General features: G+C 70.9%; 41 protein-coding genes, 1 tRNA gene and 1 pseudogene. 17 read left to right on the top strand and 26 right to left on the bottom strand.

Features of this window, described 5'->3' with window-relative positions:
• Positions 1–1,511 (top strand): annotated as a pseudogene (locus tag B9S58_RS35510) (PAS domain S-box protein); the annotation flags it as partial.
• Between the two features lie 110 nt (positions 1,512–1,621).
• Here B9S58_RS35510 and B9S58_RS35505 read toward each other — a convergent pair.
• From B9S58_RS35505 to B9S58_RS35470, 8 genes are all read right to left on the bottom strand, one after another.
• Positions 1,622–3,274: a long-chain fatty acid--CoA ligase gene (locus tag B9S58_RS35505; protein WP_103535974.1), complete on the bottom strand. Its 1,653-nt coding sequence runs from the start codon at positions 3,272–3,274 to the stop codon at positions 1,622–1,624.
• Between the two features lie 178 nt (positions 3,275–3,452).
• Positions 3,453–4,016, bottom strand: coding sequence for a SigE family RNA polymerase sigma factor (locus B9S58_RS35500; RefSeq protein WP_103535973.1), 564 nt, complete (start codon positions 4,014–4,016; stop codon positions 3,453–3,455).
• 180 nt (positions 4,017–4,196) lie between these two features.
• Positions 4,197–5,363: a lipid-transfer protein gene (locus B9S58_RS35495; RefSeq protein WP_103535972.1), complete on the bottom strand. Its 1,167-nt coding sequence runs from the start codon at positions 5,361–5,363 to the stop codon at positions 4,197–4,199.
• Positions 5,360–5,782, bottom strand: coding sequence for a MaoC family dehydratase (locus tag B9S58_RS35490; RefSeq protein ID WP_103535971.1), 423 nt, complete (start codon positions 5,780–5,782; stop codon positions 5,360–5,362). The genes B9S58_RS35495 and B9S58_RS35490 overlap by 4 nt, the downstream gene beginning before the upstream one ends.
• A complete protein-coding gene (locus tag B9S58_RS35485; protein WP_103535970.1) occupies positions 5,779–6,822 on the bottom strand; it encodes an acyl-CoA dehydrogenase family protein in 1,044 nt (347 codons plus the stop codon). Before B9S58_RS35485 ends, B9S58_RS35490 begins: the two co-directional genes overlap by 4 nt.
• Position 6,823: 1 nt before the next feature.
• Positions 6,824–7,942 (bottom strand): bifunctional MaoC family dehydratase N-terminal/OB-fold nucleic acid binding domain-containing protein, encoded by a 1,119-nt coding sequence (locus B9S58_RS35480; RefSeq protein WP_103535969.1) that lies wholly within the window; start codon positions 7,940–7,942, stop codon positions 6,824–6,826.
• On the bottom strand, positions 7,939–9,153 hold the full coding sequence (locus B9S58_RS35475; protein WP_103535968.1) for an acyl-CoA dehydrogenase family protein: 1,215 nt from the start codon (positions 9,151–9,153) through the stop codon (positions 7,939–7,941). Before B9S58_RS35475 ends, B9S58_RS35480 begins: the two co-directional genes overlap by 4 nt.
• 248 nt (positions 9,154–9,401) lie before the next feature.
• Positions 9,402–9,716, bottom strand: coding sequence for a hypothetical protein (locus tag B9S58_RS35470; RefSeq protein ID WP_103535967.1), 315 nt, complete (start codon positions 9,714–9,716; stop codon positions 9,402–9,404).
• Between the two features lie 336 nt (positions 9,717–10,052).
• Here B9S58_RS35470 and B9S58_RS35465 point away from each other — a divergent pair, with 336 nt between their 5' ends.
• Positions 10,053–11,015 carry a bifunctional DNA primase/polymerase gene (locus B9S58_RS35465; protein ID WP_103535966.1) on the top strand — a complete coding sequence of 321 codons (963 nt, stop codon included), beginning with the start codon at positions 10,053–10,055 and terminating at the stop codon, positions 11,013–11,015.
• A 491-nt stretch (positions 11,016–11,506) separates the two neighbouring features.
• Here B9S58_RS35465 and B9S58_RS35460 read toward each other — a convergent pair whose 3' ends face one another.
• The 12 genes from B9S58_RS35460 to B9S58_RS35405 form a co-directional block, all read right to left on the bottom strand.
• Positions 11,507–12,685: a site-specific integrase gene (locus B9S58_RS35460; protein WP_103535965.1), complete on the bottom strand. Its 1,179-nt coding sequence runs from the start codon at positions 12,683–12,685 to the stop codon at positions 11,507–11,509.
• Complete coding sequence (locus tag B9S58_RS35455; protein ID WP_103535964.1) at positions 12,685–12,885, bottom strand: helix-turn-helix domain-containing protein; 201 nt, start codon at positions 12,883–12,885, stop codon at positions 12,685–12,687. The genes B9S58_RS35460 and B9S58_RS35455 overlap by 1 nt, the downstream gene beginning before the upstream one ends.
• A gap of 2 nt (positions 12,886–12,887) precedes the next feature.
• Positions 12,888–14,291 (bottom strand): replication initiator protein RepSA, encoded by a 1,404-nt coding sequence (gene repSA, locus B9S58_RS35450; RefSeq protein WP_103535963.1) that lies wholly within the window; start codon positions 14,289–14,291, stop codon positions 12,888–12,890.
• 2 nt (positions 14,292–14,293) lie between these two features.
• The gene (locus B9S58_RS35445) at positions 14,294–14,488 is read right to left on the bottom strand and encodes a hypothetical protein (RefSeq protein WP_103535962.1); all 195 of its coding nucleotides are present in this window, start codon (positions 14,486–14,488) and stop codon (positions 14,294–14,296) included.
• A 5-nt stretch (positions 14,489–14,493) separates the two neighbouring features.
• Positions 14,494–14,679 (bottom strand): hypothetical protein, encoded by a 186-nt coding sequence (locus tag B9S58_RS35440; RefSeq protein WP_103535961.1) that lies wholly within the window; start codon positions 14,677–14,679, stop codon positions 14,494–14,496.
• 91 nt (positions 14,680–14,770) lie between these two features.
• Entirely contained in the window at positions 14,771–15,112 is a 342-nt protein-coding gene (locus tag B9S58_RS35435; RefSeq protein ID WP_103535960.1) for a SpdD protein, read from the bottom strand.
• A gap of 15 nt (positions 15,113–15,127) precedes the next feature.
• Positions 15,128–15,316: a mobile element transfer protein gene (locus B9S58_RS35430; protein ID WP_103535959.1), complete on the bottom strand. Its 189-nt coding sequence runs from the start codon at positions 15,314–15,316 to the stop codon at positions 15,128–15,130.
• A gap of 20 nt (positions 15,317–15,336) precedes the next feature.
• Positions 15,337–16,026 carry a DUF2637 domain-containing protein gene (locus B9S58_RS35425; protein WP_103535958.1) on the bottom strand — a complete coding sequence of 230 codons (690 nt, stop codon included), beginning with the start codon at positions 16,024–16,026 and terminating at the stop codon, positions 15,337–15,339.
• A 79-nt stretch (positions 16,027–16,105) separates the two neighbouring features.
• Positions 16,106–16,309: a hypothetical protein gene (locus tag B9S58_RS35420; protein WP_103535957.1), complete on the bottom strand. Its 204-nt coding sequence runs from the start codon at positions 16,307–16,309 to the stop codon at positions 16,106–16,108.
• Positions 16,310–16,396: 87 nt separating this feature from the next.
• Positions 16,397–17,749: an FtsK/SpoIIIE domain-containing protein gene (locus tag B9S58_RS35415; RefSeq protein WP_103535956.1), complete on the bottom strand. Its 1,353-nt coding sequence runs from the start codon at positions 17,747–17,749 to the stop codon at positions 16,397–16,399.
• Positions 17,750–17,751: 2 nt separating this feature from the next.
• Positions 17,752–18,081: a hypothetical protein gene (locus B9S58_RS35410; RefSeq protein ID WP_084993676.1), complete on the bottom strand. Its 330-nt coding sequence runs from the start codon at positions 18,079–18,081 to the stop codon at positions 17,752–17,754.
• Between the two features lie 134 nt (positions 18,082–18,215).
• A complete protein-coding gene (locus B9S58_RS35405; protein WP_103535955.1) occupies positions 18,216–18,995 on the bottom strand; it encodes a GntR family transcriptional regulator in 780 nt (259 codons plus the stop codon).
• Positions 18,996–19,013: 18 nt separating this feature from the next.
• Between B9S58_RS35405 and B9S58_RS35400 the strand changes: the two genes are divergently transcribed.
• Positions 19,014–19,478 (top strand): NUDIX hydrolase, encoded by a 465-nt coding sequence (locus B9S58_RS35400; RefSeq protein ID WP_103535954.1) that lies wholly within the window; start codon positions 19,014–19,016, stop codon positions 19,476–19,478.
• A 472-nt stretch (positions 19,479–19,950) separates the two neighbouring features.
• On the opposite strand, the gene B9S58_RS35395 is transcribed toward B9S58_RS35400, so the two are convergent.
• From B9S58_RS35395 to B9S58_RS35385, 3 genes are all read right to left on the bottom strand, one after another.
• Positions 19,951–20,565 carry a hypothetical protein gene (locus B9S58_RS35395; RefSeq protein WP_103535953.1) on the bottom strand — a complete coding sequence of 205 codons (615 nt, stop codon included), beginning with the start codon at positions 20,563–20,565 and terminating at the stop codon, positions 19,951–19,953.
• A 241-nt stretch (positions 20,566–20,806) separates the two neighbouring features.
• Positions 20,807–20,893: transfer RNA gene (locus B9S58_RS35390), tRNA-Ser, on the bottom strand.
• A gap of 88 nt (positions 20,894–20,981) precedes the next feature.
• Entirely contained in the window at positions 20,982–22,661 is a 1,680-nt protein-coding gene (locus tag B9S58_RS35385) for a S1C family serine protease (protein ID WP_103535952.1), read from the bottom strand.
• A 200-nt stretch (positions 22,662–22,861) separates the two neighbouring features.
• Here B9S58_RS35385 and B9S58_RS35380 point away from each other — a divergent pair, with 200 nt between their 5' ends.
• From B9S58_RS35380 to B9S58_RS35370, 3 genes are all read left to right on the top strand, one after another.
• Positions 22,862–23,698, top strand: a complete 837-nt coding sequence (locus B9S58_RS35380; protein ID WP_103535978.1) for a glycerophosphodiester phosphodiesterase — start codon at positions 22,862–22,864, stop codon at positions 23,696–23,698.
• 84 nt (positions 23,699–23,782) lie between these two features.
• Positions 23,783–24,457, top strand: coding sequence for an ATP-binding protein (locus B9S58_RS35375; protein ID WP_103535951.1), 675 nt, complete (start codon positions 23,783–23,785; stop codon positions 24,455–24,457).
• Positions 24,458–24,606: 149 nt separating this feature from the next.
• Positions 24,607–25,572 (top strand): DUF5926 family protein, encoded by a 966-nt coding sequence (locus B9S58_RS35370; RefSeq protein ID WP_103535950.1) that lies wholly within the window; start codon positions 24,607–24,609, stop codon positions 25,570–25,572.
• Between the two features lie 247 nt (positions 25,573–25,819).
• Here B9S58_RS35370 and B9S58_RS40105 read toward each other — a convergent pair whose 3' ends face one another.
• Together B9S58_RS40105 and B9S58_RS35360 are read right to left on the bottom strand one after the other, a co-directional pair.
• On the bottom strand, positions 25,820–26,227 hold the full coding sequence (locus tag B9S58_RS40105) for a hypothetical protein (RefSeq protein ID WP_103535949.1): 408 nt from the start codon (positions 26,225–26,227) through the stop codon (positions 25,820–25,822).
• 387 nt (positions 26,228–26,614) lie between these two features.
• Positions 26,615–27,364 (bottom strand): bifunctional DNA primase/polymerase, encoded by a 750-nt coding sequence (locus B9S58_RS35360; RefSeq protein WP_103535948.1) that lies wholly within the window; start codon positions 27,362–27,364, stop codon positions 26,615–26,617.
• A 634-nt stretch (positions 27,365–27,998) separates the two neighbouring features.
• On the opposite strand from B9S58_RS35360, the gene B9S58_RS35355 reads away from it, so the two are divergent.
• Together B9S58_RS35355 and B9S58_RS35350 are read left to right on the top strand one after the other, a co-directional pair.
• Positions 27,999–29,486, top strand: a complete 1,488-nt coding sequence (locus B9S58_RS35355; protein WP_181009561.1) for a PP2C family protein-serine/threonine phosphatase — start codon at positions 27,999–28,001, stop codon at positions 29,484–29,486.
• A 157-nt stretch (positions 29,487–29,643) separates the two neighbouring features.
• Positions 29,644–31,125 (top strand): aminopeptidase P family protein, encoded by a 1,482-nt coding sequence (locus tag B9S58_RS35350; RefSeq protein WP_103535946.1) that lies wholly within the window; start codon positions 29,644–29,646, stop codon positions 31,123–31,125.
• A gap of 65 nt (positions 31,126–31,190) precedes the next feature.
• Here B9S58_RS35350 and B9S58_RS35345 read toward each other — a convergent pair whose 3' ends face one another.
• Positions 31,191–31,727: an ATP-binding protein gene (locus tag B9S58_RS35345; RefSeq protein WP_103535945.1), complete on the bottom strand. Its 537-nt coding sequence runs from the start codon at positions 31,725–31,727 to the stop codon at positions 31,191–31,193.
• Positions 31,728–32,018: 291 nt separating this feature from the next.
• Here B9S58_RS35345 and B9S58_RS35340 point away from each other — a divergent pair, with 291 nt between their 5' ends.
• The 9 genes from B9S58_RS35340 (at position 32,019) to B9S58_RS35300 (ending at position 42,057) form a co-directional block, all read left to right on the top strand.
• Positions 32,019–32,882, top strand: a complete 864-nt coding sequence (locus tag B9S58_RS35340; RefSeq protein ID WP_103535944.1) for a hypothetical protein — start codon at positions 32,019–32,021, stop codon at positions 32,880–32,882.
• A 152-nt stretch (positions 32,883–33,034) separates the two neighbouring features.
• A complete protein-coding gene (locus tag B9S58_RS35335; RefSeq protein WP_103535943.1) occupies positions 33,035–33,781 on the top strand; it encodes a YcnI family protein in 747 nt (248 codons plus the stop codon).
• A 44-nt stretch (positions 33,782–33,825) separates the two neighbouring features.
• Positions 33,826–34,482: an SCO family protein gene (locus B9S58_RS35330; protein ID WP_103535942.1), complete on the top strand. Its 657-nt coding sequence runs from the start codon at positions 33,826–33,828 to the stop codon at positions 34,480–34,482.
• Complete coding sequence (locus B9S58_RS35325) at positions 34,479–34,925, top strand: copper chaperone PCu(A)C (protein WP_103535941.1); 447 nt, start codon at positions 34,479–34,481, stop codon at positions 34,923–34,925. Before B9S58_RS35330 ends, B9S58_RS35325 begins: the two co-directional genes overlap by 4 nt.
• Before the next feature lie 12 nt (positions 34,926–34,937).
• The gene (locus B9S58_RS35320) at positions 34,938–36,884 is read left to right on the top strand and encodes a copper resistance CopC/CopD family protein (protein ID WP_103535940.1); all 1,947 of its coding nucleotides are present in this window, start codon (positions 34,938–34,940) and stop codon (positions 36,882–36,884) included.
• Between the two features lie 5 nt (positions 36,885–36,889).
• Positions 36,890–38,215 (top strand): iron uptake transporter deferrochelatase/peroxidase subunit, encoded by a 1,326-nt coding sequence (gene efeB / locus B9S58_RS35315; RefSeq protein WP_181009560.1) that lies wholly within the window; start codon positions 36,890–36,892, stop codon positions 38,213–38,215.
• A gap of 116 nt (positions 38,216–38,331) precedes the next feature.
• Positions 38,332–39,267, top strand: coding sequence for a prephenate dehydratase (gene pheA / locus B9S58_RS35310; RefSeq protein WP_103535939.1), 936 nt, complete (start codon positions 38,332–38,334; stop codon positions 39,265–39,267).
• A 691-nt stretch (positions 39,268–39,958) separates the two neighbouring features.
• On the top strand, positions 39,959–41,236 hold the full coding sequence (gene serS, locus B9S58_RS35305; protein ID WP_103535938.1) for a serine--tRNA ligase: 1,278 nt from the start codon (positions 39,959–39,961) through the stop codon (positions 41,234–41,236).
• Positions 41,233–42,057: an HAD family hydrolase gene (locus tag B9S58_RS35300; protein ID WP_103535937.1), complete on the top strand. Its 825-nt coding sequence runs from the start codon at positions 41,233–41,235 to the stop codon at positions 42,055–42,057. Before serS ends, B9S58_RS35300 begins: the two co-directional genes overlap by 4 nt.
• The last annotated feature ends 36 nt before the right edge of the window (positions 42,058–42,093 follow it).

The raw sequence follows: 42,093 nt of genomic DNA, 5'->3' as shown, positions 1-42,093 counted from the left end.
CGGACGGAACCTCCGGGCAGGGCGTCCCGGCCGCTCCCGGCCCGCACCACCTTCCCGGCCCGCCCGACGGTGGCGGACCGCAGGGTTCGGCTCAGGCGCCGGGCCACGCGCCGTGGGGCGACAGCGGGCAGACCGCAGGCACCGGCACCGGCACCGGGCAGACCGCCCACACCACCGGCGTCGCCGCCGTCGCGCACCCGGCCGACGGTGACTCGGGCGTCCCGGCCCCGGACGCGTGGCGGCAGCCGCTGCCCGCCGAGGAGCCGATGCCGGACGGCAGCAACCCCGACTCGACGCAGGGCAGGGCGTTCAGCGTGCGGACGCTGGGCCAGGGCGTGCCGTTCGCCCAGCACCTCGCGCACCAGCAGAACCAGCCGCACCAGCCGCACCAGAGCCTCGGCGGCGCCGGCCGGCGGCGCAAGCTCGCCGCCCCGCCGGAGAACGACCGCGCCCCGGCCCGGACCGCCGGTGGCCAGCAGGAACCGGCCCAGCAGGACCGGCCGGGTACTCCCGCACCCGCACCCGACTCCATGCCCGGATCTCCGCAGAACCCGTCCCCGCCCCAGGGGCCGGCGCCGGAGGCCGGGCAACCGGGTCAGCCGGCGCAGGGCGGGCCCGGCACCGGCTACGGCGAGGGGCAGCTGCTCGCGCCGCCCGTCGCGGAGGGGCGCGCGTACGCCATAGGGGCGCCCGACGAAGGGGCCGAGGGGCCCGAGCCGCTGGACGGCCCCGGGGGCGCGGTCGAGGTCGCCAACCGGCCGCATCCGCACCCGGTCGACGACGAGCTGCCGCCCGAGCCGCTGGACAACCCGCGCCGGCTGCTGGTCTGGCCCGCACCCGACGTGCCGACCCAGCAGGCGCTCAGCGACCGGGGCTACCGGCCGGTGATCGTGAACTCCCGCGAGGAGGTCGACGCCCAGATCGCCGCCTTCCCCGCCGCGCTCTTCGTCGACCCGCTGACCGGCCCCATCACCCGTACCGCGCTGCAGTCGCTACGCCAGGCGGCCGTCGCGGCCGAGGTCCCGGTGCTGGTCACCGCCGGTCTGGGTCAGGCGACCCGGGAAGCCGCGTACGGGGCCGACCCGGCCGTCCTGCTCAAGGCGCTGGCCCCGCGCGACAGCGAGCAGCATCCCTCCCGGGTGCTCCTGATCGAGGAGCACGAGGAGATCGCGGTGGCGCTGACGCAGACCCTGGAGCGGCGCGGGATGCAGGTGGCGCGCGCAGCGACGGACAGCGAGGCCGTCGACCTGGCGGGCCGGATGCGGCCGAACCTCGTGGTGATGGACCTGATGCAGGTACGTCGCCGGCGCGCCGGGATCATCGACTGGCTGCGGGCCAATGGGCAGCTGAACCGCACCCCGCTGGTCGTCTACACCTCGGCCGGGATGGACCATGCGGAGCTGCCTCGGCTCACATCGGGCGAAACCGTTCTCTTCCTGGCGGAACGGTCGACCAGCGACGAGGTCCAGTCTCGGATCGTCGACCTGCTGGCGAAGATCGGCACCAACTGACCACACCTGCGACAGGGCGGGGACGGTACGGGATTCCCGTACCGTCCCCGCCCTGTTTCACGTGAAACGTGCGGCTCGAAGAACTCGAAAAGCTCGAAGGGCTCGAAGGGTCAGAGCTGGGTGACGTCCAGCTCGCCTTCCGCGTACTGCTTGCGGATCACCTTCTTGTCGAACTTGCCGACGCTCGTCTTCGGCACGGCGTCGATCACCGACCAGCGCTCCGGCAGCTGCCACTTGGCGATGCCCGACTCGGCGAGGAACGCCTTCAGCGCCTCGTAGCCGGTTCCCGCGGCGCCCTCCTTGAGCACGACGGTCGCGAGGGGCCGCTCGCCCCACTTCTCGTCCGGCACGGCGACGACGGCCGCCTCCGCGACGTCCGGGTGGGCCATCAGCGCGTTCTCCAGCTCGACGCTGGAGATCCACTCGCCGCCCGACTTGATGACGTCCTTGGCCCGGTCGGTGAGGGTGAGGAAGCCGTCCGCGCTGATCACACCGACGTCGCCGGTCTTCAGCCAGCCGTCCTCGCTGAACTTGTCCTCGGGGCGCAGGTGCTCACCGTCGGCACCGCCGTAGTAGGCGGCGGCGATCCAGGGGCCCCGGACCTCCAGCTCACCGGCCGACTCGCCGTCCCACGGAAGGTGCTCACCGCCGGGGCCGACCAGCCGCGCCTCGACTCCGGCGGGGAAGCGGCCCTGGGTGACCCGGTAGGACCACTGCTCCTCGTCGCTCAGCCCGGCGGGCGGGTGGGCCATGGTGCCCAGCGGCGAGGTCTCCGTCATGCCCCAGGCGTGGCAGAGCCGGACGCCGAGCTTGTCGTACGCCTCCATCAGCGAGGGCGGACAGGCCGCGCCGCCGATGGTCACGTTGGCCATGGAGGTGAGGTCGCGCGGGTTGGCGGTGACCTCGGCGAGCAGGCCCTGCCAGATGGTGGGGACCGCGGCCGCGTGCGTCGGGCGCTCGCGCTCGATCATGTCGGCGAGCGGGGCGGGCTGCAGGAAGCGGTCCGGCATGAGCATGTTGACGCCGCTCATGAAGGTGGCGTGCGGCAGGCCCCAGGCGTTCACATGGAACTGGGGCACGACGACGAGGGTGGTGTCCTTGTCGGTCAGCCCCATCGACTCGGACATGTTGACCTGCATCGAGTGCAGGTAGATCGAGCGGTGCGAGTAGACGACGCCCTTGGGGTCGCCCGTGGTGCCGGAGGTGTAGCACATGGCCGCGGCCTGACGCTCGTCCAGCTCCGGCCAGTCGTACGTGGTGGGGCGGTCCGCGATCAGTTCCTCGTACTCGTGCACCCGCGGCGCGACACCGGTGAGACCCGAACGGTCCCCCGGCCCGGACACGACGACGTGCTCGATGCTCGGCAGGTGGGGCAGCAGCGGCACGAGGAGCGGCAGCAGCGAGCCGTTGACGATCACCACCTTGTCGTCGGCGTGGTTGACGATCCAGGCGAGCTGCTCGGGCGGCAGCCGGAGGTTGAGGGTGTGGAGCACGGCCCCCATGGAGGGAATGGCGAGGTACGCCTCGACATGGGCCGCGTTGTTCCACATCAGCGTGGCGACCCGCTGGTCGCCGTCGACGCCCAGCTCGTCGCGCAGCGCGTTGGCCAGCCGAGTGGCGCGCGCCCCGATCTCGGCGAAGGTGACACGGTGCGGCTCGGGTTCGCCGGTCCAGGTCGTGACCTGCGACTTCCCATGGATCGTCATCCCGTGGTGCAGGATGCGGGTGACAGTCAGCGGTACGTCCTGCATGGTGCTCAGCACGGCGTCCTCCCGGTAGGCGCTACGCGGCAGTAAGGTTCCGCTGATTCTGCGCACATACCACGTGGTATGTCACTACTCACGGGAGAAAATTCCTGTCCGGGGCTCCTGTGGTGGAGCGTACGGGGCCGTCCGCATCAGCGCATCGGGCCGTCCGGATCAGCGGACCGGGCCGTCCGGATCAACTGACCGGCGTCAGCTCCGGGTCCTCGCGGAGCTTGCCGAGGGCGCGGGAGACGGCGCTCTTGACCGTACCGATCGAGACACCGAGCACCTCCGCCGTCTGGGCCTCGCTCAGATCCTCGTAATAGCGCAGGACGACCATCGCGCGCTGGCGGTCCGGGAGCTTGAGCACCGCACGCCACATCGCGTCGTGCAGCGACTGCTGCTCGGCCGGGTCCGGCGCCGGGAAGGTCTCCCGCTCGGGCAGCTCCTCGCAGGCGAACTCGTCGACCTTGCGCTTGCGCCACTGCGAGGTGCGGGTGTTCAGCAGGGCCCGGCGCACATAGCCGTCGAGCGCCCGGTGGTCCTCGATCCGCTCCCACGCGACGTACGTCTTGGCGAGCGCGGTCTGCAGCAGGTCCTCCGCGTCGCACGGGTTCGCGGTGAGCGAGCGCGCGGTACGCAGCAGGACGGGCCCCCGGGCCCGTACGTACGAGGAGAACGACGCGTAGGGCGCGTGGGGGTGGCCGGCGGCGGTGGCGGAGGCCGCCCTGGAGGCGCCCGTGCAGACTGGCGTGGTCATGTACTCAACGCTAGGAGCGAGCACCGCCGAGAGGATCGCCCCCAGGTCCCGAAGCGCCGTCCGCCTCAGGTTGTAGGGCCCGCGCACCGTGCACCTCCTGAAGGTGGACGGGCCTGGGCGCGACTGTCAGGGTCCAGCCCCGAGACCCCCCGAACACCCCCGGGCGCCGGGCGCCGCCGTTCAGCCGTCCGCGCCGAGCACCAGGCCCGACGTCGGGACGCCCGTACCGGCCGTGACCAGCGACCTCGCCGCCCCCCTCACCTGGTTCACCGAGGTGCCCCGGATCTGCCGGACGGCCTCCGCGATGCCGTTCATCCCATGGAGGTACGCCTCCCCCAGCTGGCCCCCATGGGTGTTCAGGGGCAGGACGTCCGCCGCGACGAAGTCCCCGGCCTCCCCGGAACCGCAGAAACCGAACTCCTCCAGCTGCATCAGGACGAACGGGGTGAAGTGGTCGTAGAGGATGCCCACGTCGATATCGGCCGGGGTCAGCCCGGAGCTGCGCCAGAGTTGCCGGGCGACCACGGCGGTCTCCGGCAGGCCCGTCAGCCCGTCCCGGTAGAAGCTCGTCATCTGCTCCTGCGACCGGCCCGCGCCCTGCGCCGCAGCGACGACCACGGCGGGCGGCCGGGGCAGGTCGCGGGCGCGTTCCAGGCTGGTGACGACGAGGGCCTGGCCGCCGTCCGTCTCCTGGCAGCAGTCGAGCAGCCGCAGCGGTTCGACGATCCAGCGGGAGGCGGCGTGGTCGGCGAGCGTGATCGGCTTCCCGTGGAAGTACGCCGCCGGGTTCCGTGCCGCGTGGAGCCGGTCGACCACCGCCACCTGCCCGAAGACCTCCGGGCCGAGGCCGTACGCGTGCAGGTAGCGCTGGGCCGCCACCGCCACCCAGGAGGCCGGGGTGAGCAGCCCGTACGGCAGGTTCCAGCCGAGCGCCGTGCCCTCCGCGGTCGGCTCGCGCCGCTGGACGCCGGAGCCGAAGCGGCGGCCGGAGCGCTCGTTGAAGGCCCGGTAGCAGACGACGACGTCCGCGATCCCGCTCGCCACCGCGAGGGCGGCCTGCTGCACGGTGGCACAGGCCGCGCCGCCGCCGTAGTGGATCCGGGAGAAGAACGACAGCTCGCCGATCCCGGCCGCCTGCGCGACGGTGATCTCGGGGCTGGTGTCCATGGTGAAGGTGACGAGCCCGTCGACGTCGGCGGGGGTGAGGCCCGCGTCGTCGAGGGCGGCGCGGACGGCTTCGACGGCCAGCTTCAGTTCGCTGCGGCCGGAGTCCTTGGAGAACTCGGTGGCCCCGATGCCGACGATCGCCGCCTTCCCGCCGAGCGAGTCGGCCCTGCGGATGCTCATGCTCCGCTTCCGCCCTTCTGCGGGAGGGTCACCGTGACCGTGCCGGTGACATGGCGTCCGATGCCGTTGTCGCCGGTGATGCGGACCGTCGCTTCGGCGGGTTCCCCGGCGGCCAGCTCGGTGATGCGGCCGGTCAACCGCATGACATCGCCGGGATAGTTGGGAACGCCGAGGCGGATCGCGACCTTGCGGAGGACGGCGGTGGGGCCGAAGTGGTCGGTGATGTAGCGGCCGACGAGCCCGTTGGTGGTGAGGATGTTCATGAAGATGTCGGGGGAGCCCTTCTCCCGGGCCAGTTCCGCGTCGTGGTGCACGTCCTGGTAGTCGCGGGAGGCGATGGCCCCGGCGACGATCAGGGTCCGGGTCAGCGGGATCTCCAGGGGCGGCAGCTCGTCGCCGACGCGGCAGGCCTGCCTCACGACGCGTCCCCCTGACGGCTGTCCGCGAGCAACAGACCCAGCTCCTCCAGGACTTCGCTGCCGCAGCCGAGGTACGCGTCGAGCTGACGGCCCCAGAGGAAGTGCCGGTGCACCGGGTGGTCGAGGTCGGCTCCGGTGCCGCCGTGCAGGTGCTGGCCCGCGTGGACCACCCGCTTGCCCGCCTCCGATGCCCACCAGGCGGCGGTCAACGCCTGTGCTCCGCACTCTTTTTGTTCGTCCCGCCGCCAGGCCGCCTCGTACGCGGTGACCCGGATCGCCTCGGTGTCCATGTGGGCGTCGGCGGCGCGGAGCAGGACGCCCTGGTTGGTGGAGAGCGGACGCCCGAACTGCTCACGGGTGGCGGTGTGGTGGACCGCGCGGGCGAGCGAGCCGGCGCACACCCCGGCCTGAAGCCCCGCGAAGGCGGTGCGGGCCGTGGCGAGGACCGCCGCGTACGCTCCCGGCCCGTCGCCGACCCGCTCCCCGCGTACGCCGTCGAGGACGAGGCGCCCCGCCGCCCAGGGCGCGGTCGTCTCGACCGGCACCACGGCGACGCCCGGCGCGCCCGCCTCGACGATCCACAGGGCCCGGTCGGCATCCGCCACCAGCACCTGGGTGGCGTCGCGCAGCCAGGGCACCCAGGGCACGGCCCCGTACAGCGCGCCGTCCGACGCGTGCACGCCGCCCCGCGCCGGGAACGCGCCGGTAGCCACCGCCGTACCGTCGCGCAGACCGGGCAGCAGGCGCTCGCGCTGCTCCGCCGTACCGTGCTCGGCGATCACGAGCAGCCCGTACACACAGGTCGCGGCGAACGGGACCTGGGCGGTGGTCCGGCCCTGTTCCTCCAGGAGCAGGACGAGGCCGAGCAGCCCGACGTCCTCGACCGCGCCGGGCAGTCCCGCCGCGCACAGCTCCTTCCACAGCTCCGCGTCCGTGCCCGTACCGGCCGCCACCAGCCGCTCGTGCGTGGACAGGTCGCCGAAGATCCGCGCCGCCAGACCCTGTGCGGCGGACTGCTCCTCGCTCGGGGTGAAGTCCATCTCAACCGCCTTCGCTCGACCGGAAGACCGGCAGTTCCAGGTCGGGGTCCGTACGGAGGAACTCCAGGTGTACTGGCATGCCGACGCGGACCTTGTCGTACGGCACACCGATCACGTTGCTGACGATGCGGACGCCCTCGGCCAGTTCGACCAGCGCGACGGCGTACGGTCCGCCCTCGCCGGAGGGGCTGAAGGCGGGAAACGGCGGGTGGTGCATCACGACATGGCTGAAGACCGTGCCTTCCCCGCTCGCCTCGACGGTGTCCCACTCCGCGCCACCGCAGGCGTTGCAGCCGGGCAGCCAGGGCAGGCGCAGGGTCGCACAGTCCACGCAGCGCTGGATCAGGAGCCGGTGCTCGGCGACGCCGGCCCAGAACCCGGCGTTGTCCCGGTTGATCACGGGCCGGGGACGCAGGGCCGGTTCCTGCGCTGCGGCCTGTCCTTGTGCGGTCTGTGTCCGTGCGGTCTGTGTCCGTGCGGTCTGTGTCCGTGCGGTCTGTTCCCGTGCGGTCTGTTCCCGTTGCGCGGGGCGGTACTTGAGGATGCGGAAGCGGTGCGTCCCGGCCGGTTGGCCGTCGGCGCGGACGTCCGTACGGGTCGTGACGAAGTAACCGGTGCCGAGCTTGGTCCTCTTGCGCGGGGAGACGGACTCGATGACCGTGTCGAAGGTGATCCGGTCGCCGGGGCGCAGTGGCCGCAGGTACTCCTGCTCACAGTCGGTCGCGACGACGGAGGTGTAGCCGGCCCCGTCGAACAGGGCGAACATCTCGTCGTACGCCGCGGAGCGGCCCGTACGACCCGGGCGGTCCGCGCCGTCTGTACGGTCCGGGCGGTCCGCGCCGCCCGCACTCTCCGAGCCGCGCGTGTGCCCGGACAGCCCGCCCATCGTCCATGCCTGGAGCATCGTCGGCGGGGCGACGGCGTCCGGCCCCCGGTAGGCCGCCAAGGTGTCGCCCATCGCCTCGCACCAGTGCCGGATCATCGGCGTGTTGACCGGGTCCTTGCCCCGGCCCGCGGTGGCGGCGGCGCGGCCTTCGTACGCGGCGAGCCGCTCGTACAGCACATCGTTCTCGTCCGCGTCCGCGTCCGCTCCCTCGTGCTCCGGCCCGCGCCCGCTCATCGCCTGCCCCGGGTCATCCCGAGCCGGGCCGTCGCGACGATCTCGCGCTGCACCTCGCCGACGCCGCCGCCGAAGGTGTTGATCTGCGCGGCGCGGTTCATCCGCTCCAGCTCCCCGCCGACCCCGAAGCAGCCGGGAGAACCGGCCCGGAGCAAGGCGGCATCACCGACCGCCTCCTGGCACATCCGGTAGACCTCGACCGCGCTCTCGGTGCCCGCGAACTTCACACCGCTGGCCTCTCCGGGGGCCGGTGCGCCGGCGCCGACGGCGTCGACCAGCCGCCAGTTCAGCAGGCGCGTCGCCGCGAGCCGGGCGTACGCCTCCGCGAGCCGGGCGCGCACCCACGGCTCGTCGATCCGGCGGTGCCCGGTCAGGGGATCGGGGGTACGGGCGTGGGCGAGGGCCTCCTCGTAGAAGTCCTCGGCCTGCATGCCGATAGCGGCCAGGGCGACGCGTTCGTGGTTGAGCTGGCTGGTGATGAGCTTCCAGCCCTCGTTCTCGACGCCGACGAGGTTCGTGGCGGGGACGCGTACACCGTCGTAGTAGGTGGCGGTCGTGGTAAGCCCGCCCACGGTCTCGATCGGCGTCCAGGAGAAGCCGGGGTCGTCGGTGGGCACCAGGATGATCGAGATGCCCCGGTGCTTGGGGGCCTCGGGGTCCGTACGGCAGGCGAGCCAGATCCAGTCCGCCCGCTGGGCGTTGCTGGTGAAGATCTTCTGGCCGTCGATGACCCATTCGTCGCCGTCCCGCACGGCACGGGTCCGCAGCGCCGCCAGGTCCGTTCCGGCCTCGGGCTCGCTGTAGCCGATCGCGAAGACGAGGTCGCCGCCGAGAATGCGGGGCAGGAAGTACGCCTTCTGCTCCTCGGTCCCGTACGCCATCAAGGTCGGGCCGACGGTGTTGAGCGTGACCATGGAGACGGGGGCGCCGGCCCGGTACGCCTCGTCGAAGAAGACGAACTGCTCGTCGGGGCCCCGGCCCCGGCCGCCGTACTCCTCGGGCCAGCCGAGACCGAGCAGGCCGTCGGCACCGATCCGGCGGAGCAGCCGCCGCTGCTCGCCCACGTCCAGCCCAGCGCCTCTGCCCCCGCTCCTGTCCCCGTGCCCGTCCCCGCCCTTTCGGCTGCCCGCCGCATCGGGCATCAGCGCACGGAAATACGAACGGAGTTCGGCACGGAGCCGCTGCTGGCGTTCCGTCGGAGCGAGATGCACGGGAGGGGCCTCCAGAGCTGCGGAATCAGAATGCCGGAGCGCAACCGACCCGGCGCTGCCGGGGTTCCGGCGTTCCGGCAGCCTTCCGCGCCACTCTCCAACATTCCTGACTGTCCGTCAGATATGGCCGACTGTCAAGACGTCGGCAGCCCGCGCGAGAGCACCGAAGTACCTTCGCGCGGGCTGCCGTTCAGGCCGCCGGGACCCACCCCCCGGGAGGTCCCGACGACAACGTCACCTGGGGAGGATCACCAGAAGAACGGCGTGAAGTTCACCGCGACACTGTGGTCCGACTGGTCGATCGGCACGAAGGCCGAGTTGCTCACCTGGGCGGACGTGTTCTGGTTCGACGCGCCGGCGCCGACGGCCTGCTGCTGGGTCGTGGACGAGTTGCCGGAGTTGTTGCCGCCGACACCGCTGCCGCCGACCGTCGCCACTGCCGCGTTCGATCCGTCGTTCGCGAAGGAACCGTTGTCCGCCATGGCGACCCCACCGCAGAGCGCGACGGTCAGGGGCAGAGCGGCGACAGCGGCGAGGGCACGAGCGGTACGGATACTTGCCATGTCATTTCCTCCAGGAAGCGGAATTGCGGCTTCATATTCGGCTGGTTCCAGGGAAGCTGGCCGGCCACCCCGGTGCTGTTCACAACGTCGCGAGACCAGAGTTGCCCACCACATCCCCGGCGAACCCCTCATCACCGCCCGATTCCCCCTCACGTATGACGAAGAGCCGATAAACCTCCTACACCAAGCGAAAGCCCAGGTCGGCGAGGTGAACCCGACGGCGCGTTGGGGCGCACGGGAAGAAGCGTTCCGCCACCCGGAACCTCCCAGGCACCTCACCCCCGCCCCTACCACTCCCCTCTTCCTTTCTTCGAACGCACGTACGAGAATGGACCTATGGCCACCATCGACCGGCAGACCCCCACCCTGGCCCTCGCCCACGCCCTGGCCGCCGCCGGGCGCGGCCTCCCTGTCTTCCCTCTCTCCGCCACCAAGCTCCCCGCACTGCGCTCCCCGCACCGGGGCGAGCGGCCTCCGGCACACTGCCGTGGAGAGTGCGGCCTGCCGGGCCACGGGGTGCACGACGCCACCACCGACCCCGCGGCCGTCCGCGCCCTCTTCGCCGCCGCACCCCGGGCAACCGGCTACGGCATCGCCTGCGGGCGCACCCCGCACCGCCTCATCGGCATCGACCTGGACGTGGACCCCGCGTACGGCAGCGATGCGGCGGGCGCGCTCCGGCAGCTCGCTCTCCAGCACCTGTTCACCATCCCGCCGACGGTCACGGTGCTCACCCCGAGCGGCGGCCGCCACCTCTGGCTGACCGGCCCCGCCGACACGACGGTCCCCAACTCCGCCGGCCGCCTCGCCCCGGGCATCGACATCCGCGGCAGCGGCGGCTATCTGGTCGGCCCCGGCTCGGTCACCGCCCACGGCCGCTACCGCCTGGCCCCCGGCACCGCCCACCTCACCCCGGCCCCCTGCCCCCGCGCCCTGCTCCGCCTGCTGACACCGCCGCCCGGCCGCGGGCCCCGGACGTCAGGCACGGGCACGGGTACCGCGTCCGGCTCGGGCCGAGGGTCGGCCACCGGCTCGGGCTCCGGCTCACCGGACGCTGAAGCCCGTCGAGGGGAGTGCCTGATCCAGTTCGTCCTGGCCGCGCACGAGGGCCAACGCAACACCCGCCTGTTCTGGGCAGCCTGCCGCGCCTACGAGCACGGCTTCGGCGACGCTCTGGCGGACGCGCTCACCGCCGCCGCCGTCCGCACCGGACTGCCGGAACACGAGGCCCGCGCCGCGATCACCTCGGCGGCACGGCTGACATCGGGGCGGAGCGGGGAGACGGACGGCACGACCTGACGGGGCCCGGCCCCCTCCACAGACACCTCGAATCGCTTCCCTGGCCCGATCCGGGCCACGTGCAGGTGCTGATCCACGACGAGGAGGACGACTGCTTCGGGCTGTGGATGATTCATGACGGCAAACTGTCTGAGGTGCCACTCCCACGCACCCAGCGCTTCCACTCCCCGGCTCCACCCACCAACGAGTTCGCGCCGTGCCCGGGCTACCTGTGGCGAACGGACACGGGCAGCAGTGTGCCGGCAGACCTGTCACCGGAACGCCAGGACCCACGCCCGGCCTGGTAACGCCGGGACCGCGTCCGCCGTGCCGCCGCGACGGCGGTTCTCCGCCCCGGCGGACGACGCACACGCGAACGGCCCCGACCGAGTTTCCTGGTCAGGGCCGTTCACCTGGCGGTGGGTGTGGGATTTGAACCCACGGTGACATCGCTGCCACGACGGTTTTCAAGACCTTTCGCTGATCATGGGCGGTGAGATCTCCGCCGCAGGTCAGACGGGTACGAGAGCGCCGGTAGAGCCGTCGTCATCGTCATCGTGCCCGCTACGTGCCCCTGGCTTATGATCGTGCCCGCTCAGCCAGGAGTCCGACGCTTCGGCCACCTGATCATCGCGACCGGCGACCGGCCGCGCGTAGTGCCGGGTCGTGACGCTCGCGTTCGAGTGCCCCAGCCGATGCGCGGCAGTCATGACGCCGTACTTGTCAGCAACCCAGGTCCCATGCGAGGCGCGAAGATCGTGCGGGGTCACGTCGCTCAGCCCGGCAGCCGACACGGCAGGGTCGAAGTACGCCTTACGCCACTGGTTGTACCGCAACGGCTTGCCACCGGGCGTGGTGAACAGAAGCGCCTCATCCCCGCCAGGAAGGGCGTCCAGGTACTTCCCGATCTTCTTGGCGAGAGTTGGGCCGATGCGGATAAGCCGCTTCTGATGCGACTTCGGGGTGTCGAAGACGAGCTTGCCGTTGGCTTCGGCCAGGTTCTCATCCACGAGGACGAATCCGTCGACCAGGTCGATATCGACCCGACGGAGGGCGAACGCCTCCCCGACACGAAGGCCCGCATAGGCAAGAAGCGCGATCAGCAGGTCATGGGGCTTGGCTGAACTTCTCACCACTCGCGACGCTTCCAACGGCGTCAGAATGTGCGGCTCGGTCTGGGGCATCCTGGGGAGCTTCACGCCACGGCACGGCGTCACGGAGATCATGTCGTTGTCCACGGCCGAACGCATGATCTGGGAGAGCACCCGGTACGCCTGGCGGATGCGCGAGGCGCTGAGTCCCTTGGTGCGCATAGAGCCGACCCATTCCGCGATCGTGATCGGTCGCAGACTCGACAGCTCTCGGTCCCCGAGCGCCGGATTGATCAGCGAGTTGATCAGCGATCGGTACGTAGCTTGGGTCTTGTGCTTGAGCTGCGGAGAGACGGCAGCGAGCCACCGAGCGGACCAGTCGCGCACGGTGGTCTGCCCTTCGGCGGGATCGAGCCAGCGGCCCTCTTCGATCTCGATGCGCTTCTTGTCGAGCCAACGCCCTGCGTCCGTGGTCGTGGCGAACGTACGGTCAGCAGGCCGGAGGACACCGTCAGGGCCCGGGTAGCGTGCCTGGAAGCGCCCGGAAGGCAGCTTCCGAATGCGGCCGAAGTTTCGGCGGGACTTGCGCCTTCCAGCCATCAGGCGGCCCTCCGGTAGGTCGTGACGATCGGCTCGACGGTGTGCTCAGTGATGAAGGAGGCCAGGGCCGTTTCCGGGATTCGGACGTGTCGGCCGACCTTCACGAAGGTGATGCGCCGTTCCTCGATGAGGCGACGGGCGAACCGCACTCCGGTACCGAGCGCTTCGGCTGCTTGCTGCACGGTCAACAAACGTTCCATGGTCACCACGTCTCCTCTGTGGTCAGGGCGGCGCTGAGGCGGTGTTCGCGGGCGGTTTCGCGGTTGTGTTGGATGTCGCGGTGGATGTTGGCGGCGAGCCACGATTCGCCGGGGGTGTGGCCGTTCCCGGCGTAGGCCCAGTGCGCGAGCGTGAGCGTGGTGGCCTCCGGGTGGTCGTCCGGATCCGGGAGGCCGAGGGCGGCTCGTTGCTCGGCGGCGCGGTAGTCGGCGCGGACCTGTCGGAGGGCTCCGAGGGTGGTGGAGTAGGCCCGGGACTTGGTGGAGAAGTGGCCGCGGAAGCCGAGCATGTGAGCCCAGTCGCGGAGCTTGCGTTCCGGGTAGGCGTGATGCAGGTCCAGGCACGCTTCAATCAGCCGACGCGGATGCTCGGGCACGTCGAGGAGGACGAGCGCTTCCTTGTTGCCGACCCGGTGGTCCACGGTCCCGGTGGTCTCGGCGGCTTTGGTGGCGTACTTGGCTACGTAGGAGGCGACGGCTTGTTCGGTGAGGTCTTCGCCGTTGCCGAACGCGCCGATGGGCTGCACGTCGAGCTGCGTGCCCCACCGCAGCGTCCAGCCGTCCGTGATCCCGGCTTCCGGAACGGCCGGCACGAGGACCTCAACCCGGGCGGCGGCGGCGCGGATCGCGTCGTCCAGGAGGCCGAGGGTGGCCCAGGCCGGGGGCGGGGTGTCCGGGCCGTCGGGTCCGTCGAAGCGGATCACCGCGTGGAAGTGCACGGCCCCGCGCTTCTGGTACTCCGCGACCTTGCCGAAGGACACCTTGGACTGCTGCCGGGCTTCCTTCTGGGTGAGTCCGGCGCGGCGGGCGATCTCCCGGCGGAGGTAGATCGTGAAGTAGCGCCAGAGGTCGGAGGCGTGGTTGTTCCACAGCACCGCCCCCGCGTAGTCGTACGTATCCAGGTCGAGCGGCGTGCCCAGCTCCGGCGCGTCCTCCGGGTGCCGAATACCGCAGCGGCAGGGACGGTTGCCAGGTCGGTTGTGGACCGGGCCGAACGAGGGGGCCGTCAGCGTGGCGAAGACCCGAGGGTGATCCCGGATCGTGGTCGGGGTGCCCTTGTCGGGGTCGCCGGTGAGTCCGGCTCGGATGAGGTGGTAGGTGTCGCCTGCGTAGGTCCAGGCGCAGGCGGGGCAGCGGGAGGCGCGGCGGTTGCCGCAGGCGATCCGTAACCGGCCCCCGGGCTCGGTGTCCGTGGAGTAGTGGTGGAGCAGGGTGCCGGTGGCCCGGTCGATGGTTTTGGTGGCGCCGGTGAGGTGGATGGGCTGGGAGCAGCCTCCGGTGCGGCGGAGTTGTTCGGTGAGGCGGTCGAAGCCGGGAGACCCGACCACCCGGAGCAGATCGCCCAGGGTGGCCGGGTCCAGGCCCGCCGCAGTAGCAGCGGTGGTCATGGTCAGCGTCCCGCCCGGCCGTGCGCGGAACCGTGGTTCGCGGTGTAGCCGTCGACCAGGGCCTTGACCTGGCTGTCGCCCGTGGCGGTGGCCTTGGCACCGCAGTGGCAGACAGCCGAGCCGGTGGCCGGGGCGTTCGGAGAGGGCTTGCTGACGTGGAGGCCGGGGCGGTCCGCGGTGGGGGAAAGGTCGGCCATGGCGCTCAGGCCCCGATCCGGGTGTGGGCGCGGGCGGGGGTGGTGGTGTGGCCGGTGCCGTGGCAGGCGGGGCAGTGGGCGGTGATGGTCTGGCGCTGCCCGTCGGGGGTGCGGGTGCCGGTGGTGATGGTGACGGTGGGGAAGCCGTCGCAGTGGCCGCAGATCGGCCGGGGCGGGGTGTGCTGGGGCATGATGGGGTCTCCCTTTCGGGTCCGTTGGATCTGGATGGGTTGGGCGCCCGGGGCGGCGGAAACTTGGCGGTTGAGGCCGCCCCGGGGGCTGTCAGCGGTTGTTCGGGCGGTTGAGCAGCGAGCGCAGGACCACGGCGCAGATCGCGACGGACGCGGCGGTGATCGCGGTCGCGAGGAGCATGGAGACGAGGACCGTGCCGATGATCAGGACCATGGCGGTCCCGCCCGCGGCGGCGACGAAGAGCGATCCCGGGGTGAGCTGAACGGCCGGCCGGGAGACCGGAGCAGCCGGGATGGGCGCCGGAGCCGGGGTGACGCTGGGGTTGTGGTGGCAGGTGCAGGCCGGGGTGTGGGTGATGCCGGTGAGCGGCTGGACGAGGGACGTGCCCGGGGTGGGTGCGGTGTCCGGGGGCGGGATCTTCGGGGTGAACACGGGCGGGGCCTCCTGTCAGGGGTTGCAGCGGTGAGTGCGGGCGGCGAGTTCGGCGGCGGAGCGGTTGTCGTAGTCGACGGAGAAGTTGCAGCCGGGTGCGGTGCAGGCGGCGGTGTGCTTCGTCCGGCCGCGGCCGTCGTGGTGGGTGCCGACCTGAACGGGGCCGACGCGGAGCACGTTCGTGAAGCGATTCGGGCGCGCCATGACATGAACCTCCTTATGGGTTAGGCGAGTTGGGCGGTAATGGCGTCTGCGAGGGGTGCGGGGACGCCGAGGCGGGCGCGGAGGGTGGCGGAGTCGATCCGGCTTCCGGTGGTGGCCTGGTGGGAGTCGGCGAGCTTCCGGGCATGGTCCAGAAGGGCCGGAGGAACGGCCGCGGCCGGAGCGGACACCGGAACCGGAGCAGGCGCCGCGGCTTCCTCAGGAGCAGAAGCGGGCGGCAGTTCGGGAGCCGCCGGTTCGGGATCGCGCTCCACCGTCACATCTGGGGCCGGTTCGGGCTCGGAAGGGGCGGGCAGCGTTGCCGCGGTGACGGGCGCGGTCTCGGTCGGTGCGGCCTGGGGGCTGTGGACGAGGAGGGTGCCGCCGAGGAAGGCGAGGGCGGGCCATCCGGCGACGAGGATGCGCAGCCAGGCGGGAACGTCATCGAGGTCGAGGAGTCCGGCGGTGGCGACGTTCGCACCGAGCGAGGCCGTGAGGGCGATGATGAACCAGGCCCAGGCGGCGCGGTTGTCCGCGGTGGTGCGCATGCGGCGCCAGGCGGCGACGAGGAGCAGGTCGACGCTGACGGGGTAGGCCCAGGCTTTCCAGCCGTCTTGTCCGGCGGCTGCGGCCAGGTCGTGCAGGTGGGCGAAGGACAGGGCACCGGCGATGACGGCTTGGATGAGTACGGCGTCGATTCGGATGCGGGACACGGGTTCACCTCCTTTCGAGGGGGCGGGGCCGGGGCCGGGCGGGACACGGGGTTCACCGCCCGGCACCGGGGCAAGGGGGTCAGGCGTCGGGGTTGGTGCCGGAGCCCAGGCAGTTGAGGCAGAGGCCGTCCTGCTGGCCGACCGGGCGGCGCTTGCGTCCGACCCGCACCGTGACGGGGACGTTTCCGGTCCCGCCGCACGGCTGGCACGTCGCCGGTTCGACCGGGGCGGGGGTGGGGGCGGGGTTCTTCGGGGGTTTGGTGGTGGTCCGTTGGGTGGCCATGGCGGTGGTTCCTTCCGGTTCCGGGCATGGGCGGGGTAGGGACCTGGCGTGAGACAGTCACGCCAACTGGCCGTGCAGGGTGGGGATTTAGCTGGTTGCCGGGCGGGGCTTGAGGAGCGGGGAGCCCGGGGCCGGGGCGGCGGAAACGGCCGGCCGGAACGGTGCCAGAGCGGCAATCTGCGGGGTGAGGTGCGCGTACTCCCGGCAGATGGCGACGGCTTCGGCCGGGGTCATGGCGGGGGTGCGGATGCGGGACCAGCCACCCGAGGAGTCCCCGGCCACGGCGACGCCGGGGCGGTCGGGGGCGATGGTGGTCACGGCGAACACGGCGTCGGGGGCGATGTCGCCCAGGCCCATGTCGGCGGTCTGCTTGTCGTTGACGCGGTGGACGACACGGCCGGTGAGCTGGGCGCGGAGCATGGTGGCGCCCTTGCCGAGGTCGGAGCCGAAGCGCTGCCCGCAGACCTCCAGATAGATGCCGACCGCGCGGGCCATCTGCGCGAGCCGGATCATGTGCATCACCATCCGGTCCCGCCGGTCCTCATCCTTCTTGGCCGAGACGAGGAAGAGTTCCGCGACCTCATCCACCAGCACCACCAGCGGCACCGGCCGCACCGCAGCAGGCAGACCCCACAGGTCCGAAACACCGTGGTCACTGAGGACGTCGAAGCGCTCTTCCATCTCGCCCACAAGGGCTTCCAGCAGGCCGGACGCCTCATCGGGGGTGATGGCGAGGGCGGAGAGGCGGGGCGCGTAACCGCGCTGCTCGACCCCGCGCTTGCAGTCGATCCCGACCAGGCCGACCGGGAGCTTCGCGAGGCCGGAGACGAGGTTGCGCTGATACATCGACTTGCCCGACTGGTTCGCACCCAACGTCAGGGAGTGCGGGATCTTCTGGTAGTCCCGCACGAACGCCGTACCGTCCTCCCGCAGAGCCACCGGCACAACCAGCGGACCAGCGAGCAGCTTGCGGGGCAGGCGGCGCGGTATCTTCACCCGGCGCAGCACGTCATAGCCGGTCATCCGCAGTTCCACGAACCCCGGCTTCACCTCCACCACATGCACCGAGTGAACGCCCCAGGCGTGCCGCAACCGTTCCGATGCAGCGGCCACGTCGGCGGGCTCCAGACCGGCGGGAAGGCGAAGGATAGCCCGCATCCCTGTGGTCGAGTAGCGGACGCGGCGGACCTGCGGGGGAACCGGCTGGACATCCTGGCGGCGGGCCAGGTTGCGGACCATGAACGCCCGCAGACGGGAAGGCTGGACCGTCAGCCCGCACACATCCATCGTCGCCCGGTACGTGAGCGTGAACCGCACCCGCGCGGCCGGAGCACCGACCAGCGACCAGAACACCCGAGGAGACCGGGCCTTCGCGTAACCGAGGCCACCGGCAGCCGATAAGGCCCCCGCAACCTCGATCACCGTGGACAGGTCCGACATGATCAGGCACCCGCCGTGATGGCCACCGCGCGGAAGCTGATCCCGTGCCGGGTCTGGCCGTTGAACGTGTTCTCCCAGTCCCGGGCCTTGAGACCCACCACGTGCACCATCGTCCCCGGGGCCAGACCCTCCGGCACGCCCGTGCTCGGCACGGTCACCTGGTAGAGGTTGCCCTCGCCCTCGTCCGCGACCAGCAGACCCACCGTCGCGAGCGGGGCACCGGTCTCCCGGTCGATGGCGATCTCACCGGTCTGCTTGCTCACGAGCTTCGGCGTCGGAGGCGTCGCCACGAACACGACAGCGGAAGAAGTGTCGATCTTGAAGGACGGCATGACTTCTCCTGTAGAAGAGAGGATCTCCGGCACTCATGTACATGAGTGATAGGTAGAAGAGTGCACCAGTCCTGTACATGAGTCAACCCGCCACGAAAAAGAATCTTGTGGCGGGCTGATGCGCTGACGCTCCGTCAGTCTCCGGCAGGGAAGCGGTAGTCCAAAACGAACTGGTCAGCGGCCATGATCGTGTCGCACACCTCGACAACTCGGCCAGACTTCGTTGCCGCACTTCTTACGAGATGAATCACGGGGGACCCCGGACTCAGAGCCAGCGCGGACGCCTCCGGCTTGGACGCGAGCCGTGCCCGGACCGTCTCCGTGAACTCCGAGAGGGTGTGCCCACGATCTTCTAGCCGTGCGTAGATCCCGCCGCCGCCGGGGTTCTCAGCGAACATCTCCGGGATGTCCTTCACAACGTCCCAGGGGAGATACGAGGTGGCTTCCTCGGTAGGGACACCGTCCCGGAAGTACCGGCGCTTGCGTGCGAGTACCTGAGTGCCGACCGAGATGTCCAGCCGTTCCGCGATCTCCTGCGGTGCTTCAACCGGGCCGATAAAGAGGACGTTGACGGATGGCTTGCCGCCGGACTGCTCGGTCTCCGCGAGGTAGGCAGCCTTACCCGCCTTCCGGTGAGACCGGCGGAAGCGATCTGAGGACTTGCGCTGCACCGGGGGGCGAGACCGGACGAACGAGCCCCGCCCGTGATGCGTTTCGATCAGCTGAGTCGTTCGCAGCTCAGCGACTGCCTTGCGTACGGTCCCCGAGGCCACGCCGTAGCGGTCCATGAGTTCCGTTTCGCTTGGCACAGCAGCCCCAGCAGCCAGAGCCCCCGACCGGATCTGCGCCGCTAGGTCGTCTGCGATCTGGAGGTACTTTGCCTTGGCCGAAGAGGCCACTTCACTACTCGCCATAGTCCTTCTCAGTCTCCTATTCTCATGTACATGAGTAACAGCCGCCACGAGACCCCGTCAACGCCACTCCACTCCGTGTCCGTAGCCGGGGTGGTGGTCCGCGAGGATGGGCGAGTCCTCACGATCAGGCGAGCCGACAACGGAACATGGGAACCGCCGGGGGGCGTGCTCGAACTGTCCGAGGCCCCGGAGGATGGAGTGCGCCGCGAGGTCTACGAGGAGACCGGGATCAAGGTCCAGGTCGACAGGCTGACCGGCGTCTACAAGAACACGGCCCGGGGCATCGTCGCTCTTGTCTTCCGGTGCCACGCCGAGGGCGGCCAAGAGCAGCTTTCGGACGAGTCCACTGCGATCGAATGGCTGACCCCGGACGAGGTGACCAGCCGCATGCGCGAGGTCTACGCAGTCCGTGTCACAGACGCGCTGGGCGATGTCCCCCATGTCCGGTCGCATGACGGGCGCAAGGTCATCGCCAGCACCTGAACATCGAACCAGTTGTTACAGGTTTCTCTACCTCATCAAGGCACCCGGCTGCGCTCCGCTCCGCCGGGCGCGCTTCCCGGCTCTGGCTGCGCCCGCGCTCCTGCCTTCGGCCCGCTCGGCGCTGCCGCCGCCGACGCGCGCCCGCAGTGGATAGGCCCGTGGGACATGAGTCGAGAACCAAGCCCGCGGCTTCAAGAGGATGCCTCCGGCGGGGGCGCTCAGACTCCGGGATGGACGGGGCACCGTTCGCGAGTGCCGGCCGGAGCGGGGCGAGCGTCGTGGGGCTCCCATCCCGACCACCTTCGACCCAGGCAGAGCCGAGCAGTCGCGGCCCAGGGCGTCAAGGTCGTTCGTACAGTGGCGCGCTCCACCTTGACGCCCTGAACCACGACCGCTCCACGGTGTGTGGGTCGAAGGCGGACGGGATGGGAGCCGGGGTGAGTGGTGGGTGAGGAAACCTTGCAGCCGCCGCTCACTTACTCAGGTAGACCGCTGCAATCGTGGCACCAGATCCCATAATCGCGCCGACGACCGCACCGAGGATGCCGCTGAGCACTGAGTTTCTCGACTCGAATCTTCGGCGTCGCAGCTCGTCCCGCCGCAGTGGCACAACCTGTACCGCGCCCCTGTACTTCCACGAGCGAGGCAGGTACCAGAACAGCCCGCCGAAGGCTACAAAGGACACAACCAGCATGACGTACCCGAAGGGCTTCCCCTCGGAGATCCCGAACCATAGGGATACCCAGATGACCATGCCCCACAACGCCAGGAAACCCACCAGCGCAGCAAACGGGTACACAATCCGCCAGGCTAGAGGACGGTCATCTACGAAGGACTTGATGTCGTCAACAAGATCCAGGAAATCTTGTTCACGTGACTCGCAGAGCACAGTCGCGCCGTCCGGCGTGAGATGGACTCTCAGCGCCTCAGAGGACACTGAAAGCCTGATAGAAGCCAGGTCTGCATCACTTGCTCCCGTGAGGTCAACGACCTCGTCAGCGTCGTATCGCCCGACGGAGACTCTGACAGCTTCTCCGGTTTTCTCGGCTATGAGAGTTCTCAAGTCCTGCAAGTCGTCGAGGTTCATGGTGACTGGTCCAAGTGTCTCCACTCGAACACGAGGTCTTCCACCTCTCACCAAGACCAAGCCCACTGCGCCACCCCTAAGAGAAGACCAAGACTTCAAGCATCAGCGGACCAACCAACGCGAGACCGTGCCCCATCCGTGCCCGATAGTGCGGTAACGAGCGGAGAACAGCGGTCACACATGGGTGGTGTGCGACGAACCAGCCCCCGACCAGTTCGCCTGGTCAGGGGCCGTTCATCTGCGGTGGGTGTGGGATTTGAACCCACGGTGACATCGCTGCCACGACGGTTTTCAAGACCGTTCCCTTAGGCCGCTCGGGCAACCCACCCCGCGTCGGCGGCCCGGCAGCTGCGCAAACCGATGGGCCGTCAGGCCCACGTGGGGCCCGTTCGACGCGTGGGGAACAGCCTAGCCGGTCAGCTGTCGCCCTCGCGCTGGCCCAGGATGACTTCGGCCGTGGCCGTCCTGCCGTCGCGCTCGTACGTCAGGGTCACCTTCTCGCCCGGCTTGCGGGTCCAGATCTCGCCGATCAGGGTCGGGCCGCTGTCGATCACGGTGTCGTTGAACTTCGTGATCACGTCGCCCGCCTTGAGGCCCGCCTTGGCCGCCGGGCCGTTCGGAGTGACGGAGGGGGTGCCGCCCGCGCCCTCGGGGGAGATCGCCGCGCCGCCCGTCTTCTCCTGCATCGTCACCGTCGCGCCGATCACCGGGTAGACCGGCTTGCCGGTCTTGATCAACTGCTCGGCGACGTTCTTGGCCTGGTTGATCGGGATCGCGAAACCGAGGCCGATGGAGCCGGCCTGGGACTGGCCGAGGCCGCCGCCGGTCGACTGGATCGCGGAGTTGATGCCGATGACCGCGCCCGTCGCGTCCAGCAGCGGGCCGCCGGAGTTGCCCGGGTTGATCGAGGCGTCGGTCTGCAGGGCGCTCATGTACGAGTTCTTGTTGCTGGAACCGTCCCCGGACGCCACCGGGCGGTTCTTCGCGCTGATGATGCCCGTGGTGACCGTGTTGGAGAGGCCGAAGGGCGCGCCGATCGCGATCGTCGAGTCGCCGACCGCGACGCCCTCCGAATTGCCCAGTGGCAGCGGGGCGAGACCCGCGGGCGGGTTCTTCAGCTTCAGCACGGCCACGTCGTAGCCCTGTGCCCGGCCGACCACCTCGGCGGCGTACTTCTTGCCGTCGGAGAAGGTCGCCGACAGTTCACCGGAATCCGCGGCGGATGCCACCACGTGGTTGTTGGTGAGGATGTGGCCTTCCTTGTCGTACACGAAGCCGGTGCCCGTACCGCCCTCGCCCTCGCCGCCCTGCGCGTCGATGGTGACCACGCTGGGGAGCGCCTTCGCCGCGACCCCGGCCACCGTGCCCGCCGGGCGCTTCAGATCCCTCGGGGTGTCCGACGCCGAGATGGTGGTCGAGCCGCCGGAGTTCCCGTTGTCGTTGCGGTCGGCCGCCCAGTAGCCGAGGGCTCCGCCGATGCCGCCCGCGACGAGCGCCGCGACGGCCACGGCCGCCACGAGACCGCTGCCGCGGCCCCTGCCGCTCTTTCCGCCCGGGGACTCGGAGCCGGGCGGAACCGGAGCGCCCCAGACCGGGCCGTGACCGCTGCCGTTGCCGATACCGCCGGACGCGTGACCGGCATCCCCGCCGGCGTACGACGGGACGGCGGGCGGGGGCCAGGAGGCGGCCCCCTCGGGAACCTCGGGCGCCGCACCGTACGCGGGCGCCGCACCGTACGGGGAGTGCTGGGGCGGCTGCGGCGTCGGGTGCGCACTCTGGGCGTACGCGGGCGTGGCCGGAGCTCCCGGGGAGGCCGGGGAGCCCTGGTGCGTGGGGTCGTGGCGCGGCGCTTCGGACTGCGCCGGAGCCCCCGGAGCCGGGGCCCCCGCGCCGGTGTCGTGCAGGGGAAGGCGCGCGGTGTCCTGCGCGGGGTCGTGTGCCGCCTCGTGCGCGGCGTCCCGGGCCGGGGCCGCCGGCGGAGGCGTGGCCCTGTCGGTCGCCGGTTCAGGAGTGTCGGCCGGCACGGGAGGTGCGGACGGAACGGACGGCACGGCCGGTACCGCGTGGTCCTCGTTGCCCTCGTTCTCGGTGCTCACAGCTCTTTACTCCTCGGTTCCACTCGGCATCCAGTCGGCGTTCGGCAAGAAATCCGCTGTGCACGGTCTACGGTCAGCTTTTCCCACAACACGTCGGGCCACTGTAAGCAGGACCTGTGCATCCGCACACCAATCTTTACATCCGACAAAACAGACCTCCAGGGTGACATGTGCTCAGCCACCCCCACGGCGGTGACACCATGGCGCGGGTGACACAAGCACGGCAGCGCAGCGCGCACACATCCATCCAGGTCATCGCCCACCGCGGGGCATCCGACGACGCCCCCGAGCACACCCTGGCCGCCTATCGCAAGGCGATCGAGGACGGTGCCGACGCGCTGGAATGCGATGTCCGGCTCACCGCCGACGGCCATCTCGTCTGCGTCCACGACCGGCGGGTGAACCGTACGTCCAACGGGCGCGGCGCCGTGTCGGCGCTGGAGCTCGCCGACCTCGCCGCCCTCGACTTCGGCTCCTGGAAGGACCGCGAGGAGTCGCCCGACTGGGATCCGGTGCCGGGCGAGCTCACCTCCGTACTCACCCTGGAACGGCTCCTGGAGCTCTTCACCGAGGTACGGGCCACCGGGCGGCCGCTGCAGCTGGCCATCGAGACGAAGCACCCCACCCGCTGGGCCGGGCAGGTCGAGGAGCGGCTCCTGCATCTGCTGAAGCGCTTCGGGCTGGCCGATCCGCCCGCCGAAGGACTCTCGCCCATCCGCGTCATGAGCTTCTCCGCCCGCTCCCTCCACCGCGTCCAGGCGGCCGCTCCCACGCTGCCCACGGTCTACCTCATGCAGTTCGTCTCGCCCCGGATGCGCGACGGCCGGCTGCCCGCCGGCGCCCGGATCGCGGGGCCCGGCATGCGGATCGTGCGCAGCCACCCCGGATACATCGAACGGCTGCACCGTGCGGGGCACCGGGTGCACGTGTGGACCGTGAACGAACCGGCCGACGTCGACCTGTGCGCCGAACTCGGCGTCGAGGCGATCATCACCAACCGCCCGAAGCAGGTCCTGTCCCAACTGGGCCGCATTTAGTACGGATAAGGGCGCTCAAGGCCCCCGACCTCCACCGTTACGGGGTGTGCACCGGCGCATTCGCTACGCGTTCGATCGCTACGAATGCGTCACCGGCAGCGCATTGGCCGGTTTCCGGTCCAGCTCAGTGGGGCATCCAACCCGTGGCGTGGGGCAAAGGAGGTCTCGGGGGTGGCGTTGGTGGTGGCACAAGAAGTGCCCGCGTCGTCGAGCATGGCCATTCCTCATGGCCCTGCCGGCGTGGGGCAGGCACGACACCGGATGCGTGAGCAGTTGCGCGGCAACGGGGTGTCGGACGCGGTCGTCGACGACGCTGTCCTGATCCTTTCCGAACTTCTCAGCAACGCCTGCCGGCACGGCAGGCCCCTGGGACGGCACACCGACGTGGGCGACGGGGACATCCGCGCCGCATGGCGGGTGGACACCGGCGGCGCGCTCACCGTGGAGGTCACGGACGGCGGTGGCCCGACCCGCCCGGTTCCGGCCACCCCTTCGGTGACGGCACGCGGCGGCCGGGGTCTCAACATCATCAGCGCCCTGGCTCAGGAGTGGGGCGTACGGGACGGCTCGTCCGGCGAGGTCACCGTCTGGGCCCTGGTCTCCGCGAAGAAGCCGCCCGGCATCGGCGGCACCGGCTCCGCCGCGAACGGCGTCAGCTCGAACGGCATCAGCTCGAACGGCGTCAGCTCGAACGGCGTCGGCGGGCTCACCGGGTTCGAGGGCCTGGACTTCTCCGAGGCCTTCGACGACGTGGGCTGAGCGCACGAACGACGCGGACCGATCGCACGGACGGCATGAGCTGAGCGCACGGACGGCATGGGCCGAGCAGGTACGTGGGCCGAGCGAGGCTCCCCGGACGGCTAGGCTCGCGCCGAGTCCGCACTGTCGCAATCGGGAGAATGCCCACCATGGCCAAGAAGCGCCCTCAGTCCAAGGCCGGGAAGCAGCAGCTCAAGGACGGTGAGATTCCGGTCGTCGGGGCCCGTGAGCCCTGCCCGTGCGGATCGGGCCGTCGTTACAAGGCGTGTCACGGACGCGCCGCCGCCCAGGCCGTGACCGAGCTCGTGCACCGCCCCTTCGAGGGACTCGCGGGCGAGTGCGACTGGGTCGCGCTGCGCGAGCTGGTGCCCGCCGCCACCGTCGAACTGACCCTCAAGGACGGACTGCCCGAGGGAGTTCCGTCGGTGACGCTCGCGACGGTCCTGCCGATGGCCTGGCCGGCGCTGCGCCGCGACGACGGTTCCGTCCTTCTCGCCCTGCAGAACGACACCTCGTCCGGCGACCTCGGCCGCGACCTCGCGGACACCCTCCAGCGTGCCCTGGAGGCCGAGCCCGGCTCCCCGGTCGCCGCCCGCCGCGTACCGGCAGACGGTCCGCGTCTCCAGGACCTCCTCTCCCCGGACGCCGCCTTCGAGCCGGACGTGCACTCCGGGTTCGAGTTCTGGGTGCCGGACGCGGAGAACGCCACGCCGGAGGTGTCCGCCTCCCTGGAGCGTGCGAACGCCGCCGCGATCCCGACGACGCGGCTGTCCGGCGTCGACGCCGCGTACTGGTGCGAGACCCCGGAGAAGAACCACCTGCGCTGGGTCATGCCGCACCCCGAGGAGAAGCTCCTCGACGCGCTCGCCCGGCTGCACGCCGCGGGCACCTCCTCGCTCGGCGACGGCACCCGCCTGGTCGGCTCGTTCCGGGCGCACGGGCTCGTGGTCCCCGTCTGGGACCTGCCGAGCTCGATGGGCGCCGAGGCGTGCGAGAAGCCCGCCGTCGAGTTCGCCGGGCGACTGGCGGCGGCGCTCGCGTCCGACGCCCCGCTCACCGCCGAGGAACGCCGCACCCGGGGCGGTCTCACCAACCGCCAGGTGACCCTCAGCTGACAGTGCCGACGGGGCGCCACAGGCGGTGACCCGCGTCACAACTCGCCGTACTCGTAAGTAAATCGGCGTCCCTACAGGCGAGATCGAATTTGCGAACGGCAGATCTCTTGTTACGGTTCTAGAAGCCCGGTCGCTGGTGCATCCCCCGTCGCCAGCGACCGGGCGTCTTCGTTTCCGGCTGCGGCCGCCCCGTGACACCCCCGGGCGCGGAGACCGTACACCCCCGCACCCCCTTGACCCACCCCGGTCAGCCCTTGGCGCCCGGCGCCCGTTCGGATCCGGCGCGGAGCAGCAGCGGCGCCTCGTCCACCGGCCCCGCGCCCACGAACTCCGCCACCGCCGTGGCGGACCGGGGCGCACCCGAGGAGAGGACGCGCGGCGTCTCGCAGGTGCCCGGCTCGTCGTGTACGGCCGGCGCGCAGTGCAGCTCCACGGTCCGCCCGCCCGGCCCCAGCAGCGTGAGTACGGGCCGGAGTTCCTCACCGGTCGCGTTCCGGTAGTAGGTGCGCGCCCAGGTCTCGCCACCCTCGGCCATGACGCAGGTCTGCGCCTCTACGCCCTCCGGTGCGACCAGCTCGGGGCCGCACCGCGCCACCGCATCCGCATCCGCATCCGCACGATCAAACTCAGGCAGGAAACCGGCTTCTTCGCTCATTCTCGATGGCGATTTCGGCAACGGCGAAGAATGGGCGACGGCATCATCTCCCGACAGGTCCTCAGAAACCTTTGTTCCAAGGATTTCTGGCGGCCCGCCAGGAGATTTCGCGTCGGTAGGATCACTCGATACGGCATCCGGAGCAACGGCGGGATCCGCGGAAGCAACGAGTGGAACGAGACACCCGAACACAACGACTGCCGTGAGACCGATCATGCGGAGATTCATGGTGGCCCCACCTGGCGACTTCGCGGAATTCCTGACGACGGGGCGACGATATCGGCGGAATGCGCGCCGCCGGGCCGCCCGGCACCCGTTTACTGCGGATCCGGTCCGGCTCACACCCGTTCGAGTGAGCCGGACACCCGGCTTGCCTGCTCCGAGGCGTCAGTAGGCGAGCCGGCTGCCGCCGCCCGGGGCGCCGGTGCTCGCCTCGACCAAGGCGTCCAGGACCGTTTCGACGTCCGGGAGCCAGGGCGCCGCGACCGCGGGAGCCCCGCCCTTCGTGCGACCGCGGGACACCGGAGCGGAGGGGGAGGCAGCGGTTCCGAGCGGCGCGGGGGGCCGCTCCCAGCGGACCTGGCCCGCGCCGGTCCGGGACGGCGGCAGGACGAGGTAGCCGCCCTCGCCGTGGAACCGGAGCGAGCTGGGCACCCAGTCCTTCGCGTACAGCAGTTCGCCGAGCCGTTCCAGGGTGTACGGGGCCACCAGCAGCGACCACCGGGTGGGCGTCGCCACCACGGGGCCGAGTCGCATGCCGAGGACGTCGAGGGCACTCAGCGCTCTGGCGCCGGCCACGGCGGGCAGGCTCACCGCGCAGGGCGCGCGGCCGCCGGTCGCCAGCATCACGGGGGCGGCGGGGCGGTTGGCCCACCACCAGCGCACCATGCGCTCGTCCGTGGTGGCCGCCAGCAGGCCGGGTTCGAAGGGGTGTGCGCCCGGTACGGCGCAGTCGGGTTCGGGGCAGGCGCAGCCGAGGCCGCCGCTCTCGCCGTCCAGGGCGGCCTGCGTGGTCCCCACCCCGGGGACCACGGGCCACTGCCATACGGTGGCGCAGGTCAGGGCCGCGCCGAGCCGGGCGGTCCCCTCCTTGCGCCGGAGCCGGAGCCTGCGTCGCCTTCCGAGGATCTCGCGCATGAGCGCTCGTTCCTTTCCGTTGAACGCCGAGTCCACATGACAGCACGCGGGTGTGACACCACGTGCGCATCTCTTCGCTGTGCGTACGCGCTCATCGCTTCTGCGGTACGGGCGTGCCGTCGATACCGAGCGTGAGCCGAGCCGAGCCGAGTGGAACCGGTCCGAATGGAACCGATCTGGGGTGGAACACAGTGCCGAATCGAGCAGAGTCGAATCTAACGGGATCGAACTGACCGAACGGGGCCGGACTGACCGAGCGGAGTCGTGCTGCCCTGGCGGAGTCGTGCGGGTCGAACCGAGCGGGTCGAGCCGGGTCGGCGATCGCCGGGCGAGGGTGGCATGCGCCTTGCCTGCCGCCCCTTGTGCGAACCCCGCCGTCCGGGGCGGGGACGTCGCCTTCACGGGTAAGGACGCCCGAACCCGCTGCCGGGTTCCTGGGCTGTCACAACCGCACCCGCGCATCACCGTTTACGTACCCAGCATGCACGGAATGACGCTCCTCCGGCGACCCGACCCCGGAGGTACCCCTGTTGAGCGACCCCTAGTCGACCGCAAATGGCGTCCATGGGGTGCATTTTTTGGCCAAGCTAACCGACACTGGGAGAGCACGAATCGCCCGGGTCCTGAAGGGACAATGCTGGACATCAGGTTACTTGTGCGTGTACATGTGGATGTATTGATAGTGGCGCAGAATCACATGGGGGTTTGCGATGCTATTCGACGAATCGCACCGGTCGGAAAGCTGGCTGCCATGAGCGCCCCACACCTGCCGAAAGTGGCTGGAATCGATTCAGAGGTTCCGGTTTCAACTCACACTTCCGCTCCCCTGACGGAGGTCCCCGGCCCGCCCGGAGCCTTCATCCAGGACCGGCTGGCGGGCTGGGTCTCGGACCTCACCACCCTGCACGAACTCACCGAGCGGCTGGCCGGGACGAGCACCCTCGACGACGCCCTCAACGAACTGCTGCGCGCCGGAGCCGCCCTCGTCGGCGCCCGCCGCGGACTTCTCGTTCTGGAACCGGAGCACGGCGAAGGCTCCTCCACCACCCTCGGCCTCGGACTCTCCCACGCCGAACTCGGACACCTGGAGACCGTGCCCCGCGCGGCCACCGTCCTCGGCCGCGTCCTCGACGGGCTCCCGGACACCACCGACGGGATCGCCAGCCCCGACCTGCTCGGCGAGCAGGATCTCGACCCCCGGCACCGCGAGGTCGCCACCCGGCTCGGCTACGCCGCGAGCTACGCCCTCCCGCTCACCTCCGAGGCGGCCGGCCGTCTCGGCGCGGCCGTCTGGCTCTACGGCGAACCGGCCGAGCCCGCACAGAAACAGCGCCACCTCGCCGGCCTCTACGCGCGCTACGCCACCGAGCACCTGGCCCGTCTGATCGAGCTGGAGCGCGCCCGCGCGGACGTCGCCGCCGTCGCCGAGGAACTGCTACCCAGCCGGCTGCCCCGGATCCCCGGCGTCCAGCTCGCCGCCCGGCACCGCACCGGCCCCCGGGGCGGCGGCGACTGGTACGACGCGCTGCCGCTGCCCGACCGCACGCTCGGCCTCGCCGTCGGCTCCGTGGGCGGGTCCGGACCGAACGCCATGGCCGCCATGGGCCGGCTGCGCGCCAGTCTGCGGGCGTACGCCGTGATGGAGGGCGAGGACCCCGTCGCTGTCCTCTCCGACCTGGAACTGCTGCTGCGGCTCACCGAGCCCGCGCGGACCGCGACCGCCCTGTTCGCCTACTGCGAACCCGCCACCCGCAAGGTCGTGCTGGCCGGCGCCGGGCACACCCCGCCACTGGTGCTGGGCGAGCAGCGCTGCGAGTTCGTCGAGACCACGCTCTCCGCCCCGCTCGGGATGCTCGCCTGCTGGGAGGCGCCGAGCGTGGAGTTCAGCCCCGCGCCCGGCGAGACGGTGCTGCTCTACACGGACGGGCTGCTGCGCCGCACCGGGGACCCGATGGACCGCGCCTTCGCCCGGCTGCACTCCGCCGCCGCTTCCGTACCGAAGCAGGGCCGGCACGATCCGGCGGCCGTCGCCGACCACGTCCTGCGCACGATGCTTCCCGACGGCCTCGACCGGAGCGATTCCGCCGAGGACGTCGTGATCCTCGCCGCCCACTTCGACTGACCGCCCACGTCGACCGGACCGCCCACGTCGACCGACGTCGAGGGCCTCTCCGATAGCGAGGGCCTCTCTCCGATAGGAGGCCCTTCGACCCTGGGCCCCCTTTCGTACGCCCGTACGATGGGTGATGGTCCAGTGTCGTATCAAGGAGAGACATATCGTGTCTGAGGAGCTCATCCCGGAGAACCCGGAGCAGGAGACCGAGGAGAACGAAGCGGCGGAACCGGTCAAGCAGCGGAAGAACGGCCTGTACCCGGGCGTCTCCGACGAGCTCGCCGACAACATGAAGTCGGGCTGGGCCGACACGGAACTGCACGACCTCCGGCCGATCGCCCAGGCCGAGCACACCGCCGCCCGGCGCGCCGCGCTCTCCGACCGCTTCCCCGGCGAGCGCCTGGTCATCCCCGCGGGCAACCTGAAGACCCGCTCGAACGACACCGAGTACGCCTTCCGCGCCTCCACCGAGTACGCGTACCTCACCGGTGACCAGACCCAGGACGGCGTGCTCGTCCTGGAGCCGACCGGCGACAGCGGCCACGAGGCGACCATCTACCTGCTGCCACGCTCCAATCGGGAGAACGGCGAGTTCTGGCTCGACGGCCAGGGTGAGCTGTGGGTCGGCCGTCGGCACTCCCTCACCGAGGCCGAGCAGCTGCTGGGCATCCCCGCGAAGGACGTCCGCGAGCTGGCCGCCGCACTGACCGGGGCCACCGGCCCGGTCCGGGGCGTCCGCGGCCACGACGCGGGCACCGAGGCAGCCCTCACCGACAAGGTCACCGCGGAGCGCGACGAGGAGCTGCGCGTCTACCTCTCCGAGGCCCGTCTGGTGAAGGACGCCTTCGAGATCGCCGAGCTGCAGAAGGCGTGCGACGCCACCGCACGCGGCTTCGAGGACGTCGTGAAGAGCCTGGACAAGGCCGAGGCGACCAGCGAGCGCTTCATCGAGGGCACGTTCTTCCTGCGCGCCCGCATCGAGGGCAACGACATCGGCTACGGCTCGATCTGCGCCGCCGGTCCGCACGCCACCACCCTGCACTGGGTCCGCAACGACGGCGCCGTCCGCGCGGGCGAGCTGCTGCTCCTCGACGCCGGCGTCGAGACCAACGACCTCTACACCGCCGATGTGACGCGGACGCTTCCCATCAACGGCACCTTCAACCCGCTTCAGCGCAAGATCTACGACGCGGTGTACGAGGCCCAGGAGGCGGGCATCGCCGCCGTGAAGCCCGGTGCCGGCTACCGCGACTTCCACGACGCCGCGCAGCGCGTGCTCGCCGAGAAGCTCGTCGAGTGGGGCCTGCTCGGCGACCTGTCCGTGGACAAGGTCCTGGAGCTGGGCCTCCAGCGCCGCTGGACCCTCCACGGCACGGGCCACATGCTCGGCATGGACGTCCACGACTGCGCCGCCGCACGCACCGAGGCGTACGTCGACGGCACGCTGGAGCCGGGCGTCTGCCTGACGGTCGAGCCCGGTCTCTACTTCCAGGCCGACGACCTGACCGTGCCCGCGGAGTACCGGGGCATCGGCGTCCGGATCGAGGACGACATCCTCGTCACCGAGGACGGCAACCGGAACCTCTCCGACACGCTGCCCCGCCGGGCGGACGAGGTCGAGGCCTGGATGGCGCAGCTGAAGGGCTGATCCCTCCCCGTGCCCCTCTTCGTACGGCGGCTTTGCCGTACGAAGAGCGCAGGGCGCGCCGCTCACTACACCGTGAGCAGCGCGCCCTCACGCCATTTCAGGACCTTGTCGAAGCTCACCACCGCGCCGCGGCCCGGCCGGTTGCCGAACTGGACGTGGTCCGAAAGCTGCTCGATGAGGTCGAGACCCCGGCCGCTCTCGGCTTCGGCGTCCCATGGGAGAAGTGAGGGAAGTGGGGGAAGTGAGGGCTGCGGGTGCTGTTCGGAATGTGCGGCTGGGCGAAGCGCGCGCCGGGCGGGAAAGCCCGGTCCCGAGTCGCTGACCTCGATACGGCATTTCTCGCCGTCCAGATAGGCCGTGACCCGGTACTGCCCGGAGTCCGCGGCGGGGCGTCCGTACCCGGCATCCTCCGGCTCCCCGGGAGCCGTCCGGTCGCCACCGTGTTCGACGGCGTTCGCACAGGCTTCGCTGAGCGCGACCGACAGGTCGAAGGAGATGTCCGGATCCACCCCCGCGGTTTCCATGGTGCCGAGCAGAAAACGACGGGCGAGCGGAACGCTCGCAGCTTCGCGCCGCAAATGGAGAGACCACCAGATGCTCATCTTTCAGCCTCCTGGCTGCGGCTCGACGTATCGATACGTATTGCCGCCCTCGGCACTTCGTAAGCACGGATCGGGTGGGAGAGCCCTCATTCGGCGGATGTGGACATTCGGCCGCCCGGTGTATGGACCCGCCCGTCGGCAGGTCACCGGGGCCGTCCCGTGGCCAGGGGTGCCCGCCCCTGGTCCGTACATCCCCCGCGAACAGGCGCAACAAGCGCGGTTGGGGACGGAGCCTGACCTTCCGGACCTGCCGTACGGCACAGGGGGGTGCAGTGCGATGATGTCCCGGCTATGTCCACGCCTCTCGCACGCGCCGGAGCCGGTCTGCGGCTCATGAGGGCCGCGGTGTTCACCGCGGTCTGCGTCGTGCTGTCCGCGGCCGGGCACGCGTTCGCCGCCGGAACAGCCGTCCCCGCGTGGACGGTGGTCGCCGGATTCCTCGGCGTCCTCGCCGTCGCCACGGTCCTCGCCGGACGGGAACGTTCCCTTCCGTCGATCGTGGGCGCGCTGGCCGGCGGACAGATCCTGCTGCACGTGCTCTTCGCGTGCGGCAGCCACAGCAGCGCCCCGGCCGCCGCAGCGTCCACGGGCGGCGACAACCCGCTCATCCGGTTCGCCGCCGGCCTCGTGTGCGGCGCCGGACCTGCGCAGCTGAACGCGGCCGACGCCCACCGCATCGTCTCCTCCGCGGGCATCGATCCGTCGACGCTCGCGGGGGCCCACGGTCATCTCGCGGACGGCGGGGCCGGAGCGGCCCGGGCCGCGGCCTCGGCGGCTCCGGACGGGGCCTCCGGCATCGCGCAGGTCTGCGCCACGGTGTCCGCGCTGCTGCCGAGCCTGCCGATGTTCCTCGCCCACGTCCTCGTCGCGCTCGCCACCGGCTGGCTGCTGCGGCGCGGCGAGATCGCCCTCTTCGGGCTGGCCCGGCTCTCCGCCCACAGCGCCCAGGCGCTGGCGGCCGGGGCCCGGCTGCGGTCCCTGCGGGCCGCGCTCGCCCTCGTCCGCGCGCTGCGGGCCGGGGCACGCGAACAGCTCGTGGCCGGGCCGTGCGTTCCGCGCCGCTCCGACGACGTACCAGTACCGGCCGTCGGGGATCCTCTGCAGCACCTGGTGATCAGGCGCGGGCCTCCGGCCCCGTACGCCCTCGCAGCCTGACGCGACGCCTCCCACCACCGCCCCCGCGGGCCCGTCCGCACACGTCCCTGTGCGCGCACGCCCAAGGAGATCCGGACCACGAGGTGTCGTGATGCCGCCGCGCATCCGCGCGCCGGACCACCGCGTTCCGTTTCCCTGTGGAGATTTCTGCCATGAAGCTTTCCCGTATCGCCCTCGCCGGCGGCGTCGCCGCGTCCACCGTCCTGCTGATCGCCGGCCCGGCCGCCGCCCATGTCAGCGTCCAGCCGGTCGGCGAGGCCGCCAAGGGCGGATACGCCACGCTCAACTTCAAGGTCCCCAACGAGCGCGACCAGGCCTCGACGGTGAAGCTCGAAGTCAACTTCCCGGCCGACCACCCGCTGTCGTCCGTCACCCCGCAGGCCGTCCCAGGCTGGAAGATCACGATCGACAGGAGCACGCTCGACAAGCCTCTCGAGGTGCACGGCAAGAAGATCACCGAGGCGGTCTCCAAGGTGACCTGGACCGCGGACGAGGGCGAGATCGCCCCCGGCTACTTCCAGCAGTTCCCGGTCTCCGTCGGCGCGCTTCCCGAGGACGCCGACCAGCTCGTCTTCAAGGCGATCCAGACGTACGACAACAAGGAAGTCGTCCGCTGGATCGAGGAGCCCACGGCCGGCGGCGACGAGCCCGACAGCCCGGCCCCGGTCTTGAAGCTGACCGCCGCCGCCGAGGACCACCACGGCGGCGCGGCCGACGACGCCAAGGAGTCCGACGACCCCAAGGCCGCCGGCACCGAGGCGTCGTCCAAGGGGAGCAGCACCGCCGCGTCCTCCTCCTCAAGCGACACCACCGCCCGCACGCTGGGCATCATCGGCATCGTCATCGGCATCGGGGGCATCGCGTTCGGTGTGCTCGCCGGACGTCGCCGATCGGCCTGACCGGCCGGTTCCCTCACCCGCACCACGTTCAGGACACCTCTTACATGCGCAACACAAAAGCAGTGACGGCCGTGGCGTTCGCCGCCGCGGCCGCACTGGCCCTCTCCGCCTGCGGCACCGGTGACGACAAGGCGGACTCCTCGTCCATCGCCGAGGTCAGCGCCGCGCCGGACAAGCCCGCGACCGTCCTCGACCAGCCGTTCACCAAGCCGAACCTCGTACTCACCGACACGAACGGCAAGGAGTACGACCTCCGCGAGGCGACCAAGGGCAAGCCGACGCTCATCTACTTCGGCTACACCAAGTGCCCCGACGTCTGCCCGCTGACCATGAGCAACATCTCCCTCGCCAAGCGGGAGCTGCCCAAGGCCGACCAGGAAAAGCTCCAGGTCGTCTTCGTCACCACCGACCCCGAGCGCGACACCCCCGCCTCGCTCGGCGAGTGGCTCGCCGCCCAGGATCCCTCCTTCACCGGTCTCACCGGCGACTTCCCGACCATCCAGGCCGGGGCGCGGCAGATCGGCATCGGCATCGACGCGCCGAAGAAGGAGAAGGACGGGACCGTCGTCTCGATGCACGGCGCCCAGGTCATCGCCTTCTCCCCGAAGACGGACAAGGGGTATGTGCTCTACGGCGAGGACACCACCGCCGAGGAGTACGCGAAGGACCTCCCCAAGCTGCTCAAGGGGGAGACCCCGTGAACCGCCGGGCGGCCCTCGCCGGCGTCCTCGCCCTCACCACGGGGCTGACACTGGCCGGGTGCTCGTCGGACAGCGAACCGGATCTGAAGGTCGTCGGCGCGTATCTGCCGCAGCCCGTCAGCGACATGGCCGCCGGTTTCCTCGTCGTGCAGAACAACGGCGGAGCCGGGGACCGGCTCACCTCGGTGACCAGTCCGCTCTCCGACGACATCACGATCCACGAGACGAAGAACCAGAAGATGCGCGAGGTCTCCTCCTTCGAGGTGCCCGCGAACGGCGAGCTCGATCTCGAACGCGGTGGCAACCACATCATGTTCATGAAGATCAAGCAGAAGCCCAAGCCGGGCGAGAAGGTCTCCGTCGAGCTGCACTTCGAGAAGGCCGGCCCCATCACGGTCGACCTGCCGGTGAAGGCAACCACCCACAACCCGAAGAAGCAGTGAGGGACTGAAACAATGTCTGCCACCGCCCCGTACGCCGGACCGTTCCCGATACGACGGCCCGTCGCCGCCGCCGCGCTCCTCGCCGCGCTGGTCAGCCTGGTGTTCGGGCTGCTGCTGGCCGGCGCGGGCCCGGCGTCCGCGCACGCCGCCCTCACCGGGAGCGACCCGCAGGACGGGGCGGTGGTGGACACCGCGCCCAAGGAGGTCACCCTCAGCTTCTCCGAGGCCATCGCCGTGGGCGACGACTCCATCCGGGTCCTCGACCCCAGCGGCAAGCGCGCCGACACCGAAGCCGAACCGCGCGATCTCTCCGAGGGCGGCACCGTCCGCTACGGCGTCGCGCTCCACTCCGGCCTGCCGGACGGCACCTACACGGTGGCCTGGCAGGCGATCTCCGCCGACAGCCACCCGATCTCCGGCGCGTTCACGTTCTCCATCGGCGCTCCGTCCGAGACCACGGTGGCCCTGCCCTCCCAGGCGGTGGGCGGCGGCGCGGTCGGCGTCGTCTACGACATCGCGCGCTACGCCGCGTACGGCGGCTTCGTCCTGCTCGTCGGCGGCAGCGCGTTCGTCCTGGTCTGCTGGCAGCGCGGCGCGTCCGCCCTGCCGATGCAGCGGCTCGTGGTCCGCGGCTGGCTCACGCTGACCGCGGCGACCCTGGCCATGCTGCTGCTGCGCCATCCGTACACCGGCAGCGGGAAGTTCGCCGACGCCTTCGACCTCGCCGGGCTCCAGTCCGTCCTGGACACCAAGTCCGGCGCCGCCCTCGTCTCCCGGCTGCTGCTGCTCGGGGCCGCCGCCCTGTTCATCGCCGTGCTGTTCGGCACGTACGCCCGGCGCGAGGACGAGCGGGAGAAGAAGGACCTCACCTTCGGCCTCGCCGTCGGGGGCGGGGTGGTCGCGGCGGGCATCGCCGCCACCTGGTCGATGTCCGAGCACGCCTCGACCGGTATCCAGCCGTCCATCGCCATGCCGGTGGACGTCCTGCACCTGCTGGCCGTCGCCGCGTGGCTCGGCGGGCTCTCCTCACTCCTGGTGGCGCTGTACCGGACCCCGGACATCGGGAGCGCCGCGGTACGACGCTTCTCCGCGGTCGCGTTCGGCAGTGTCGTGGTCCTGGCGGCGACCGGGATCTACCAGTCCTGGCGGCAGGTCGGCTCCTGGTCGGCGCTGACCGGGACGCGCTACGGGCAGCTGCTGATCCTCAAGGTGGCTCTGATCGCCGTCCTGCTCATGGTCGCCTGGTTCTCCCGGCGCTGGACGGGACGGCTGACGGACACCGCTGTCGCCTCCTCCGGAACCGAGGAAGCGGACCCGGTGACAGGGGAGGCGGACCCGGTGACCGAGGTGATCGGGCCGGAGGACACCCCGGCCGACGTCGGCCCCGAGCGCGCCGCGCAACTGGCCCGCCAGCGGGCCATCCTGACCGCGACGAAGAAGAAGCGGATACGGGACGCCGACCCGGAGCGCTCCGGGCTGCGCCGCTCGGTCCTGGCCGAGGCCGTCGTCGCCGTCGTCCTGCTGGCCGTCACCACCATGCTGACGGCCACCGAACCGGGCCGTACACAGGAGGAGGCCGCGGGCGACGCCACCGCGGCGACCGCTCCCGCCGCGGGCGGCCCGGTCAACCTGAGCATGCCGTTCGACACCGGCGGCCGGAACGGCAAGGGCACCGTCCGCATCGACATCGGCCCCGGCCGCACCGGCTCCAACGACCTGCATGTGTGGATCGACGGCAGCGACGGCAAGCCGATGGACGTCCCCGAGCTGAAGCTGGCCCTCACCCTGGAGTCGAAGGACATCGGCCCGCTGCCAGTCGTACCGGACCGGCTGGCCGAGGGGCACTGGACGGCGAGCGGTGTGCAGATCCCGATGGCCGGGGACTGGAAGGTCGACGTGACGGTACGGACATCGGACATCGACCAGGTCACCATCGACAAGAACGCGAAGATCGGCTGAGCACGGTGAGCAAGACCAAGAAGCAGGCCCCGGACGGGACCGACACGACCGATTCCCCGCGCAACGTCGTCGGGAGCAGCGGCACCGGCGTGTCGCGGCGCCGGCTGCTGGGCACCGCGGGCGCCGCGGGTGCCACGGGGCTGGTGCTGGGAGCCGGGGGCGGAGCCGCCGGGTACGCCGCCACCCGCCCCGAGGAGCCGGCCGCGCTGACGACCGTCGGGGCGACCGAGGCGATGTTTCACGGGAAACATCAACCGGGGATCACCACTCCGCTTCAGGCCCGGGGCCATCTCGTCGCCTTCGACCTGACGGCGGGCGCGGGGCGCAAGGAGGCGGCAGTGCTGCTGCGGCGCTGGTCCGCGGTGGCGAAGGAGCTGATGGCGGGCCGCCCCGCGGCTGGCGGGCCGGACGGCCCCGGACACGACACCGGGATCGCCCTGGACGCGGGGCCGTCGTCCCTGACCGTCACCTTCGGCTTCGGCCGTACGTTCTTCGCACGTACGGGACTGGCCGCCCGCCTGCCCGCCGCGCTCGACCCGCTGCCCGCGTTCTCCGCCGACGCCCTCAACGCCGAGCGCTCGAACGGCGACCTGTGGGTGCAGGTCGGCGCGGACGACGCACTGGTCGCCTTCCACGCGCTGCGGGCCCTCCAGAAGGAGGCCGCGGGCACGGCACGGGTGCGGTGGCAGATGAACGGCTTCAACCGCACCCCCGGCGCGACCGCCCGGCCGATGACCGCCCGCAACCTGATGGGCCAGATCGACGGGACCGGCAACCCGAAGCCGGCCGACGAGGACTTCGGCCGGCGGGTGTTCGTCCCCGCCTCCCCCGGGAAGCCGCAGGAGTGGATGGAGGGCGGTTCGTACGCCGTCGTCCGCCGGATCAGGATGCTCCTGGACGACTGGGAGAAGCTTCCGGTGGAGCGCCAGGAGCGGGTCATCGGGCGGCGCAAGGCGGACGGGGCGCCCCTGAGCGGGGGGACCGAGACCACGGAGATGGACCTCGACAAGGCGGGCCCGGACGGCAGGCTCGTGATCCCCGACAACGCCCACGCCCGGATCTCCTCACCCGAGAAGAACGGCGGGGCCGCCATGCTGCGCCGCCCGTTCTCGTACCACGACGGCATCGCGGAGGACGGTGCTCCGGACGCCGGGCTCCTCTTCGTCTGCTGGCAGGCGGACCCGTTCCGGGGCTTCGTGCCGGTGCAGCGCAAGCTCGACCGGGGCGACGCGCTGTCGCCGTTCCTCCGGCACGAGGCGAGCGGCGTGTTCGCGGTCCCGGGCGGTGCGGGGGAGGGCGAGTACGTGGGGCAGCGGCTTCTGGAGTCGTAGGCGGCCGCACCTTCCGTCCACGGTCGACAAGCGCGCGGGCCGCGGCCCGCGCGCTCCCTCCCGACCGCATTCTGAGACAGCACGGCGGGCCTCGCGGGGCGCATTAGGGTGACCGTATGTCAGCCACGCGCTACGCCTATCTCGGCCCCGAGGGCACCTTCACCGAGGTCGCCCTCCGTACGCTCCCGGAAGCCGCCACCCGGGAACTCGTCCCGATGGTCTCCGTGCCGGCCGCTCTGGACGCCGTACGCAACGGCGAGGCGGCGGCGGCGCTCGTGCCGATCGAGAACTCCGTCGAGGGCGGCATCACCGCGACGCTGGACGAGCTGGCCGGCGGGGAACCGCTGATGATCTACCGCGAGGTGCTGCTCTCCATCACCTTCGCGCTGCTGGTACGGCCCGGGACCAAGCTGTCGGACATCAAGACGGTCACCGCGCACCCGGCCGCCCAGCCGCAGGTGCGCAACTGGATGGCGGCCCATCTCCCAAGAGCCCTGTGGGAGTCGGCGGCGTCCAACGCGGACGGGGCCCGGCTGGTCCAGGAGGGGCGGTACGACGCGGCGTTCGCCGGGGAGTTCGCCGCCGCCACCTACGGCCTGGAGCCGCTGGTGACGGAGATCCACGACGCGGAGAACGCCCAGACCCGCTTCGTCCTGGTGGGCCGTCCCGCCCGGCCCTCCGCCCCGACCGGTGCGGACAAGACCTCCGTGGTGATCCGGCTCGGCGACGACCATCCCGGCGCCCTGCTGGAGCTGCTCCAGGAGTTCGCGGTGCGCGGCGTCAACCTGATGCTGATCCAGTCCCGCCCGACCGGCGAGGGCATCGGCAACTACTGCTTCGCCGTGGACGCGGAGGGGCACATCGCGGACCGGCGGGTCGGGGAGGCCCTGATGGGACTGAAGCGGATCAGCCCGAAGGTGCGGTTCCTCGGCTCGTACCCGCGGGCGGGTGTCTCCCCGGACGAGGTGCGGCCGCTGCGGGCGGGCACGTCGGACGCGGCGTTCACGGAAGCCTCCGACTGGCTGGCGCGCAGCCAGGACGGCCGGATCTGACGGCAGGGCGGGAGAGAGCTCCGGCGCGCAGGCTTCCCGGGGCGGCCACCTTGCGCGCTCCGCAGTGGTGCGATCTACAGGTAGTCACACGCTCCGGAGAGTTATCCACAGGGCGACTCTCGACCTGGGGACAAGTCGACACCCTCATGCGACATCGTCGACAAATCAACCCAGGAGCCCCGGGGCCATCCACAGAATCATGAGGCGGCACGAGTTGCCGCGCACCTGCCCCATTCCCTTGATCAACTCTTTGAGGTGGCGAATTCCCACCCGAATGAGCGCGCCGAACGGGTTTGGGCGGAGATTCCATGGACCTTCGCCCGACTTCCGGAACAATCCCCTCCGGCATCCACAGAACTTCCACACAGCCTGTGGATAACTATTCCGACGCCGAACCCCCTGTGGACAACGGTGATAGACGCACCACCCAACTCCCGCCCCACTCAAGGGCGGTACGTCAAGGCGAACCGCACCTTCTGCCCTGTTCAGGGGAGTTAACCACCGCTATTGACACCCTCGCCCGCACCGACCCCGAGATCGACGCCCATACCGAGATCGAGATCGGCGCCGCGATCATCCGCGAGCATCTGCGATTCCCCCTCAGAAATATCAATTCCGGCAATTCGGTCATAGTGACACGCTCGGCAATATCGGTTCGAGTGCGAGAACCGCGCACCGGTAGCCTGGAGGGGTGATTGACCTTCGCCTGCTCCGTGAGGACCCCGACCGTGTTCGCGCCTCCCAGCGCGCCCGTGGAGAGGACGTCGACCTCGTCGACGCCCTGCTCTCCGCCGACGAGCTGCGCAGGTCGTCCGGCGTCCGCTTCGACGAACTCCGCGCCGAGCAGAAGTCGCTCGGCAAGCTGATTCCCAAGGCCACCCCCGAGGAGCGCACCGAGCTCCTCAAGAAGGCCGAACAGCTCAAGGCCGACGTCAAGGCGGCCGACGCCGCCCAGGACGAGGCGGACGCGGACGCCAAGAGGCTGCTGCTCCGGCTCGGCAACATCGTCCACGAGGACGTACCGGTCGGCGGCGAGGAGGACTTCGTCGTCCTGGAGACGCACGGCACCATCCGCGACTTCGGCGCCGAGGGCTTCGAGCCCAAGGACCACCTGGAGCTCGGCGAGGCGCTCGGCGCCATCGACATGGAGCGCGGGGCCAAGGTGTCCGGCTCGCGGTTCTACTACCTCACGGGCGTCGGCGCGCTCCTGGAGCTCGCCCTCGTCAACGCGGCGATCGCCCAGGCCACCGAGGCCGGCTTCATCCCGATGCTGACCCCCGCGCTGGTCCGCCCGCGCGCCATGGAGGGCACCGGCTTCCTCGGCCAGGCCTCGGAGAACGTGTACCACCTGGAGAAGGACGACTACTACCTGGTCGGCACCTCCGAGGTCCCCCTCGCCGCGTACCACATGGACGAGATCATCGACGCCGACAAGCTGCCCCTGCGGTACGCCGGGTTCTCCCCGTGCTTCCGCCGCGAGGCCGGCACGTACGGCAAGGACACCCGCGGCATCTTCCGCGTCCACCAGTTCGACAAGGTCGAGATGTTCTCGTACGTCGACCCGGCGGACGCCGAGGCCGAGCACCGCAGGCTCCTGGACTGGGAGAAGCAGTGGCTCACCGCCCTCGAACTGCCCTTCCAGGTGATCGACGTCGCCACCGGTGACCTCGGCTCCTCCGCCTCGCGGAAGTTCGACTGCGAGGCGTGGATCCCGACCCAGGGCAAGTACCGCGAGCTGACCTCCGCGTCGAACTGCGACGGCTTCCAGGCCCGCCGCCTGTCCGTCCGGATGCGCGAGGGCAAGAAGGTCCAGCCGCTGGCCACCCTGAACGGCACGCTCTGCGCCGTACCGCGCACGATCGTGGCGATCCTGGAGAACCACCAGCTCCCCGACGGTTCGGTCCGGGTCCCCGAGATGCTCCGTCCGTACCTGGGCGGGCGCGAGGTCCTGGAACCGGTCGCCAAGTGACCTTCCCCTACAAGCTCGTCGCGACCGACCTCGACGGCACGTTGCTGCGCGGGGACGACACGGTCTCCGAGCGCACCCGCACGGCACTGGCCGCCGCCACGGCGGCCGGCGCCGCGCACATCGTCGTCACCGGACGCGCGGTCCCCTGGACCCGGCACATCCTGGACGACCTCGGCTACGAGGGGCTCGCGGTCTGCGGTCAGGGCGCGCAGGTCTACCACGCGGGCGAGCACAAGCTGCTGACCTCGCTGACCCTGGACCGGCAGCTGGCCGGCCTCGCGCTGTCCAAGATCGAGGCGGAGGTCGGTCCGCTGCACCTGGCCGCCAGCCGCGACGGACTGGACGGCGAGGTGCTGGTGGGCCCCGGCTACCGGGTACAGGAGGGGCCGCTTCCGTATCTCTTCGTGGACGACGCCACCGAGATGTGGACCGCCCCGCTCAACAAGGTCTACATACAGCACCCGGAGCTGGACGACGACGCGCTGGCCTTCGCCGCGCGGGCGGCGGTCGGCAGCCTGGTCGACGTGGTCATGGCCGGGGCCGGCGTGGTCGAGATCCTGCCGCTGGGCCTGAGCAAGGCGACCGGCCTCTCGCTGGCCGCCCGCCGGCTCGGTGTGAAGGCGGCCGACACGATCGCCTTCGGCGACATGCCGAACGACATCCCGATGTTCGGCTGGGCCCACCACGGCGTGGCCATGGCCAACGCCCACGACGACCTGAAGGCCGTCGCCCACGAGATCACCGCGTCCAACGATGACGACGGCATCGCGGTGGTGCTTGAGGAGCTGCTCCGCTCGGCACCCGTGCAGCCCGCGCGGTAGCGCACCCACCCGCACTCCGGACAACGCGACGGCGGC

Source organism: Streptomyces sp. SM11 (assembly GCF_002910905.1).
GTDB lineage: Bacteria > Actinomycetota > Actinomycetes > Streptomycetales > Streptomycetaceae > Streptomyces.
The sequence above is the reverse complement of the archived record's forward strand: the minus strand, read 5'-3'. Positions and strand labels throughout refer to the sequence as shown.

What these genes read in the sequence shown, in the direction of transcription:
- B9S58_RS35500 (WP_103535973.1), bottom strand. Translation starts at nt 4,016, where the DNA reads ATGACCACGCCAGTCTGCACGGGCGCCTCCAGGGCGGCCTCCGCCACC.
- B9S58_RS35495 (WP_103535972.1), bottom strand. Translation starts at nt 5,363, where the DNA reads ATGAGCATCCGCAGGGCCGACTCGCTCGGCGGGAAGGCGGCGATCGTC.
- B9S58_RS35485 (WP_103535970.1), bottom strand. Translation starts at nt 6,822, where the DNA reads ATGGACTTCACCCCGAGCGAGGAGCAGTCCGCCGCACAGGGTCTGGCG.
- B9S58_RS35480 (WP_103535969.1), bottom strand. Translation starts at nt 7,942, where the DNA reads ATGAGCGGGCGCGGGCCGGAGCACGAGGGAGCGGACGCGGACGCGGAC.
- B9S58_RS35470 (WP_103535967.1), bottom strand. Translation starts at nt 9,716, where the DNA reads ATGGCAAGTATCCGTACCGCTCGTGCCCTCGCCGCTGTCGCCGCTCTG.
- B9S58_RS35465 (WP_103535966.1), top strand. Translation starts at nt 10,053, where the DNA reads ATGGCCACCATCGACCGGCAGACCCCCACCCTGGCCCTCGCCCACGCC.
- B9S58_RS35460 (WP_103535965.1), bottom strand. Translation starts at nt 12,685, where the DNA reads ATGGCTGGAAGGCGCAAGTCCCGCCGAAACTTCGGCCGCATTCGGAAG.
- B9S58_RS35455 (WP_103535964.1), bottom strand. Translation starts at nt 12,885, where the DNA reads ATGGAACGTTTGTTGACCGTGCAGCAAGCAGCCGAAGCGCTCGGTACC.
- repSA (WP_103535963.1), bottom strand. Translation starts at nt 14,291, where the DNA reads ATGACCACCGCTGCTACTGCGGCGGGCCTGGACCCGGCCACCCTGGGC.
- B9S58_RS35445 (WP_103535962.1), bottom strand. Translation starts at nt 14,488, where the DNA reads ATGGCCGACCTTTCCCCCACCGCGGACCGCCCCGGCCTCCACGTCAGC.
- B9S58_RS35440 (WP_103535961.1), bottom strand. Translation starts at nt 14,679, where the DNA reads ATGCCCCAGCACACCCCGCCCCGGCCGATCTGCGGCCACTGCGACGGC.
- B9S58_RS35430 (WP_103535959.1), bottom strand. Translation starts at nt 15,316, where the DNA reads ATGGCGCGCCCGAATCGCTTCACGAACGTGCTCCGCGTCGGCCCCGTT.
- B9S58_RS35420 (WP_103535957.1), bottom strand. Translation starts at nt 16,309, where the DNA reads ATGGCCACCCAACGGACCACCACCAAACCCCCGAAGAACCCCGCCCCC.
- B9S58_RS35415 (WP_103535956.1), bottom strand. Translation starts at nt 17,749, where the DNA reads ATGTCGGACCTGTCCACGGTGATCGAGGTTGCGGGGGCCTTATCGGCT.
- B9S58_RS35410 (WP_084993676.1), bottom strand. Translation starts at nt 18,081, where the DNA reads ATGCCGTCCTTCAAGATCGACACTTCTTCCGCTGTCGTGTTCGTGGCG.
- B9S58_RS35405 (WP_103535955.1), bottom strand. Translation starts at nt 18,995, where the DNA reads ATGGCGAGTAGTGAAGTGGCCTCTTCGGCCAAGGCAAAGTACCTCCAG.
- B9S58_RS35395 (WP_103535953.1), bottom strand. Translation starts at nt 20,565, where the DNA reads ATGAACCTCGACGACTTGCAGGACTTGAGAACTCTCATAGCCGAGAAA.
- B9S58_RS35380 (WP_103535978.1), top strand. Translation starts at nt 22,862, where the DNA reads ATGGCGCGGGTGACACAAGCACGGCAGCGCAGCGCGCACACATCCATC.
- B9S58_RS35375 (WP_103535951.1), top strand. Translation starts at nt 23,783, where the DNA reads ATGCGTCACCGGCAGCGCATTGGCCGGTTTCCGGTCCAGCTCAGTGGG.
- B9S58_RS35370 (WP_103535950.1), top strand. Translation starts at nt 24,607, where the DNA reads ATGGCCAAGAAGCGCCCTCAGTCCAAGGCCGGGAAGCAGCAGCTCAAG.
- B9S58_RS40105 (WP_103535949.1), bottom strand. Translation starts at nt 26,227, where the DNA reads ATGAGCGAAGAAGCCGGTTTCCTGCCTGAGTTTGATCGTGCGGATGCG.
- B9S58_RS35360 (WP_103535948.1), bottom strand. Translation starts at nt 27,364, where the DNA reads ATGCGCGAGATCCTCGGAAGGCGACGCAGGCTCCGGCTCCGGCGCAAG.
- B9S58_RS35355 (WP_181009561.1), top strand. Translation starts at nt 27,999, where the DNA reads ATGCTGGACATCAGGTTACTTGTGCGTGTACATGTGGATGTATTGATA.
- B9S58_RS35345 (WP_103535945.1), bottom strand. Translation starts at nt 31,727, where the DNA reads ATGAGCATCTGGTGGTCTCTCCATTTGCGGCGCGAAGCTGCGAGCGTT.
- B9S58_RS35340 (WP_103535944.1), top strand. Translation starts at nt 32,019, where the DNA reads ATGTCCACGCCTCTCGCACGCGCCGGAGCCGGTCTGCGGCTCATGAGG.
- B9S58_RS35335 (WP_103535943.1), top strand. Translation starts at nt 33,035, where the DNA reads ATGAAGCTTTCCCGTATCGCCCTCGCCGGCGGCGTCGCCGCGTCCACC.
- B9S58_RS35330 (WP_103535942.1), top strand. Translation starts at nt 33,826, where the DNA reads ATGCGCAACACAAAAGCAGTGACGGCCGTGGCGTTCGCCGCCGCGGCC.
- B9S58_RS35320 (WP_103535940.1), top strand. Translation starts at nt 34,938, where the DNA reads ATGTCTGCCACCGCCCCGTACGCCGGACCGTTCCCGATACGACGGCCC.
- pheA (WP_103535939.1), top strand. Translation starts at nt 38,332, where the DNA reads ATGTCAGCCACGCGCTACGCCTATCTCGGCCCCGAGGGCACCTTCACC.